Below are 57671 nucleotides of genomic sequence, written 5' to 3'. Positions count from 1 at the left end.
ATATGTTTATACGGCTATTATTCTTTAATGGATGGACGGCTAAAAGGACCTAATCGCTACTACGCGAAATTCCCAAAAATGAAATACAATGATCTGTTAAAATTATTAGAGGACAAGCCGATCGTTAACGGCCCGCTTGAAAAAAGATATTCTATTTATCTCTATTACCGCCAAACCGGCAAATGGGTTTATCAATTAATTAAAGAGCAGGAATCTCTTTCAACTTATTCACTGACAGAAGAAGATCTAAAAGAACTGCCACCAACCTTTTTATCAGCCAGTACCGATGATCAGGATGTCCCTTACCATTTTACCGAGACGTTAGCGCAATCGATTCCGAAAAACGAATTATTTACCGTAAACGGCTTGGAACACGATTTTGATCGACATGTAAATTTAGTGGAATCGGAAACATTGTACTATAAAATTATAAATTGGTTAGACACGATAGATTAATATGAAGAACAAAAGAGAGATTGGAGACTTAAACCGTTAATCTCTCTTTATATAAGCAGCTTACACAAAACCTTTTTTAAATCTCTATGTTATTTCTATTTGAGAATGGACAGAGACATTCAGAGTACACTTGTTAAAATTTTAAAAGAATAGTAATTATAATAAATTTTAAAGGATAATTATGTTAAAATATTCTTATGGAAAATGGAAGGAAAGCTAGGGTTCTATGCTACTGAATGAAGGAGGAGTTGGTGGCAAAATTCCTCTTTCTTACTATGTTGATGGACGACAATAGAAATTAATCGAGTAAGGAAAAAAGGGAAACCGTCTAACATTGGGTTCCCCTAAAATGACCGAATTTATCAACATTAAATATTACAGAGCTAAAACTAAAGCAATTGATAACTTAGCTATAGCAATTCTTGTACCTCTACTAACGTTCCCTTTACAACGACTCGCTCTTCACCAGAAATGGTACATGTTATGAGCGTTATTTCTGGCCCATTGTTATCAAGGACATCGACTTGGGTCGCTTCAACAATCATAATTGTGCTGACTTTGTAAACAAATCGTTTATCATCTGTTTCTAACAGTATCTCTTCACCTTCCCTAACATTAGGTAATTGGCTAAAATGACGATCACTACGATAGCCACGATGGCCTGCAATTGAAATGTTATCCAACTCTGGATTCTGGTCTGATTTAATTTGGGTTAAGCTAATGGCTAAGTTCTCTTCAGTAGTCTCCGGTAGTACAAATTGTTCAAGCTTAATAGAGGGTATTTCTAGATGATAGACACTTTCAAGTTCTTCTCTAGACCAGTTTAATTCTTTTTGGTCTCCATCTAATCCGTCGCGTTTTAATAAGTTCATTGCATCAACCAACTCTTGATTTTTATGTGTAGTATACCAATCATAGGTTAAAGGGACAGATATACAAATAACCCCAACTGCAATAAAAATGATTCCAAATATTAACCGTTTATTGATCATGTAAGTCCATCCTTTAAGTAGTTTGACAGCTAAGTTATTTTATTGACAAAAGGGATGACGACATTTTATGCTTGTCATCCCTTTTTCAACTTAACCGAGCTTTCTTCTAACTTTCTTAAAATGATTAATGACGATTAGACTTCCTGTACCCACTAACATTCCACCCAGAATCATCAAATATCTTAACCATTCTTCACCTGTCTGTGGCAATTGAAATGGATTTTCATTCTCTTCAGAAACTGGTGGTTGAATGTCGTGCTCGACTGGATTATTCTCAATGACCAGCTCTAGGTGACTTTGTCCCAACTCGATTAAAATTTCAACAGGCTCTGTAAGAGCGCTATATCCATATGGTGCACGCTTTTCTATGAGTTGATACTCACCCGGAGGTAGATCTTCAATCACCGCTCTCCCACTATTATCTGTTACCACGTTAGCTATAATTTCACCAGACTCATTAACTAACTCAAATTCAGCCCCAGCCAACGTATTATCCGTTTCACTATCTACCTTAATTATTTCAATTTCACTCAAGAGTATTGTATTTTCGAAATCAAGCGTTAAGGTTTCCTGTTGATTCTTTTCAATTTCAAAGTTAAGTGGCGTGTCATCTAACTGATATCCAAATGGAGCTTCTGTTTCAATAAAGGCATAATTACCGGGCTTAAGCTCTTCAACTAGTAAGATACCTTGCTCATTTGTGGTTAAACCTGTGTCTATTTCATCACCATCTTCATTAACAAGCGTAAAAACAGCCCCTTCAAGCGTAGCTCCTTTTTCATCTATTTTAATTAATTCAACTGAACCCGGTGTGAGTGTATTAACAAAGGTAAACTCACTAACCTGAGACTCGCCTAAACCTATCTCGAATTCAATTGGCGTCTGATCTAAATCATAGCCTGGGATTGTTTCAATTTCTATTAATTTGTAAATACCTGGATTTAAATTTGAAATCAGTAGCCGACCATTTTCATTCGTAACTAAATCCGTCTGTAATGTATTTCCTTCTCCGTCTTGAAGCTCGAATACAACCCCCTCTAAAAGCACACCATCTTCTCCCTCTTTCACTAACTCAAAGGCACTCGGTGTATAAAGATTCTCCATTACCAATTCCAGTATTTCTTGTTGATTAAAAGCAATCTCAAATTCAATTGGTGTATCATCTAACTGGAAACCAAATGGAGCTTGTGTTTCAACAAGTGTGTACTGACCTGGTTTTAAATCCTCAACGACTAACAGCCCTTGTTCATCAGTTTCAAGATTTGTTAACATTTCATTTCCATCTGAATCAAACAGGGTAAACATAGCCCCAGCTAATGTCTCTCCACCCTCACCTACTTTTAATAACTGAAAAGCACCCGGTGTTAGCGGATTAATAAAATGAACCTCTACAGTTTCTAACTGACCAAGTTCAATTTCAAATTCAATGGGACTCGTATCAAGATCATAACCAGGAATTGTTGCTGTCTCAACAAGTTGATAATTACCCGGTTTCAAGTCTTCAATCAGTAACCTTCCATCAGAATTAGTTATTAAATCTTCCTGTAAAATATTCCCGTCTGAATCCTGAAGTTCAAATGCAACCCCTTCTAGACGCTTGCCGTCCTCATCTTCCTTAATTAACTGAACAGCTCCAGTTGATTGTTCATTTTCAAATTCCAACTCTATAACAGTTTGTTGATCAAAGTCAATTTCAAAAGTTATTGGGCGGCTATCTAATTCATAACCAAATGGTGCTTCGGTCTCTATTAAGCTATATTGACCTGGCAATAGGTTTTCTATAAGCAAAATTCCCTCAGCGTCTGTTCTTAAGTCTGTTTCAATTTCTTCCCCTAGATCATCAACTAGAGTAAATATAGCCCCTTCCAGTGCTTCTCCTAATTCACTAACTTTGTTAAGCTGAACTGAACCTGGCGTCAAGTTATTAACAAAAGTGACCTCTGTAACCTCAGTTTGTCCTAAGCCGATTTCAAACTCAATTGGGGTTGAATCAAGTTCATAACCCGGTAGAGTCGCTGTTTCAATTAACTGGTATGCACCAGGAGTTAAACCTGTAATCAACAATTTGCCATTTTCATCTGTCATCAAATTGGTTTGAAGGGTATTTCCTGCTCCGTCTTGAAGCTCGAACACAGCCCCTTCTAAGAAGGTACCGTTTTCTCCCTCTTTTGTTAATTCAAAGGAACTAGGTATATAATTATTTACAACCTCTACCTCAATTGTCTCTTGTTGATTAAACACAATTTCAAAGGGAATTGGTGTCTCATTTAACTGGTATCCAAATGGTGCCTCAGTCTCAATAAAGGCATATTCACCTGGTTTAAGGTTATCTACCATCAAAAGACCGTCGTCATCGGTCCTTAACCCTATTTCAATTTCTTCCCCTAAGTTATCTACTAGGGTAAAAACAGCCCCAGCCAATGATTCATCATCTTCACCTACTTTAAGTAGTTGAACCGAACCAGTAGAAAGTGGATTAACAAAGGTAAGCTCTAAGGTTTGAGACTGACCAAGTTCAATCTCAAATTCTATGGGACTTGTATCCAGCTCATAGCCAGGAATTGAAGCAGTTTCAACTAACTGATAATAACCAGGCTTTAAATCACTAATATATAACTCACCATCTGCATCCGTTCTTAGATCGGTTTGTAGGGTTTGTCCTTCTTGATCTTGTAACTCAAACGTAACGCCCTCCAATAGCGAGCCATCTTCTCCCTCTTTAATTAATAATACAGATCCCCGCGCTTGTTCGTTAATAGTTTCGATTTGCAGGACGTCTTGTTGATTAAAAACGATTTCAAATTCAATAGGAGTTGGGTCTATTTCATGTCCAAATGGAGCTTCAGTTTCAATAAAAGCATAATTGCCAGGCTTAAGCTCTTCAACAATTAAAATACCTTGCTCATTTGTTGTTAAACCTGTTTCTATTACATCACCATCTTCATTAACAAGCGTAAAAACAGCCCCTTGTAACCCATCATTGTCTTCTCCTAACTTAGTCAATTCAACTGATCCTGTCGCATATTCATTGACTTTTACTACTTCAATCTGCTCTTGTTGAGAAAATTCAATGGTAAAAGGAATAGGAGTTGGGTCTAACTGATAGCCTGGTAATGTATCGGTTTCGATAAAGGCATAGCGACCAGGCTGAAGATTTTCGACAGAAATAACTCCCTCTTCATTAGTCGTTAACCCCGACAACACTACTTCTTCTTGCTCATTTACTAAATCAAATACTACTCCTTCTAACGTTTCACCTTCCTCATCGACCTTAGAAAGAAGAACTGAATTATCATATTCCATATAAATGCCCACGCGTAATGGTTCAACTGGCTGTCCATTGTCGGTTGCAATGGCAAACGAGTTCCACGCAGCTCGAGTAGCTGGGTCAACAGTTGGATCAAGAATATCCTCAGAAACCTCAGACCATAAAGGAGCTTGCATTGTATATTCAATCACCATGTCTTGTCCTGCTATCCATTCTGTATCATCCTTAAGCTCTATTTTAAAAGAATGAATTTCAGACCAATCTGCTACATTTGCTTCTAGTACCCAGTCAGGGTTTTCAGAGCCTGATGGATTAGATAGCTGCTCTGTAGAATCAGGATAAATAGTATTTTGAATTAAATCATCTCGATATGGATTTTTGGCACTACTATAATAGACGTTCACTAACTCTTCCCATTCAATAGGTAATTGAATCGGACCTGAAAGATTAGGTGTGAATTGGCTACCACGATCAATATTATCTGTAATACCTAAATCACCTATTGAAGGTAGCACGTCAATAAGTGTTAGAAATGAAATATCTCGACTCGTAGTGTTGCTCAATATTAAACGATAATCAATTGAACCTCCGGGTACAGTTTTACCGAAGTGGGAAAAGTCGTTATCCAATTGACCTCTAACAAGTTTTTCAGTTTGGATATTGTAGTTTCCACTGATGGAATAAATATTCCCTGACCTTATTCGCGGTTGATCTTCATTACCATTGTCATTCAAATCCCCAGTATCTGTTTGCAGCACAGTATCTGTTAAAGCTGGATCACTTACACTGGGCACAGCTAGCTCATTATCTCCTGAGAAGCCATATACTTCAAATAATAGAGAACTAGGTGCTATGCTATCTATTTCCAAGTCGATCTCAGCGTAAACGGATTGGCCAGGCCGCAATAAATGGTCATACCAGGTAAACTTAACGAGCTGGCGACCGCTGGCATTATAACTATCACTTAAAACTTCAAAGTCGCCACCAATTGCCCCGGTTGATTCTAACGTTGAACGACCATCGGCATCTATAAAAGCCTCATTCGTTTGCTCGGCCAATTTCACACCGTATGGTAAAAGAACGACAGTTTCTAAAGCACCTGTCATGGCTAAAGTTGAACTATTTTGTGTATTTAAGTCAACACGCATGCGATTCTCTCCTACCATAACCTGACCGCCAACATGTTCAATAAGCTCGACTCCAACCGTTGCTATTGGCGGCTGATCTGTTGGTTTAGGAGCGATGACGGCTGACCTTGCCCCCGCTAGAGGATCGTTATTATAGCTATTTGCAAATGAACGGCCAGCTCCATTTACACCATAAACATCCCATGTATTAGTAACTGGACCGACATATCCAGGCGAAACATCAAAATAGTAGGTCGCTAAGCCATTGTTTAGCATACCGCTAGGGGCATACGTAAAGTTCAAATGTATTTCAGTCACTAAATCATCTGTTTCAATTCCTAATTCTGAACGATTGTAGGTTCGAGAAGTCTCAGCATTTTCAACAAGTAGTTGTCTTACCCCGTTAACCGTTGCCTCAATATTAAACACAGGGTCATCTCGTAAAGGTACCCCACTTGGATAATTAGCATTTGGTCTAAAGACAAAGCCTCTAGGTGTACGAAGCTCTTTGAAAATTAAATGACGGTCAATATAATAGGATGTTGTATACTGTTGAAAATCACCATATTGACTTTCTGGAAGTGGTGCTATTCCATGCGAAAAAGCAAGTAGGGCATCATCGTATACAATCGGATTTGGATTTCTATTTGAAGCACTAGCAACACCACCCTCTCCATTCGCTGGTCCAAGATGCTGTGGAACATACCAAGTACCGGTAATATCTCCATTAGCCGTATCGGAATCAACAACCACGATCGAATCAGATGCCGACACACTGTCGCTGTGGTTACCAACAAAGACTAATTCACCGACAACTTGATTGGTAAGGGTTTCGTCTATAGTTCCACTTCCTACAACCAACATCACTTCAATTTTTTCTGTAAAGAGTTGGTTAGTCGATTGTTCTTGCTCCTCAAAGCTAGGAGCATCAAATGTCCAGATAAGCTCATTTCCATTTTGTTCAGGCTCAGGACCACTTATAGTTGAATGATAGGCAAGACCTGGAGGCAACGTATCTACAATTGTTATGTGTTCATTCTCATCAATATAGTGTTGTCCCAGATTATTCTTTGGGACATCGATAGTGATCTCCCAAACCGTTTGCGAATTTGGGGTTGGGATATTAAGGTTATTTCCTAGAGTTCTTTTATAGCTTTTCGATAAAGAAATTGGATTAGTTGCTTCTACCATTATAGTAGCTGAGTCAGTTAACTCTACTTGCTCATTAGCCACAAAAGATGCTGTTACATCTAATGCAGTACCATCCACAATATAGCCATTTTCAGTTGAAAGCCTGATTATATTTTCATAGGTTTGTCCTGCTGCAATTGAATCGAATTGATAAATTAATTGATTAGTATCTGAATCAAAAATTGGTTCAACCCCTGCAATGATTAGGTCACTAGTCAATTGGTTAAATTGGATATGATCGCCAACTGGCAAATCAATGACAATAGTGGCATCGGTATATTCAGTACGGGAGCCAGTAAGCTTTAATACAATTCGATATACTGCATCATTTCCTGATAAAATCGTTTCTCGCAGTGGAGAAATATCTAAATCCACATTCAAGTTACCAACATATGGGACAAAAATATTTTCACCATTTGTTTCATTCTTTTCCACTTCAGATTCTAAATCATCCACCACTAATTTGGCATTTTCATTAGATTGACTCTGTTCTAGTTCACTCTCTTGTTTCACAACAACATTGTCTTCTTTTTCATTGAAGTCTTGATCGTTTCCAACAATCTCAAAGATGAAAATTTCGCTCGTTACATCAGAGCCAGCCTGATATCCAATAGCAGAGAGCTGATGCATACCTTCGGCTAAGTGATTTAATACCAGTTTAAAGTCATTAGGCGCCTCGACATCAAATATAATTGTGACTTGATGATGATTAGCATCATAGGTTAAATGTTGACCCTCTTGGCTTTCACTAATAGTAGCGCTTTCATTGAATTCTACCCCTTCTGGCAGGATTAAAGCTATTTTATCTATTGACTCTCCGGCTAAAACATCTAGAATAGCTAAATCCTGACTGGCACCTTCTTCAATTTCAATTTTAATGTGACTAGTGTCTAACATACTATTGGCTATCATAATAATTGGCGGACTAAATTGACTACTAATGATCATAAAAATTAGTATTAACGAAAAAAATCTTTTCATTGCTCATCCATCCCCATCTTTGTCTATTATAATTACCTCTTCTGCGAACTAAAAAGTGAAATTTCGTTCAGTGGAGGGCGACGCATAGGATGTGCTCGTGCAAACGTTAAGACACGATGTCGCGAACTTAGTCAGCCTCCTCTCTCCCCCAACGAACGTTAGTTGAACCAATCGGGCCGTTACTGGCTGTTGAATCTCCCACATAGACATGACGTGTTCCCTTATTTCTTGAACTGGGAGCCTTACAAAAGCCCTTCAATGGGGCGAGTAATCGCTGCCCCAGCCAGTTAGCTGCGATATAATCCAGCTTTCTAGTGATTTAGGATATATGCTAGTCTATTACGTAGGAAAACACCTCCCCTTCAAATGACAGTTTAAATACATAACAGATTAATAAGTTTAAAAAATACCGAGAAGTAGTTGTCTTGTGGTGCAAATCCCAATGAGAAAAGTAATATGAGTGTTGATAAAAATAAGGTTTACTCAAAAAGAATAATATTAGTATTTGTTAAAAATGTAGAACCAGTATGGGATTTAACCAAAATTTTGACGTAAAACAAATTATTAGTATTTCAATTTTATATTATCATAATTTTGCAAAAATTAATATATAGTTTAACATTTTTCTCATAAGTTCTGCATGAAATTGTTATCATATAACGTAAAGTGTCGATATACTCCTTTAACCTAAAAAAACTCAAGCAGCGGAAAATCTTCTTGAGCTTTTTATTTCGGTTTAAGGAAATCAAATGCATCTTGGGGGATGTATGCCCAAATTTTATCAAGCGAAGCTCGATATATTTCCGCTGAAAATCTGTGGCATCTGTTGGAGGCTTTCCTTTATTTAGCCTGATGTTTGAACCCTCTCTGTAGGGATGATAAATAGGCGTTCATCTCCACTCATAGTAGTGGGAGACTTCTGCTAAAACAAGTTAATAACCCTGAGGCGAAGCTAAATTTTTCTAGCTCTCTCCTAGTTATCGTCGTTAAATCTCCCCATTATTACAGTATTATAGTATTTCCCATCAGATAATCGCTTATCTCCTCTCAAAATTCCTTCTTCTTCAAAACCGTAGTTTTGATAAAGCTTTATCGCTTTTGCATTGGTTTCAAGTACAGTCAAAGCTATCTTTTTAACATTATTTTTATCAGCCCATTTTATTGTTCTCTTTAAAAGATTTGTACCGATGCCATATCCCCAAAAATCCTTTAAAACACAAATACCAAACTCCACTTTATGAGACATTCTTTTTAACGGACTACCGACGCACCTTGAGAAACCCACTACCCTACCATTTGCTTCGCAAACTAAAAATAGATGATGGGGCTTTTTACTATCTGCTTCGATTAGCTGTTTAAAACCAATTTCGTCTATGACTGCCTCACCTTTCTCTCTATCCATATATTCCGTTTCACCATCGATCTGCAACCGAACTTCGGACAAGCTTTTTGCATCACTCGCTTTCGCTGACCTTATTATATAACTGATATGATGATGTTGAAATTCCTGTGAATCTATGATCAATTCAGTCTCCCTCTTTCCTTATCCAAGCAAAGCACTAACTTAACCACTAACATTAAGAACGTTGATTAATTTGATAACTTCTTGATTACTACCTAAGTTAACGTTGACTAACTCTGTATGTTCAATAATATCCTTTGTGTATTCTTGCATGAAGTTTTCATCTACATCAGCAGGAGACTCCCAGCGCAAGGGAACGTTGTATACATTAATGGTGCCATCTCCATTGCCGCTATAAGTAACTGAGCCATCTATTGAACGAGAGCCGGATAATTGGATAACATCTTCTGGGTAGCGTGCACTTGTGTCATCATTAGGATTAATTAATTCACCAGCAGAAATATGCCGAACATTCAGTTCATCTACCTCTTGATTTGGTCCTAGTTGCAGCCATACCCGAGCGTACTCAATCTGTTCACTCGAATACTGAGCTAAAGCTTCACTATCTTGCTTACTGCTTACATTTGAGTCATTATCGTAATCAATCGATTGATCTGAAGTGTTACCCTGTTCATGATCTGACTTCGATTCCTCTTGTTTATTGTGAGATTCACTTTGATCTGGTTCGATTGTTTGTCCATTAGCTGCTTCTAGCGTAGAACCTGAGGGATCAGTTGCAGGTTCTTCGTCTTTACGACCAGCGCATCCCGCCAACAAAAGTAGGATAATACTAACATAAAAAACTTTTTTTAGATTTTGCATTCTCAAATGTCCCCTTTGCTATGTTAAAATCATTGATGTTTTGATCCATTTATTTCACTGTTAATTAGCCGCCCATTACATGAAGCACGGACTCTTGAGTTAGCCAATTATGTAACAAATATTATTTTTTTGACCTAACCATTGTCGTTAAACACTTTTTTCATTAGAAAGGCTGAATCTTTTAATTCTGTAAAGCCATTTTTATGATAAAAATGATATGCTGATACAGTCCTTTCTGTAGCTAACCAGATATGTTTTATTTCTTCGCCTTTCAAAATATCACTTATTTGGGTAAGAAACATACTACCTATCCCTTGATTTTGTTTTTCCTTTGAGACAAAGAATTCCTTAATAAAATATTCGCGACCTTCCCACCAGTTAAACACATACCCTAATGAGCCACCAACTAGCTTTTTATTTTCATCAAAAAAGACGAGTGACAATGAGTTTTTATTATCTATCAGGTCTTTTAAGTATAAGTCGACTTGTTTTTCGTCTTTCCATTTGTCAAACCAAGGTTCTCTTGAGAACACATCTAAAAATAATGCTTTCATTTCCTCATATTCACTTAACTTTAAAAAGCTAGTTTCCATTTAGCTATTCCTCCTTTATCTTTATATTTAGAAAGCCTCTTACTAACTAAACCCTCCATTTATATCATATCACTATAATCAATGAATAGACTCACCACATCTACCAGCTGGTAGTAACAAAATGCTAACCGTTCTTCACTTAAACGAAACAATTCCTTCACTTTATTCTGATTCAAGGGCAAATCCTATTTTTTCAACTGATTTTGTAGTTTTAGATCACTCTTTACGACTGCCTCAAATATTTCTCCGAAACAGCTCTACTAATCTCCACATTTCTGAATTAAACCTGAAGATTGGCGCAAGTAAATCAATGGTCATATGATTATGGAGGAGTTTTAATGCAGTTATCTTTTGTAACTCCTGCCTTACTGCTATTTTGCCAACTGCTTGAGGCCCGAATATAAATACTAATTTCATAGTTGCCCTCCAAATTTAATTGTTTTTAAGTTAATCGATCATTAAGCGGTATAATCCTGCTTAAAGTAATCTTCGATGGTTAAATAAGAAAAAAAGTGCCTTGCACCTTATTAAGCTAAGCACTCTCAAAGAATACTTTTTATATTCAGATTTAACTCTTTAGAAGTCAAATTTATAAATAGTTCTTCCATAGCCGGTATGATAGTAAATAAACTAATTACTATAAATAAGGAGAAGCGAAAATTGGGATAAAGGAAATAGAGAGGGGTGATAATGAATATAACTGCGCCTGCTAATTTATTTAGATAAGTATGCAATAATACTAGTTTTTTATATCGAATAAACCCAATTATTATTGAAATACTTCTAGTAAAAAAGACAAATACCAATAATATTATAAGTTGTATTGGAATGCTATAGTTTGTAAACAACACGCATGATACAAGAATTACCATGATGAAATCCGCAATACTATCTAATGTCGCCCCCGTATTGCTTGTAAGATTATATTTTCGAGCAAAATACCCGTCTAAAACATCTGTGATCCCGCAAATTAAATAAACAAGTAACCAGCTTAAGCTTAATGGTGAGATAAACCACAATGGAACAGACAAGAAAATTCTAATCAATGTTAAGATATTGGGTAGTAATTTCATAGCCCCTCCCTTTTCCTGCCTTCTTTTGATGATTATAGCATAAAGCTTTATCTTCTATATAAACTTTTTAACTATATCCATGTGTAAATATCCAGTGAAAATCAATGGATCACTCCCCTCAATTTTCGCTCCAAGTCCAATCCACTTACCAACTTTAGTCCTGTTTAAACCAATTGTTATTGCCCCCATCAAAAAATTAAGTAACTCATTATAGTGATTTTATCAAAGATCTGGTCTAGATAATATAATACCAAAATTAAAAAAAGTAAGAATAATATATCTGAATTTAAAAAGAATATAAAGTGATCATTCAGTATAGGTTTCTTCTCGAAGATCTTCGGGAAATCACCGATAAAGGAGGAAAGAAACATGGCAAATGTGAAATTAGCTGTTATTTTTTACAGTATGGGTGGTACAAATGTTCAACTTGCAAAATGGGCTGAAGAAGGAGCGGAAGAAGCAGGAGCAGATGTAAAGGTATTTAAGGTACAAGAACTAGCATCAGAGTCAGTCGTTCAAGGTAATGAAGTGTGGAAACGAACAACAGAATCTACAAAGGATATTCCAGTTGTTACATCAGAAGATATGGAATGGGCAGATGCGATTATTTTCAGTGTTCCTACTAGATTTGGTAATGTACCCTCCCAAATGAAGCAATTCCTTGATACCCAAGGTGGATTATGGGCAACTGGAAAAACAGTAAATAAGGTAGTTAGTGCAATGACTTCTGCCCAGAATCCGCACGGCGGACAAGAAGCGACCATTTTGGCACTGTATACATCCATGATGCATTGGGGTGCAATCATTGTACCACCAGGATATACAGACCCTGTATTAAACGCTGCAGGTGGGAATCCTTATGGGACCAGTGTCACTGTTGGCGAAGATGGGAAAATGAAAGATGCAAGTCAAGCAAAAGCAGCTGTAAAACACCAAGCTAAACGTACCGTAACAGTTGCCGAATGGGTAAAGAAAGGGACTCAATAAAGATAGTTCGACTATAATTTGTTAGGGGAAACCTAACCTTTGTTTGGATCACATTAAACGAGTAAAACGTACAAAAGGTAGTACAGATCAGAACATGGTTTGTGCTACTTTTTTAGTCATATTTTCCCCCGACTAATATCATTAGTATATTAAGTTTATCTAAATTTAGTGAAACTTCGTTCAGTGGGGGGATTTTTCCCTCCCCTACTGAACGTTAGTTGAACCAATCGGGCTGTGTCACGCTTGCCTTGGTTCGTAAACTAGCCTGGGAAGAATACTTGATTCACAATGTATTGGTTGCAAGCATAATCAAAATAACGTATCGTCATTTCTAAAAGTGATTGACAATTGAGGGAATAAAAATAAGATTAAGGTTCTATCGGGGGCATATAGCTATAGGAACTTTCGATACTATCGTTACTGCACTATGCAGTTTATATTAAAAGCAGTTGACCAAAACAAATAACCAAAAAACAAACATCCAAGCACCTAAACGCACTTGAATGTTTGTGATAAACTTAACAAAATTGCCAACAAAGATTCTGCTCACTACAATTTAACAAGGACCAATACAGGAGCCATCTCTGTATCTTTTAATCACATGAATTTCACTTTACACCTTAAAATAGAATTTTTCTAGTGAAAAATATGCGCAATATGCACTCCTATTGCTAATCCTAAATAGTAGATTAATATCCATATACTTAATGCACAAGCAACTTTGAATAACAGTGGGTAATTTTTAATTAATCTGGAAAAATAATCATGTAAATTCACTAAACATTCATCCCCTATTTCATTTTTAAATCAGTAGATTGAGTAGGTGCTTTATTTTTTGGGGCTGCTTAGATCAAGTGTTTATACAATATCTTGACTTTAATGTATTAACTATCGATATATTAAAAACCCAATAATGAAACCAACCAAACAATATAATGGTAAAATTTTTAGTATTAATGTTTTTAGCGATGTTTCACCAAATGAGCCCACTACTATTCGATAGGAGCTAATAAAGCAAAGTATCGCAACTGCTGCAAATAGTAAAACAAAGGTAATATTTATATTACTGTCAACAAATAGTGTTCCAAGCACTGCACCTAATAAAGAAAATACAGTTCCACTAATCAAGTACTTTATAGATTGTCTAAACGTAATATTTCTGTTCTTAGTCTTTTTATTTACCATGTCTTCCACATCCTAATAGACCAACTGTCCCCAATCCTAGTCCAACAAGACCACCCACTATATTTCCGGCTACAGGAAAAACTGATCCTATAGCTGCTCCATACCCCATTGAAGCTCCTGTGCTAATAAAAAGCATCTTCCATTCACAAGTACTTCCGCCATTAATCGCTTCCAATTCTACTTTATTAATAGATTGAAACTTTGAATTCCTAGCATCTCCATAACATTACACCTTCCTATTTTTTGAATATTTATATTAAGGCAAGGCGCCATGTCAATTTGCAAATATCTCGATATAGTTTACTATCTTAGATTTCACAAGACGCCTGTTATTACTTTAATTTTGAAATTTTGTCAGAAAAAGATAAAGTAATAAATCCAGTTATAAAAGATTGTAAAAAAATATTATTTAAGTTAATAATTTTAAATAAGTAAACTGTTAATGTAAACAAGACAAAATACAAAGCAAAAAAAATACCTAGTTTATAAAAGTTGTTTTTCATATACAAAACTCCTCGTATATATTATCGCTTTTTTTCCGCTTAGTCATTTGCCGATGTCGATTGTATAAGTGGAACAATTCGTTGCTCTTCAACAATTGACACGTGCTCGTTATAATATTATCTGTCAAATCATGCAAGAAAAAGTACATGGCCCCACAGTCTTTTTTATCATGCTGTTTTACAACGTGATACTTTTTCAACATAAAGAGAATCTCCTTATATAGAAGTAATTGGTGTAATATTCAGAAAATTTATATAACAATAAATTACTATACAAGTAAAATCTGAAATGTCTTATGAAAGATGAGAAGTTTAAGGCGTAATAAAAAATGACATTGTAATAATAGTAAAAAATATAATTATTTAATAGAAATCTAACATAAATAACAAAATATTGTCAATATATAAATTAAAAACCATTAATGTCAAATATTTAAAAAGTTATAAATTTTTAAAATGATATTTAAGCGATTAGAGGTAAATAACCTCCTCCATTAAATAGAATACTAGGGTTTCGACACATAATATGAGAGTTATCGGCTTTATTGACGGAGATGGACGTCAATGCAATTTCTCAAGAAGTTCTTTTGTTATGCGGCAACACAATCTGGTAAGCTACAATAGAGAATAGCCAATTTGCGAGCTAATTCTTTATACCTGTTAAATTCGGCAGTAATTTTCTAAATATCTAAGCTTTCATTAACTTCTTTAAAGTTTACGGTGAATTGAAGGTGGGAATAGTAAATCAGGGAACCTGTCTGGATCTAATGATTCGATCGAAGAAGATACTGATGATAATGGATAACATCTCCCAAATACAGCAACTTCTATGTATAATTACATGCTAATAAGTATAGCCTTGCTAACTATTGGTGTCGCTTTATTATTTGTAAATAAAAGGCGTCAAATTAAAGAGGGATTAAAATAAACGGTACAAGCTCTTTGTTGAGGTAAATCCTATACTCAACTCACCTATTATAGTTCTGATGGATCGGTGAAATATAACATCCCCTTACACAACTCTTGACTCGTTGTAAGGGGATGTTAATGTTGGTGATATTTAATTTCGACCGTCCATAAAAAAAGAAATGAAAAGGATTTTACCACTATCTTCAAGGACTACTGAAGAAGGTAAAAAGAAGTTCTTCAAGCATTATGCCTTATTTTTAAGCTTTCTTCTATTAAAATACCTCTGAACCCTATCATTTAGCCTGTTGTCTTCTTCGTGCTGTGTAATGATAAAACAAAAGGATACCGCCACTTACCAGTAACAACAAACCGGCAGTAAGCAGATTAAAATGCGAGGATGCTGTATTCGGCAGTTGTTTTCCAGCTTCTGTTATATCGATAACCTTTTCCTGCATATCTTGTTCACTATCATCATCGTCTATGAAATCCACTCCTGCTGTTGTTTCGACAAAAACCCCATACGTCGAAAAATGAGGAACGTCTAATGTAATGGTTTGCTGTTCTGCATTCACTGTACCGCCCCGGTAATCCCATTTACCGTTCTGTAAATAATAAATTGCCACACGATCTGAATCTACACTTTCCTCATAAGAAAAGGTCAGAGTAAAAGGATCCGATTCGTCAGGACCTATCCCATCCCCATATGAAAAATGAAAGGATAAGGCGGGGCCAACATTTCTAAGTCCTTCTTGTTTAGGTCCCGCATATTCCTCAATACGTAAACGTGTACCTGATGGTAAGCTCGCCGGCATACGTAACCATACATCTCCAACATCAAGACCAACAATGCGGTAAGTTAGTCCAGGTAATACAACTTTATCTTCATTCAAGCTTATAGTAGCTTCTTCAACGTGGAAAGTGGCAGTTTCTTGTACAGGTCCGTAGCTAGCAGAGATTTGAACATTCCCATCGGCATGAAAGGTAATCTTTCCAGCCTCATCCACAGTCGCAATCGTCTCATCACTACTCGTATATGAGAACGAATGTGTCGTTATATCTGGTATCACACCATCTTCATATATCGGATTCGCCTCAAGAACATGCGTATCACCAACAGACCATTGCTTAGATTCTGTATTCAGCTGCACGCCCAAAATGTCAACCACACGGACATCCCGCTCAAGAATTGTTTTGTTTCCTGCTCTATCGCTTACTGAATAGGTGAGCGTGTACTTACCTGGTACTTCCGTATCTAAGACACCAGCTACCATAATTGAGCTCGAAAGATCCCCATCCACAGCATCATTCGCAGTAGCTCCGGGATCGACGAATGTACTTCCACGTTCAAGGGATATCGATGGTTCTCCTTTAAGCGTCATCACTGGTTTGTCCTTATCAATATGACTGATTTCTATCGTAGCTACGGCCGTATTCCCTGCTTCGTCACTGGCAAAAACACTGTATGTACCATTCTCTGAGACAGTAATGGTATTACCAGCAAAAACCGTTCCATTATCATCATTTAAAAACCATGCTTCTGTTTGAGAGCCCTCCGCCCATTTTTTCGTATCGATTGCCCCATTATCTGTAACGTTCGCAGTGATCGTCACATCTTGATTAGTCCATGTCGACGGGGCAGCACTCAAATCAATCGTTGGTGCTGTTTGGTCAATCCATATATGCACATTCCGAACACCGCTCCCTTCTTCAGACATCCGGCTTTGTAGCACATAACGACCTTCTTGATCAAATTCGATAACATTTGTAAAATTCGCCCAAGCGCTCCAATTTCCATCAGGTGTTTGGATGCGGTATTCAGCGTTGCCTGCTCCATTGTAACAAGACCCACCTTGTAATATTGCCGAGACATTCTGCTTCCAACTTTCATCGGCATCAGCTGGTGTCATCTCTATTTCGGGTGGGATACATGAAACGACCTGACCTTCGTAGACATACAAATCAGGATGCAAATAGATCGCCGGGGCGACCACAGCTGGTGTAAACCCTACTGTAGCATCTACGGCGGAAATTAACCAATTTCTAATATTACGAGATCGTACATTTATAATATTGATGTCATAATCCGAAGCGGCTGTCAGAGTGTAATAATCATGAGCGGGATTTAACCGATTTAAGATGATCGTTTCATTTAATTCTGCCTCATCACGACTAGGTAGCCCTATTTTTGCTGAGGCTCCCCCCCACGTGCTTGTCTGTATCCAATCTGTATTGCTTAATTGGTTGAGATATGTGACATTTAGCCAATTAGCAACAGTTAGTGGATCATTCAGATCAAAGCTCGTATTTACATTAACTGGGCTCCCCGAATTGTAATAGTGTCTGCTGATTTCGCTGTCTGTCCTCATGAACAAACCTTGCGGCTGACTAGCCATGGATTGCAAATAGACCCACTCTCTATCGCTATACGTGACGAGATCACCAGGGTTTAGATCAGAAATCGTTTCAGTACTAGCTTTCATGACTGTAGGAAAATACAAGGAAAAAAGTAGACAGAAAATAATAATACTAGATAAAATCCTATTCATTAATGCAACTCCTTAAAACTAACTTTTTTTACTTATTATATCATTATGTTGTAAAATAATCTTTTTTTATTTGTAAATGATGATCTTTCACACTACTAATTATTTTCCGCAAATTATGACACCAATTTTCACTTACCAGAAAGTTTTATCTACTCTTTTGCTCTTGAAAGCAATGGAACTAAGTCGGCTGATTCCCAGTTATTCACCCTTCTGGATTTACAAAATATTACGGAGTTCATACCGTGCGAGAGGAAATAATTAAGAGAAAAGATTAGCAGTGCAATGACTTTTGTGTGTAGACATCACACGTATAGTGACTGAAACTCCATCAGATTGATATAGTAATGAGGCTTACGAGAGAGGTATTTGACACGAATGCAACAACTGTGGTAAGGGATAAAAGGATATTGGACAAAAAGAAAAAGACTGAAACACTATTTGTTCCAGACCGAAATTTAAACTGATAGTTGATTGAACATTCTATTGAATAGAGGTTGAGGGCATCGTTATCTGCTCACTATTTTTTCCTTGCTTTCTCTAATGTACTAACAGCAGAGGCACACCGTTGGATAAGGCATGGGTATAGTCACGATAATACCGCTACGTTTTCACTTTTCTTCATCTAAACTACTATCCACTATCCTTTCTTACTTTAGTTTAATTTATGTTAAGTAGTAGTTGATAAAATGATAAGCCTCTATGTGTTCAATGTTTTTCTATCTTGCACGAGTAATTAGTCTTACCAAATCCCTAACTTAGTTTTTTCGTAATTATCCATCTATTATCATTTGCTAATTTTGATGAGTAAACTAATACCCGTAAAAGGCATCTTTTTTAATCTTCTGTTTTGGAATATTTTTATTTTTTAAATAGGCTGTAATCGAATCTACCATTGACTTCGGTCCTGCTATCAAGTATTTACCAGTATTCTCACTTAAGGTGGTAAACGTATCTATCTCCTGATATAACTCATCCCTTGATTCAAGGTAAGTTACACTTATAGAGGGACTATTTGCGATTGCGTCAAGTTCATCTTTGAATAAATATGACTGTTTACGATCCAGATAGAGTAGATGTATTGGCTGCTCGATCCCATTTCCTTCCGCCACGATTTGTTTCATGATTGATCGAAAAGGTGTGATTCCAATTCCACCTGCAATCAGAAGAGTAGGACTGTTATTTTTTAGATAAAATGACCCTACAGGCCCGGCCATTTTTACTTTCATTCCCGGTTCCAGTTCTAACATGGCTTGTTTAAACTCACTTGGATTTGCACTAATGCGCATCGTAATTCTAACCGTATCTTCTGTGGGGGCTGATGCCACAGTCAATGCTCGTGTATTGTTTTTTATTTTCTTATGAGTAATCGTAAACAAACCATGTTGTCCAGCTTTCCAGCTTAAATTATCCTCTTTTTCAAATAGGAAAGTATAAACATCTTCTGATTCTTTGTAGCCTTCTATAAGCATTAGCTCTCTCTTTTTAAATATTGATAATGTATCCTGTAAAAAGCTCATTTTACTACTCCTTTTTAGCTTCTTTTATAGCCCTTGTAAAGTTTTATCGGGGCTATTTCCTCCAAAAGGTCGTACAATCCAACTTATCTTTAATATTAAAGTCAATCATTTTCTCAAGTAGGTCATAGTCAACTGGACTTTTCCAAGGGATACGGATTAACTCCTTTGTGTAGTCATAGCCAGCCTTCAATATACCATTCTCTACATGAGTAATCGCTACACTTTCAGGAGCGACAGCTAAGTGCTTTTTAGATACGCTAAAGCCAATAATATATGTGCCATGATCGGTAAACATTGGTTGCTTCCATTTAATTTCCTTTTGTAAATGTGGATATTTAGTCATTATCCATGTAAACACTTCTTCTGTTCTTTCTCGGTGAAACGGGTCATCGATTCCCGCTAAATATTCAACAAAAACATCCATGTCATACCCTCCAATATTAATGTCACTTTCATTAAGTTTCTTAAACCTCTAGATATAATCAAAAAAATCCGGAGCTATTTACAGTTTTCTATACGTTCGCGTAATACTAAATACTTCAAAGGGTTTGGTTATCTTATATTTCCTCTAACTCTTTCTTAAGGGTGTCTACCATATGAGCCCAACCATATTTTGCACCATTGAACGCTTGATTTTCTTTTTCAAATCCGGATTGTTCAAGATGTAAGTAGGTTGTTTCACCCTCTTGTTTTAACGTCCAAGTGACTACAGTATTTATTGGGCCACCTACCCATGTATAAGATAACTTGTTAGGTTTGTCCACGACCAATACTTCACTATCTACAATCAAATCGATTTCCTGATTTCGAAACTGACATTTGTAACCTACTATTGGTTTAAAATTGTTTTCCATTACCCATTTTGCAAGTGTATCTGAATTTGTTAAGGCGTCCCATACCTTATTGATTGGTTGCTTAAATTGAAAATTTAATGATAAATCTGCCATTATCTATTCCTCCAAAATATTCTTTAGTAAAGCCGCTCTTTCATTCCAAAACTTCTCATAATAGGATAACCAATCTTTCACTTCCTCTAACGGAGCTGGATTTAGACGATACCTTGTTTCTCTCCCCATTTTACGGTTAGTTACTAAATCCGCATCTTTAAGGATAGTCAAATGTTTAGAAACTGCCGTACGACCTATTTTAAATTGTGCAGTCAGTTCATGAAGAGGTAACTCTTCTGCACCTGCCAACAAACGGATTAATTTACGTCTGGTTGGATCGGCAATAGCTACAAAAACATCATGCTTTTGGTCAGTATTATTCAAAATCCTCCCTCCTTCTATAATTAGACACCAATTAGTGTCCTAATTATACGACACTAATTGGTGTCCAGTCAACTTATATTTTCAGACTAAAAAACCCGGAAAGCGCGAACGTTTATTTCCGCGAAAACCGGATTTGAATTGGAAATGCTTATCCACTACCTAGAACACACCATTTAATTGACCACAAGACGAAGTTTTCTTTGAGCAATTCCCGATCAATTCCAAACTTTCCTCTGGAATTCAGATCCTTAGATAGATGAATATCTATGGTTCATCGGTGCTTGTCCGTTCAGTATCTATAATTTAAAATGGACAGAAGTCATTGCTAGTTCAGCAGCTATTATTTGAGAACACACAGTAGGCGAATTATAAATATCATTCTACACGCTTTTTAACAAGGAAGTTATAGCATCCTGGTTTAGCGTTATGAATGTGAATATACTCTACTTCTTTATTATCAAAAATTTCATCTATCATTTATCATATTAACGGCGCTATTGAATCAACTGTGCACTAACAATAGAATCGATTTACTTTCCTTGTAAGCATCTTCAAGTAAATGTCAATATCAGTTATGTCGAGGTACATCCCTCCCCCTCCTAATCTAATGAGGTAATTGGTCTTTTTCTGTTGGATGACGATAATAGTGAAAAGCAAACAACCCGATTGACATTGATAAATACCCAAGTGCAGCACTACTTCCTGTACCAAGACCTATTTCTGCTGCATGAATAAATCCAAAAAACGCGAGTGCTGCTGTGATTAAACTATAAGTGGCTGCTCGATTAAACTGCTTATCGATTAAAAAGATGACAATAGTAATCAATAGCATTGAAACTAAAATATCTGAAGCACCAAGTGTTTGCCAGCCTTCATAATAGACACCATTATCTCCGAGCAATTCAAACCCAACTTCAGCCGCGGTTGTTCCTGCTGCATTTAAAGCATTATCTATTTGCAAAATAACATAGCTTGCAATAAATGGCATTAAGCCTAAGATCATTGCTGGTACATGTTTTGGATCAGCTGTTGTGAAGGCTTGCGTCCCTATTGTCATTGCAATGTAGACTAAGATAGGTAATAAAGCAACCAGTGGAATAATAGACATAAAGATTGGCAATAAACCAACAAATGCAATCACCATTACACCTATACCTGTAGCTAATGAATAGCCGATCCGCGCTCCAGCCTTTTTCCAGCCAGGGTGGCCAATATAAATAATAGTCGGGTAAGGACTTCCCAAAGTAGAACCAAGCATTGTTAATAAACCTGGAATTAATAAGGTTAATGTTGTTGGATATTTATCGCCTTCCACTTCAGCACTTTCGATATTATCTAAGCTTTCCAAAAAGTCGTAGATAGCTAAAGGGATAGCTGCTGCTAAAAATGGAGATAAATATGCGAACCCTTCAATTAGACGCCCCAAAGCCAAGGACGGAAACGAAATTGAAAATCCACTTGCTGCTTCTTGAACATTTGCTATGTCCATATAACCCGTTACCCAAGCCAGTAACATCCCGATAATAATTGCTAGTAAACCAGCAGGGATATTACCCGGTAGTTTTTTGTGCGCAATCCAACCACCTAACACAATAGCAAGCGTTAGCAGCCCAATATATGGTGTACTATAGATGGCGCCCATTGGATTCATTGCGATAAAGGTTAACGCAATACCCGCTAATGAGCCCAGCAATGCTGCCCGTGGAATGTACTTTTGAATAAATGGTCCGACAAATGCACCTAAGGTCATAATAATTCCTTGCACTAAGTTCCAAGCAATGCCAGTCGACCAAGCAATTACCCAATCCTGTGTTTGAGCATAAACAGGCAACATAACACCAAAAGCAACGATAAAGTAGTGTGGGACACTAAGGCCGTAGGGTAAGGCGGTCATATCTGATTTACCAATTTCTATAGATTTACGGCGTGTTTGAATAGCAAATATAATGCCGCCCAATCCAATCGCAACAGCTGTACCCGGCACAATACTGCCATAAATAATGTCATTCGGCATATTAATGGCTGCTAGCAAGCCGATTGCTGCCAAAAAGTTAGTTAGAACATTACTAAATAAACCAAAAAATCCATTTGTATCGCCCTTGACGAACCAAGGTGTGCTTTTTGTTTTTGCTGACATAATCATTCCTCCTTAGTTCAACGTCTCAAATAAGCTTGCTGATCGGGTTGTCCATCCGAAAATACCACCTTGCTGATTAATCATTCGAATGGAATCATCGTGGTCTTTTGTGTCAAATGCCGCACAACAGTCCTCTAGCATTAAGCATTCATAGCCACGATCATTTGCTTCTCGAATGGTTGTTTGCACACAAACGTGCGTCGTGACACCTGCAACAAGTAAAGTTTCAATGTTCTTATTTTTTAAAATAATTTCAAAATCAGTTTGGTAAAATGCCCCTTTACCTGGTTTATCAAGTACGACTTCTCCCTCTATCGGTTGGAGCTCATCTACAATATCATGTCCATATTCACCACGCACAAGTATTCTTCCCATTGGTCCTTGTTCACCAATATTTCCACCTCGGCGTTGTTTGCTTGGTGGGACGTCAGAAAGATCTGGTCGATGACCTTCACGTGTGTGAACGACAAACAACGCTTTCTCACGCGCTTTATCTAGTACTTTTTTTACTGTTGGAATGATTGCATTTGTTGTTGAAACATCATTACCTAGCTTTTCTCCAAAACCACCTGGATAAAGAAAATCCCGTTGCATATCGATTATGATTAGTGCGGTCTTATCTAAATCGAATGTGAAATTATAAGGCTTGGCTTTTACTGAATATTGTCTACTCATCCTTTATTCCTCCATTTGTTGTTTTCTAAATATATAAGTTACGATTAAAATTAAACTAATAATCAAATAGCTTATAGACATTTCAAGTCCAACTCCTAGACCAACTGATTCTGTATGGATAATACCAAAGAACGATAGAATCGCTCCTGCAAACGTAGCGATGGCAGCTAAATTAAACTTCTGATCAATAATGAACGACAAAATACTAGCCCATACCATACCAATTAATATGGCTCCAGATCCTAAAGTGATAAGACCACTAAATTCCAGACCAGTAGCTGATATAGCTTCATATCCTAATGTTTCTGCATCAGTACCTGCAGCTGAAAGAACATTTCCAATAATATTGGCTCCCCAATCTGCTAGCCAAGGGATAATCGCGAGGATAACCGCAGGTGCATATTTTCTCTCTACTTGTTGAAACGCTTGAGCACCAATAATCAATCCAATATAGATCAGAATTGGTAAAATCGCTTCTAGAGGAATGACCGTCAATAATAACGAAATTAAACCTAACCATGTCATTAACAAAACAGCTAATCCTGTAGCCCAGGTATAACCAATCCTTGCTCCAGCATCTTTCCATCCGGCATGTCCAATGAAAACGGCAGTGGGGAAAGGACTACCGAATATACTAGCCAAAATACTAGTCGACCCATCAGATATCATAGCTACTGAAGTATTATAAGCATCACCCGCTACTTCAGCGCTTTCAATGTTATCAATGGTTTCAAACATGTTATAAATCCCTAAGGGAATAGCTGAGATAATAAACGGTGCAGCCTGAGCAAAACCATTCACGATACGATGAATTGAAAAGGTCGGTATAGATATCTGAATATCACTGGCAGAAGCTAACATAGTTGAAAAATCCATATAGCCTGTTACCCAGCCAATTAGTGCCCCACTCAATATGGCAACCAATCCAACAGGGATATGAAATGGGAACCTAATTTTCCCGAACCAGCCTAAAAGAATAATAATAAAGGAAACCAAGCCTACATATGGCAAATCAAAAGTTTGCATTGCTGGTGACATAGCAATAAACGTAATCGATGCACCGGCTAAAGAGCCAAGCATAGCAGCTCTTGGAAGCAAATCTCTAATTTTTTGTCCTATTAATGAGCCGAGTATTTCTATCACGCCTTCAATGAATCCCCACGCTAACCCGGCGGACCATGCCAGATATGGATCGTTCGTTTCCCTAAATACGGGCCCCATTATTAAAAACACGATTAAAAACATGTGCGGGACACTTGTTCCAGATGGTAGCGCAGTAACCGTATCTCTTTGTTGTTTTTTTGCTAAATAATAAGCCATCCAGCTATATATCAAACTACTTGCAAAAATAGAAAGTCCAACTGCTGGCAGTATTGCTCCGAAAATAATATGTACAGGTATGCCTATCCCTAAAAGCAAACCTGCCATGACAAGTAAATTTGTTAAGTTGTTCGTAAATAATCCAAAGAATCCATCAATATCTGATTTCTGCCATAGCTTAACTTTCTTGTTAAGCGTTTTCATTTTTATCCCTCCCTTATAAGATAATTATACGAAACAACCCAATATCTTTCTATTTGCCTATGAGCAGATAATATCAAACCATCACTTCATAATCATTGTATAAACATGATGAAAAAATTAAATGTTTTTGTCATGTTTATATAATCATCTCTTTTTTTAATGCCACTTCGATAAAATATTACCACCGTAAAAGTCGTATCATTATTATTTTCAGCCAATGAAAAAAAGCGACATGGTATTGATGTGCCATGTCGGTACTAACATAATATTCAGTATTATAGCTTTCTTAATGAATACCTCTATTTTCATACTGAGAATGATCATATTATGGCTGTAACAGAAATGGATTCATATATTTTAAAAGAAAAATTATATGAGCTAGAGGCCAGACTCCCATCTAAAAAATTTGTCGCATTTCAAAATCTGTTATCGCTAATGTGAATCAATTGATCCGTTTTAAAGTATCGTTTAATGATACACTCTGCGTTTACTTCAAATCCGGAAAGAAAGACTATGTGTCTCGGACCTATATCCCTGCAATTAAAGAAGCTCTAAAATGGAATAGGAGGAAAGCAGAATGAAAAAATTTATAATCCATAGTTGGTGTAGGCCTGATCATATTAAAATAACTTTATTATCGCAATTCTTTATCAAAGATTGTATTTTTTCATTATAGTTTGTCAATTTGCTTATATATTATCTTTCAGCTTTATAGGAAAATATCTTTGCATTTGTTTATAACCCAGTCCTTTTTCTATGTCTTTATAGGCAATATCCTTTCCATCTTCATATAAATAAGGCATATTGAACATAACATCGCGACCATGATCAAGCTCAAAATTTGTGTTTTCAATCCATCGGCGAACCTTATCTTCGACTTTTTGTATGCTCTCATTATCTTCGTCAATACTGACTGCCATAGCATATAAGCCGCCCTGAAAATCGAACAATTTAAAAGGGCTTAGATCCGCATTAGTAACACCATCTATAACGGCACATATCCATTCGGCTTTGTCATCTTTAAATAGCAAAAAATCAAAACAGTCGAAAATCACATTTTTATATAAATGTACATGCTGCCACAATTGATACATGTATCCACCGTTTTTAAACATATCCTCCCATGATTGTTCACCCACTGTCACCGCTCTAAATTCCGGGATCCTGATGACCATTATATCAGGGATTTTTTTATCTAATTTTTCCGTTATTTCAATCAAGCGGTTTATATTGGCGGGCTTGCCGATACAGTCAATGCTTATCAATTGTGTTTCAATCTCTTTAGCCTTGTTATACAGCAGTTTTATGTCGGAGTTATCTGAAAAGTTTACTTGTTCGATTTCACGTATAAAATCCAGCACGATTTCCTTCAGCTCATACAAAAGTGCAACCTCGTCGTCTATGCTCTGAACTTTTTTCCCTAGCACTTCCAAGACTACATTGGTACCGGAAGTGTTAAAAACACGTTGAATGTCTTTTATACTGATATTTAACTTGCGTAAAATGAGTATTTGCTCAAGCCGCCTAACAGCTTTTTCATCATACATTCTGTATGCGTAGTCATCACTTCGGGTACTAGATAGCAATCCCATATCCTCATAATAACGCAGTGTACGAGCTGTAATATCATATTTTCTTGACACATCTTTGATTTTGATTAGGTTGCTCATTAGTTTTGACCTCTTTTCAAATAATTGGATATAATCTTAGTATAAAGTATTACCCAAAGGAAGAGTCAAGAGAGTAATATTATTTACTGTCGAAAAAAATAGACATACTCCACCATTAAGGTCATAACTCTTTTCCTAAAAAAAAGATCGCTCTAGTGATCTTTTGAATATAGAATTTTTATGACATCTCTACATCTTTCATCGGAACAGGAATAACCCATATTTCCATATAAGCTACGTCCAGCGTGGCCTTATAATATTTCTCTGCTGAAAAAGGCTGTGTCGTCAGATCTCGATTCGCCAACCATGTTCCAAAGAGGTAATTCATGGCTTTACCTAACGCATAAGTAGTTAGCTCGGAAAAACTCTCCGCTTCAAAACAGCATACCACATACTCACCTGCAGGTAATTCCCATGTAATAAGCTCTCCACTAGCAGATGTGTTTGGTTTCACTGCGCCACCAACAAAATAAGTAAACGTTCCATCCGCTGCTTCGCCCATCATAGACATGCCTAATTCTATACCGCCCGCTAGTAAATTGGGAATATCCGCTTTGCGGCTGTGGAATGAATCCCATAACTGACCGGGTACATCGATGCCAGTTGTTTCACCTACTGGCACTTGGGATATGGGTACCTGAGCGGAAAGTCCGACATAGGTTTCGGCCACGTCCAGCTTCCTGCGCGTGATTTCCAGAACAATGCTATCGGTAATCAGTGGTACATCTTCATCAATCATCTTATAATTGAGCAACAGTTCTGGCTTGGAAATTTGATTGAGTCGGACGGGATCAGAACGGTATTCTTCCGGAGTTATCCCATACGCATCTTTAAATGCGCGTGTAAAGGTTTCATGCGAAGAAAATCCAAAGTCCAAAGCTATATCTATAATCCGCTTGTTCTTATCAGACAATACTTCAGACGCTCTTGCCAGACGACGAAGCTTTATATATTCGTTCACCGGCCTTTTTACCAATCGCTTAAATAAGCGCTGAAAATAAAACTGCGAAAGCGCCGCCATATTCGCGAGAGTTTCAATCTTAATTTCTTCAGACACCTTTTCTTCAATATAATCGACTGTTTTTTGTATTTGTTCCCATGCGTGCATCATAAGCACCTCCTTATCAATAAGATAGCATGGATTTATACAATGCGCTTGACCGCCAATGCCCTATTAAAAAAGCTGTAGTAAAACTTATTTTTCAATTCTTATTATTTAAGTTGCAGACATATTGATTAGCATAATATACGCTTGCTCACGCAGTAGATAAACTGCTTCAATCATATATACACTACCTAGAAAAAGTATGGTATTATCTCAGTTTTACTTTACTCAATCATGGTATTGAGAGATTTTACTCCAAAAAACGCAAAAAACACTTGAAAAACTATTTTACGTTATTTTTACAAAAAACGAACGTTCACTTAATAGTTCCGTAATACTATTAAAGTGTTAACATACAACTGAATGAACCACGGCATTGACAACTGGTTTATTTAACAAACACAAGTACTTTGAGAGATTAACATCTTAATAGGCGCTTAAACTTATCATACGAGGTGAAAGAAATGAAGAAAGTTTGGTTTTTATTATTAGCAGTCGTGTTTGCGACAGTGCTAGTAGCTTGCGGGAATAGCGAAGACACTAGCTCTGCGGATGAGACAAATAATGCAACAAATGAAAACGACGTAACAGAAGAAGCAAATACAGAAATTGATAAGCTATCAGTTGGGTTTGTTCCATCAAGAGACCCAGAAGAAATTATTACAGCAACAGAACCACTTAAAGCATTGTTGCAAGAAGAACTAGCAGGCTTAGGCTTTGATGTTGGTGAAGTTGACATTACTGTTGGTACAAATTATGAAGCTGTTGGTGAAGCATTATCTGCTGGTACAACAGATATTGGCCTCATTCCAGGTGGAACTTATGTTCTTTATGATGATGGTGCAGAAGTTTTACTCACATCTACTCGCGCGGGCTTAAGCATTGATTCAGAAGATCCAGCTGATTGGAATGACAATAAACCGACAGAACCAACAGAAGAGCAAGTGACTTACTACCGTTCATTAATAATTGCAGGTCCATCTGCGAAAGGACAAGAACTAGCAGAAAAAGTGAATAACGGTGAAGAACTTACATTTGAAGATTTAAATAGTGCATCATGGGCCGTTATGACTTCTTCATCATCTGCTGGCTACATTTATCCAACCCTATGGCTACAAGATAACTATGGTCAGAAAATTACCGACTTAGATAACTTAGTGCAGGTTGATTCTTACGGAAGTGCTTTTGCAAGGCTAGCAGCAGAACAAGTGGATATTCTAGTATCATATGCAGATGCTAGACGCGACAATGAAGAAGCATGGCAAGGTGAATTTGAACGCAAAAATAGCATTTGGGATGAAACAAATGTCGTTGGCGTCACAGCTGGAATATACAATGACACCATCAGCGCAAGCAAAAACTCAGAAAAAATGACAGATGAACTTAAAGCAGCTGTTCAGCAAGCTTTTATCAACATCGCTGAAACTGATGAAGGTAAAGAAGTCATATCTATCTATAGTCATGAAGGTTACCAAGAAGCACAAGATTCAGATTATGACAAAGAAAGAGACGCACAAGTCATCCTTCAAGAAGCAAACTAAATAGCTACTGTGATAAAAGAGATGAGAACATCACCTAGGTGTTCTCATTTTCTCTCACTCAAAAAATAGTTTAGAAAAATAGATTGGAGTTTTACCATGATTGAGTTTATAAACGTAGAAAAAACCTATCCGAACGATGTTAAAGCCTTACAACATATTAATTTAAAAATCAATAAAGGGGAATTTGTGGCCGTTATTGGACTATCAGGAGCAGGCAAATCAACGTTAATTCGCTGTATTAATCGCATGCATGACATTTCAGGTGGCCGGCTAATTGTGGATGGTGTAGATGTAGGAAGATTGGGTGGAAAAGAAATACGACGCTTTCGTCGCAATATCGGGATGATCTTTCAATCCTTTAATCTCGTCACACGGACAACTGTTTTGAAAAACGTTCTTGCCTCCTTTGTACCTGAATTATCTTTTGGTCGCAAACTAACTGGCATGTTTTCGAAAGAACAGAAATTAAAAGCTTTGACCGCACTTGATCAGGTCGGTATTTTAGACAAAGCCTACGTCCGGGTTAATCAGTTATCCGGTGGCCAGCAACAACGCGTCGCATTAGCACGGACACTTGCACAGAACCCTGATATTATCCTAGCTGATGAACCTATTGCTTCTTTAGATCCCGTTACATCAAAAGTCGTGATGGATGATTTCAAAAGAATTAATCAAGAGATGGAAATCTCTGTTATCATGAATATTCATCATGTTGAAATTGCTTTAGAATACGCGCACCGTATTATTGGTGTTCGGGACGGCCAGATTGTTTACGATGGGAAAGCTCACGATGTCACGCAACAAACGTTAGATTTAATTTATAAGGGCAGTAGTGAAGAGGTTTTGGAGCCGATCGAAAGGAAAGAAGCTTATGTATGATCGTATTTTCCCCCCAAAGAAACTGGTCTTACCTAACGGGAAAGTCGTATTAGAAAAAAAGTCACGCACACCAATGGTTATGCTTTTAATTCTATTTGGAATCGTCTTATCCATAGAGCTGACAGGTTTTGATCTTATGCAATTGCTGAAACGTTGGAAAGAATTCTTTGTCATTGTAGATCAAATGATTCCACCGAAATGGTCCCACTTCGAGCAAATATGGGAGCCATTAATGGATACCATTAAGATGTCACTATTAGGCTCACTGCTAGGGGCATTAGCTGCTGTTCCTGTTGCCTACTTTGCATCATCAAATATCGTCAAAAACAAAGCGATTAATGGGACTGCGCGAGTTTTGCTTAGTCTACTAAGAACGTTGCCATCACTAGTCTCAGCGCTAATTGCCACCTTTGTTTTTGGTTTAGGAACATTTGCTGGAACGGTCGCGATCTTTTTATTCACACTATCTTATGTGGGTAAATTACTTTACGAGCAAATTGAGAATGTTAGCATGGAATCATTTGAAGCGATGGAGTCATTAGGACTGACGAAGATGCAAGCCTTTCAACAAGCCATCATACCTGAAGTTTTACCAAACTATTTGTCTACAGCTCTGTTTTGTTTTGAAGGTAACGTTCGTTATGCTGCGATTTTAGGCTATGTTGGCGCAGGCGGGATCGGAATACTATTGAATGAAGGCTTAGGCTGGCGGGACTATGCCAGTGTAGGGATGATTTTATTCGTACTTGCTATCACTGTTTTTTTAATTGAAACAGTAAGTGAATATTTTAGGAAAAAGTTGATATAGAGAGGGTTTAACCATGAATCATATTGAAAGAAAGTTAGCTGCAGCGCCAAAGAACTATACTTATATCCTGTTTATAACGCTGATCGTTACCGGTTTATTTGTCTGGTCTGCGACTGCTGTCAACGTAAACGGGATTGAAGTGAGCGGATTAGCTATTGCCAAAAGCATTGTCTCCGGCATTTTCACTCCGGACTTGGAATTACTCTTATCCTTTAATACCCAAGGTGTTGCTTATCTATTAGTTGAGACCATTGCCATTGCTTTTTTAGGAACACTGATCGGCTCCATTCTAGCAATTCCATTGGCCTTTTTGTCCGCTTCAAATATTGTGCCAAAGCCCATTGCCTTTGTGACACGCCTATTTCTTATCTTTATTCGAACTGTCCCTGCACTCGTATACGGATTAATGTTCATACGTGTGACAGGACCTGGACCATTTGCTGGTGTTTTAACGATTGGTCTTACTTCCATTGGAATGTTGGCAAAACTATATGTAGATGCGATCGAAAATTTGGATACCAGCATCTTAGAATCATTGACTTCAATTGGGTGCACGACTTTTGAAAAAATTCGTTACGGCATTATTCCACAGCTTATATCCATGTTCTTATCGATCATGATCTACCGCTTTGATATCAATCTAAGAGACGCTTCTGTCCTTGGTCTAGTAGGAGCTGGCGGTATTGGGGCACCTTTGATCTTTGCCATGAATGCTTACCGATGGAATGAAGTTGGTTCGATTCTCGTCGGTCTCATTATCCTTATTTTAATCGTAGAATTCGTCTCTAATAAACTTCGAAGTAAGCTGATTAATGGCTAAATATAGGTAAAGTAAGAGGCATGAGGTGCCTCTTACTTTACCTTTTACTGATCAATGGCTAACGCTTGCCTTTTCACCATTCATTAACCCATAGTCCTGCATGTTAATCAATTCAATTGGAGCCCCTTACTTGCTAGAGCAACATTAGTCTTATCCACTAACACCAGAAGAGCGTACACCTAAAAAAGCAGTTATTCCCCATGCACAGGAATAACTGCTTTCAAATTAAATCTCCGTATTTTCAACAACGGCATGTTTATTATTAAATTTCGTTTGGTCCAGAGTACCAAGCACTTTCGACGTGATGGTACCTGATACCATACTTCCGTTAACATTTATCGCTGTTCGGCCCATATCAATCAATGGCTCAACGGTAATAAGCAAACCAGCTAATGCGATTGGTAAGCCCATCGATGATAGGACGATAATGGCTGCAAATGTAGCGCCACCGCCAACTCCAGCAACACCAAATGAACTGATCGCTGTAATTAAAACAAGCTGAATAATAAATTCCGGCGAGAATGGATTAATTCCAACCGTTGGAGCAATCATAACCGCAAGCATTGCTGGGTAAATTCCCGCACAAGCGTTTTGACCCATGGTAGCACCAAATGATGCGGACATATTTGCCGAACCGTCATCTACCCCTAGCGCCTCTTTTTGAGCGGTAATGTTTAATGGAATCGTTCCTGCACTGGAGCGAGAGGAAAAGGCAAATACCAATACTGGCATGACTTTCTTAATAAATGTCACCGGGTTTAACCTAAATCCACTTAAGATAAGCATATGGATTATTAACATGACAACCATTGCGACATAAGAAGCAATGACAAACTTCCCAAGTTGCACAATACCAGCGAAATCAGTGGAAGCCACCATGTTTGCCATTAACGCTAAAACCCCAAATGGTGTTAAGCGCAAAATGATCGTAACAAGACGCATGACCACCGCGAATATTGAATTGATCACTTTCATAAACATTTCGGCCTGTTCTGGTTGTTTCCTGCTTACGCCAAGTGCGGCTACACCGACAAGCAAGGAGAAGATAACAACCGCAATAACGGATGTCGAACGCGCTCCTGTCATATCTAAGAAAATATTATTCGGTATAAAATTAATAATCCGCTGTGGCATTGTTTCCTCTGCCATTGACTCAAATCTTTCTTCCAAAGAAGCACCACGTTCTGTTTCGGCTTGCCCTGCTTCAATTTGTTCTGCATTTAAATCAAACAGAAGCGAGCTTCCAATCCCGACTATTGCTGCAATCAGCGTGGTAGAAATAAGGACACCGATCACCCAAGCAGCCATTTTACCTAGCTGTTTTGTCTCTTTTAGATTAATGATGGAACGAATAATGGAAAGCATAACTAGTGGTACAACAATTAGCATTAAAAAGCGGACATAGCCACTCCCAACAATGCTATACCAATCTAATGTACCTATAAGAATATCAGAGCCTTCCCCATAAATAAGTTGCAGTAATCCACCTAAAACGATCCCAAGTCCCATAGCTGTAAAAACACGTTTCGCATAAGAGATGTGCTTTTTTTGCATATAAACCAATAGACCAATTAAGGTAAGGAAAACAACCGCATTTAATGCAATAAACCAATTATCCATTGACTATATTCCTCCTCAAAAATGATGTTAATAATTCCAACAGAAACAGTATGAATTAAAATCATAAACCTATTTTATGATTATTATTTCACAGGAATGCTCCTTATATTTTTTTTACCTAAGGCATATGCTCGTGTGTCAGTTCGCCAATGCAAAAAAAGACTTCCAGACAATAACGACACATAATGCTTACGCTTGGATTAAATATCTGAAATCCATTTCCAAGTAGGGTACATTACTTTCTATTTTTTTCTGCATATCTTCTAGTAGAATTTTAACTTTTTCATTGTTTTTTTGCTATTTATTTAGAAATTGGGAAAAGTAATATAGGAGTAAATCCCTCTATAATTTAGGAAAAAAGACAATTTAGCAAGCCAAAATGAACTGAGATTATTTTCGGTTAAATAGCCTTCCAAAAATGCCTTAATAAATAGTTGTGCAAATTTCTCTCTTGCTTTATTTTCATTTTCATCAATAGATTGAACAGCATGATATAAAACAATTGCAATATCATAAATAAACCAGTTGTACTCACAATCTCCAAAATCAAATACAATAATTTCATCATTATGGACATAGAAGTTTCCTTGATGCAGGTCATTATGTATCAGTCCATACCCATTTTTATCCTTTGGTAGTTTATTAAGTTCACCTACAAATTCCTCCCATTTTTGAACTACAACATTACTAACTCCCTTAAAATTACCAGTAAATAGAGGCCCCATATTCCAATCTTGCTTTTTTCGTTGTTCTCGTTTTAATTTCTTTTCCATTTTAGCGGTGAACCGATGATTATCCACCTTTTGACCATCAGAAAGAATCGCAAAGTCCCTAATACCTAAGTCGATGCCGATAGCTGATTCTGTTTTCTCTAAGGGTTGTATGTCTATTTTAGCAAGAATGGATATGAAGTATTTCCCACTTGGATGGCGTCTGATGGTGGCATGGAGAACTTGTCCTTTTACTTCACGACTTTTAGCAAAGCGAACAAGCCCCAATTTAGGGAGTTTGATTTGGTTACCTTCAATCGAGATATTTCCGTTTGTCTGCTTCGTTGTATAGGATTGAACATGGTTTTCTTCGATTTAAAACGAGGTTTGCCATTCTGCTTCTTAAAGAATCTGGAGAAGGAATCTGCAAGGTTTTTAAGGGAGGATTGGATCGCAATGCTGTCTACTTCTTTTAACCAGCTTAATTCTTGCTTCAGCTGCGGTAGTTGAGCGGAACAAGCACGATACGTCAGTCCTTTCCCCGTTTCTTTGTACGTATCATTCCATTTAGCTAAAAAATGATTAAAGATAAAACGAGAACAGCCGATGGTTTTCGCAATCTGTCTTTCCTGTTCTTTCGTTGGATAGAGACGGAATGGATAGGCTTTGTTGGCGAGCAATGCTTTCACTCCCTTCTGTTATGATAATCCATCCATTATACCATATTTTGCATGGAGAATACATCATTTTAGGGGGGAGACACATGCAAGAAACAAAGAATTTAAGCACGCGTATACAAGCTATCTTTCGGTGATAGCACGTGCACTCAAACAGTCGGACAATCGAGATGCAACGAGCCGGCTGGTTTGATGTCTTTTACATTGTCGGTAGTCGGAAACAAGTCAAAGGCACTTTTTGCACTATCGGTAGGCGGGAACATATCAACACCTTAATAAAATCTTATGAAAAACTTATTGTTTCCCGATTCTATTGTATACAACTAATGCATCGGTAATATTATACTGTTCAGAATAGATATCTCCTTTTGCACCAGCTGTAATCAATATATATTCTTTGTGATCCACTTTGGCAAGACTCGCAAGACACAGACCAGCTTCATCGGTATATCCAGTTTTCCCTCCTAAAATTTCTCCATCAATAATGTTTTGATTGTTGAGTTTTTCAAACATGGTATTGTTAAAGGTTATCCCTCCAGGGTGCTTATTCGTGGGTTGTGTGGAATGACGAGACGAAGTAAAAATTTCCCTGAAAGTATCATTTTGCAAAGCATAGCTTAGAAGAACAGCCAGATCTTTCACTGTTGTGTAGTGGTTTTCATTGTGAAGTCCGGTGGTATTTTCAAAATGAGTGTTGTCCATCCCTAGATCTGCCGCCTTTTGATTCATCATAGCTACAAAGTCCTGCTCCGAACCAGCAATCTGATCCGCAAGCCCAATACAAGCTTCTGCACCACTTGGAAGCATCACCCCGTATAAAAGGTCAATAGCCCTTACCTTCTCACCTGGCTGGAAACCGGCCATAGAAGCATTAGCACTGTAAAGACCATTAAAGGTATAGTGGGTAAGTTGTATTTCTTTCTGCAAATTTGTCAAATTTTCTATAGCAACAATAGCTGTCATCATTTTAGTCAATGAAGCAGGATAGATCTTTTCCTCGCTATTTTTTTGCATCAGAGTGGTTTGATCTTTTAAACGGATCAGAATCGCATTAGTACTGTTCAGTTTATCGGGAGATATAGAAATAGAGGAATCGGGTTCTATCTCTGACGAGGGAATAGGCGTTGTTTTATCGACATATTCTTTCTCAAACTCATGTTGGTTTCCCGGAGTAATTTTGAATTTGAAAACAAAAGCAAAAACAACAACTATCAATAAAAATATTACAAATTCGCGTATTCCTGACTTTTTCTTTTTTATTTTTCGTACCATAATAAATACCTCCTTATTCTGCGTAAAATTATTTAACCACAGAACAAGAAGCTATGTTGGAATTCAATCTTATGAACTTCTTAAGATTTTCTTAAGACGGAAGCTTTACTGTAAATGTAGTATTTTCCGGGTTGCTTTCTACAGAAGTCGTTCCATCGTGAGCTGTGACAATTTCTTGTGCGATTGCCAAACCTAGCCCTGCTCCACCGGTCTTTGAGGAGCGTGCAGCATCTAATCGGTAAAATTTTTCAAAAATAGTATCAATCTTTGTCTGTGGAATTGGATTTCCCTGATTCATAAAAGTTATAACAATATTTTCGTCCTGCTGCCATGCAGAAATATCAATGACACTATTTTCATCGCTATAGGCTATGGCATTTTTCAGAATATTATTGAATACACGGGCTAGTTTGTCTGCATCTCCCCACAGAGTGAGTCCGTCAGGCACATTGACAGATATCTGCTTTCCCTGTGGAGCCAGCATTGGATAGAATTCATCTGCCATTTGCTGGAGCATGAACAGTAAATTGATTTTTTCTTTATTCAAAACAATAGTTTGAAGATTGAATCTTGTGATCTCGAAAAACTCATTGATAAGCTCTTCTAATCGATAAGCTTTTTCCAAAGTAATACCGACATATTTTGATTTCTGTTCAGGAGGCATATCAGGAGCTTCATCCAGAAGACTTAAGTACCCTATAACGGATGTAAGGGGTGTCTTTATATCATGAGCCAAATAAACGACCAAATCATTTTTGCGCTGTTCGGCATCAAGTGCAGCTTTTTTTTGCTTTTCCAAGTTGTTTTTTATTTGATTAAGCTTATTTTCCATAAAATCCAATTCCGGTGATAATGTAATTTCATCATTGGATTCCTCAACAAGTTTATCCATTCCACTACCTATTTCATCAAAATATTTAGTAAACCACGAAATTGAAAATCTAAGCAAAATAATTAATAAGATGATGATCACAATAAGTGTAATAAGCTCTTTATTATAAAGAAAAATATACCGATAAATTATTACAGCATCGCTTTCACTCAAATAAAACTTATTCTTTAAAAATTCTACAATACTCTCTCCAATATTGAAATTGTCTTGAATTACATCACGCAAAAAAATAACAGTTGCGATCGTGGCAAAAACAATAAGGAGCACTCTAAAAAATACTTTTCTTTTTAATTTTGTATAATCATTGTTTCTCTTATCTCTGTCACTTTTCAATTTTATAACCAACCCCCCATACCGTTTTGATATATTTAGGATGTTCCGCGCTATCGTCCATTTTTTCTCTTAAATGTCGAATATGAACCATTACCGTATTATTGCTGTTACTAAAGTACTTGTCTCCCCATACCTCGCGAAACAATTCTTCAGAGCTTACCACTCGTCCTCGATTGGAACAAAGAACCCAAAGAATTGAAAACTCCGTAGGTGTAAGCGATAACTTTTTCTCATTCAGCGTACATTCACGAGCATCCATGTCTAACACCAAGCCGGAAAAGGTAATCAAGCGTTCTTCCTGTTTTTGCTCTGGAGAATTATATTTGGTAAATCTTCGGAGCTGCGCCTTTACACGAGCAACTAATTCCAAAGGACGGAATGGTTTAGTGATATAGTCATCGGCACCTAATGTCAGCCCGGTAATCTTATCGATTTCTTCTTCTTTAGCTGTCAGCATAATAATCGGAAAATTATGTTTTTCCCTAATCTTCCGACAGATAGTAAAACCATCAATATCTGGCAGCATAACATCAAGTATCGCAAGCTCCAACTGTTTCGACTCAACACATCGAAACGCATCTTGACCGTTATAAAATTTGTATACTGTAAAACCTTCATTTTTTAGATAAACTTCAATTAGATCTGCTATAGCTTGTTCATCGTCAACAACTAAAATATTGATACTCATAAATTTTATCCCTTCTTCCTACTTGCCAATTGTCTTTTTATACCGCTGCTGGTTAGATGAAGTCTTTTCAATAGCCTTTATGTTACCTTCCATTTTATTTACGTAGTTTAAAAATAAAGTCCCAAGCAGAAGTCGATACTTTCTGGGTATTCTATTCCATACATAACCCTTGAACAGATCTTTAACAAGAAAGACTTCACCTTTGTTCAAGTTTTCAGTTTCCTTAATAGCTTGTTCTAGTAACTCATTAACATCGCCCATGTTGTCATCTCCTTATCAATAACAATATCAACAACATTGTTAATAAGATTATATGCCTTTTGCCAATCCTAGTCAATAAAAAGAAAACCACCAATCAAGAGAATATATCTCCTGAATGGTGGTCATTCATGAAGGTTATGTTTATACATCTACTTCTACACCAGATTTAAATTCAATAGTTAGTTTATCATCATAGACCGTTATTTTCTCTATAAGTCTCCTTACTAGCTGCTCATCATACTCCTCGAGAAGGGTGGATTGTTCATTAAGGAGTTTTTCCATCTCTTCTAGCCTTTGCTTGGAACCTTTTTTGCCTGCTTCTTCTGCTAAAGCCTTATGCCTTTCCTCCCTAAGCCTATAAATCTCATCGGCTATATCGTTATAATCTTCTTTGGAATTGGCCAGCCTCAAAAGATCTTTTTGTAATTCCTCTAGCTTTTTATCTATCTCGGAAACAATATTATTGTCCGTTTCACTTATCACTGTTTCTATATTTTCCTTTAAGGTAAGCAAAAAGCCATCCTTTTGCCCTATTAGTTTATTAATTGCATCCACCGTAGCAAGGCCTATCATATCCTCCAGCACAGTTCGGGAATGACAAGTTAACCCTGTATTCTCAAGTCTACTGACGCATCTCCAAACAATCGATTTTTTACCTCGATTATTCCAATGAACTCTACGGTATATTTCGCCACACTCTCCACAGAAGATAATTTGCGAAAATACATGATTTGAACTAAAGTTTCTTTTCTTTCCACTAGTACTTATATGTCCTCTACTTCTACGAACTAACTCTTCTTGTACCTGCATGAAAATTTCACGCGGGATAATGGCTTCATGGTTATTCTCTACATAATACTGAGGTACGATTCCGTTATTCACAACCCTCTTTTTTGTAAGAAAATCTACCGTATAAGTTTTTTGGAGCAGTGCATCACCAATGTATTTTTCATTGCTTAATATTTTCCTTATAGTACTGGAATGCCACCTTTTTTTCCCCGCTCCCGTAAGTATGCCATCAGCTTCAAGTCCTTTTTTGATTTTATCCATACTGGAGCCTTCAAGATACTCTCGGTAAATCCTTTTGACTATTTCAGCTTCCTCCGGCACAATTACTAATCGCTTATTTTCATCTTTGGTATATCCTAAAAACCTAGAACAATTGACCATTACCTCTCCCTGTTGGTATCGGTATTGGTAACCAAGCTTTACATTCTGGCTTAATGACTGGCTCTCTTGTTGCGCTAAGGATGCCATAATGGTAAGCATAATTTCACCTTTGGCATCCAGTGTATTGATATTTTCTTTCTCAAAATATACCGCAACATTTTTATCTTTAAGCTTTCTGATGTATTGTAGACAGTCCAAGGTATTTCTAGCAAATCGGCTTATTGATTTGGTAATAACCATATCAATTTTCCCAGCCATGCACTCATCAATCATTCGATTAAATTCGTTGCGATTTTTTGTATTTGTGCCGCTGATACCATCATCAGCAAAGATCCCTGCAAAAGCCCACTCTGAATTCTTCTTTATAAACTCTGTATAGTGTTCAATCTGCACTTCGTAACTACTAGCCTGCTCATCACTGTCTGTAGAAACTCGGCAATAAGCAGCGACCCGAAGTTTTGGTGTTTCATCTTCTTTTCGATTGTTGCCTACACGTTTTATTGCAGGTATAATCATTACATTTTTGTTAACTGCCATCTTGCTGCACCTCACTTTCTATTAAGCTGTATACATATTCCGCTTGTGTAAAAGGATTTGTATACTTCTGAATTACTTGTCCTATGGAAAACTTCTTATAAATAGTAGGTTTATCTTCTGTCTTGGGTTCAAAGATTCTACCTAGCTTTTTTGCTCTCTTTACCCTCTCTGCTTCTGCTCTTTCGTAGGTCTCTTTATCAATGATGGCAGGGTAATAATCATCACCAAGATAACGTTCATTTCTTAGCATCCTTCCAGCAGTTCCATGATAAGCATCTATTCCAGCAGACTTTGCCGCGACCGATAAGGAAAGGCCTGATAAGTAACCCTTATACAAATTCCTAACCTTTTCAGCTTTTTCTTCATCGATAACTGCTATTCCATTCTCTATCCTATAGCCATAAGGCGTATGCGCCACTTTTCTCACATCCTTTCCCTTAGTGTGATTCCACATTTCAGAACAAAACCTATCTCTACCCTTGAGAAAACGATAATTTTTTCAATATGATCATTGAAAATTTCCTCGTTAAAAGTGTTTATCATTTCAGCCTTATTTGTAAACTTTATTAAGTTACTGACTTCCTGCACCTTTGATAATTCTCCATTTAAAGCATGAATTAAAGCTTCTTTTTGCCCCATATAACTATCTGCTTCCATTTGCAGTTCATTGTTTTCTCTGTTAAAAAGGGCAGGTTCTAGATAACCCTTTGCCATAAGCTTTACAAGCAGTTCTCTCTGTTCTGCATTTTTTTCAATTTGCTTCTCTAATTCCTGAATTCTTGAAAGGTTATCTGAGTTACTCATTCCACGCAAAGCATCTAATAGTGGTTGTAGAATAAGTTTTCTACCGAAAATCAGCTTGTTAATCATAGTAACAAAGGCCGTCTTTATATCCTCATCTCGAATAAACTGCATTGAACATTCTGTTATCTGCTTTAAGTGTTTACTACAACACCAGGCTACATATTTTCTTGTGCCGGATGAATGAATTCGTCTTTTAAAGGTGCTACCACATTCCGAGCAAATAATTTTTCCGGAGAAAGAATACCGGTTTTGGTACTTATCATTACGCTTTTCTATTCCCTTTTCTTTTGCCCTTTGATTTAAGGCAACCTCTACTGCTTCAAACACTTCATGGCTGATAATTGCCTCATGGTGATTTTCTATTAAATATCTGTTTTTCTCACCATAATTGGTGCGCTTATTAAAACGGGAATCTGTATAGGTTTTTTTGCAGTATAACATCCCCGGTATATTTCTCATTTTTTAGAATTCCTCGAATTGTTGTAGCAGTCCAACGACCACCTCTTTTGGAGGGGATACCCTTTTGATTAAGATCATCTGCTATTTTCTGTGTACCCTTGCCTGATAATACTTCTGCGAAAATATACTTCACAATTTCTGCTTGCTCAGGGTTTACCACCATTTGACCATCAATGTTGTCATAGCCATATGGTGGGTAAGAAATCTTAAAAGTTCCGTTCTGAAATCTCCTTTGAATTGCCCACTTGTTATTTTCCGAAATGGAGATTGACTCACTTTCTGCAAGCCCGCTTAATATAGAAAGCATCAACTCACTTTCCATTGACTGGGTATTGATATTCTCTTTCTCGAAATAGATGTAAATACCCAGGTCCAACAGCTTACGAACCATCTCTAAACAATCCGTAGTGTTTCTTGCAAACCTACTAATGGACTTTGTAATAATTAAGTCGATCTTCTTGTTTTCACAATCTGACAGCATCCTGAGAAGTTCCGTTCGGTTTTCTTTTTTGGTGCCACTAATTCCCTCATCATAATACAAGCCAACATACTCCCATTCTGGGTTTGCCTTTATATAAGTCTCATAATGGGATTTTTGTGCTTGTAGACTTACTAACTGTTCATCACTACCCGTAGAGACACGACAGTATGCGGCTACTCGTAGTTTGGGTTTGATAATCGATGTAACCTTATTTCCTTCTATTTTCGTTATCTTTTTCATCGCCTCACCTCCTTCTTGGTAGGTCACATATTACCTCTGAAATCCTTATATATCAACGAATTTAGGGCATTATCTCTGCTAAGAAAGGAGAGAAAGATTGGCGATTAAGTGCGTCTATCTTGTTGAATTCTACTTCTGTTATTAAACCTTTTTGGAGCATCTTTCTAAGTAATTTCTCTGCTTGAATATAATCAAACTCACGCTGTAGCTGCTCCTGTGACATTTTCTTTAATTCGATGCTTTTGTCTATAACCTCGTCCGAGATCTTCATTACTTTTTTATCCTCATGCTGATTCACGTAGAATCACCTCCTACCTAATAGCCGCGGGAACAGGTCGAAGTTGAGGATTTGTAAAAATAAAATAGAATCAGAGCATAAAAAAAGAGCCTGCAAGGGAATAACCCCCACAGGCTATATACATCTAATAGTTAATTTTTTAGGGAAACTCTGTAAAGCTAAAGCAAAAATGCTTTTTTACTCGCTCCCTTTGATCAATCATACTTAATAAATGCATCCGTAAATCCTGCCTTTTTAGCTTTGGCAAGCTGTGCCTCAGCATTTGCTTTTTTCTTATTTAATTTCCAAATGCGTGGTCTAACTCCACCGGCTTTAGACGGTATAAGCTTTTAGCCTTTGTTTTCGATGTCCATACTAGTAGTGAGGTGACAGTATGGACGGATACAACAGAAATGGACATGCAGTATTTGATATCAAGTACCATATTATTTGGGTGACAAAGTATAGATACAAGGTACTACATGGACCAATAGCATTGAGAGTAAGGGAGTTAATCAGGCAAGGTTGTGAAGCGAGAGGAGTTACCATCTTACAAGGAAGTGTAGGGAAAGACCACATTCATTTATTGATTTCATGTCCACCAAGTTTGGCTCCAAGTAAAATCATGTAGTACTTAAAAGGAAGATCATCAAGATTGTTGCAAGATGAGTTTCCAGAGTTGAAAAAAAGATATTGGGGACAACATCTGTGGGCAAGAGGATACTTCTGTGCAACAGTAGGAAATGTAACGGAAGAAATAATAAGAAATTATATTGCTAATCAATTTACTGAAGAGAGAAATGATATCTTCAAAATAGAGGATGAGTTCTAGTCTAATTTTGAGTGAGCTTGAGCTTAGGGACTTTCAGAAGAACTTTAGTCTTTAGTAATGACTTTAGTCATCGACATTTATGTCAAAATCCACCTGCTTTAAGCAGGTGGTCGTTTAAGTTTATTAGTTTTTTTCTGTTCGTCAATTCGGGAAGGGGGGACAATGCCAGTCAGTACAAAATAGACGCATAGAAGTGCTACACCTTTTTTGTTTCGTAAGATTTTTGTTTGATAGCTTAATTTTACATTAAAAAGGGAGAAGATTCCTTATATTTGGGACATTTTTTGAAAGTTGTTTATAAAACATGGTTTAGCTCAGGCCTATGTAGATAAAACTAAGGAAATTAATATTGACAAAATTAAAGGCATCTGATATTATCATAGATAAATACAGTCTTTAATATCCTTAAGGAGTGTTAATATGAAATATACAAAAGCTACGAATTATGCTTTGCACACAATATCATTCATGATTGAAAGGGGGCAAAACGAAAAGTTAAGTGTACATGTACTAGCAGAACGCTTCCAAGTGTCTGTTACTTATTTATCTAAAATTTTAACCCAACTTGTTAAGGCTGGGCTGATTGAATCTGTATCTGGCGCTAACGGGGGCTATACATTACGAAAACCTCCCGAAAATATTTCTTTCATGGATGTAATTTGGGCAATTGAAGGAACTGGTGCATTTTTTGAATGTGGTCTGCAACACGAATCTAAATGTCCTCTACAAAAGGTAATGAATGAGGCTGAAACCATGATGGAACAGTATTTACAGAAAAAAAAACTTATTGATACTGTTTATATAGTGGCAGATGAATAACTATAATGCTTTGCTAAGAACCATCTAATAATTTTTATTTACAATAATTAAGGACTATATATGTCTATAATATCCTTACAATTCCATATTGCAGAAAAAACTTATTGATACTATTTCTATAGTGACAGATGAAAAACTATAATGCTTTGCTTAAGAATCATCTAATATTTTTATTTACAATAATTAAGGACTATATATGTCTATAATATCTTCAAAAGGAGAAATGATATGAGTAAAATTAATGAGCTTGAGAGCAAACCAGTAGGAAAATTACTCTTACAATATTCCATGCCAGCCATACTTGGGTTATTCGCAAATTCTTTCTATATTGTTATAGACCGTATATTTATTGGAAATATACCTAATATTGGGGCTATAGCTTTAAACGCGGTAGGTCTTACAGTACCTATCACTACGATCATTTTGGCATTATCAGCGATGATTGCATTTGGTTCCGCTGGCAATATTTCTATCAAATTAGGACAAGATAAGCGAGAAGAAGCTGAAAATACGCTTGGAAATGCCTTTGTACTTTCGATAGTGGTAGGTATAACAATTACTGCGTTGTTTTTTGTTTTTCAAAATAAAGTATTTGCTTTTATCGGAACTCAAGGAGAAACGCTTTCTTATGCAAAGTCGTATACAACAATTATTGTACTAGGTACTGTATTTAACATGTTAGGATTTGCCTTGCCAATTCTTGTGCGTTCTTACGGTAATCCAACTTTCTCTGCGATTATAACATTGACAGGTTGTGCTCTTAATATTGGATTAGATGTTCTGTTTATTCCTGTATTAAACATGGGAATAGAAGGCGCAGCCGTAGCAACTGTATTGTCACAGTTTGTAACGGTCATTCTTGGATTAGCTTATTTTAAAACACAGAAGACGACGCTACATATTGAAAAGAGAATTTTCAAAGTCCAGCCTAAATTAGTGAAGGAAATTGTTTCTATCGGTTTATCACCCTTTTCCAATCAACTCTCTATTACTGTTGCGCAGTTTGTAAGCAACTACGCTTTAAGGCTATATGGTGGAGAATCAGCGGTCGGAGCTATGACTATTATAACATCAGTTGCCTCTATGTTCTTAATGCCCGTTTATGGAATTGCACAAGGAATGCAACCAATTGTCGGATATAATTATGCAAAAAAGTTATATAAACGAGTTATAAAGACTCTGGCTCAAGCTATTATATTAGGGCTTGCTATATTAGGAACGGGTACTTGTCTAACATTATTATTCCCGACATCCATAGTAGGACTGTTTAACCATAATTCAGAGCTTGCGAACATTACGCTTGTTGGTCTTACAAAGTACATGCTTTTACTTCCATTTGCTGTTATTCCAACATTCGGTTCCGGTTTTATGTCATTAACGAATAGAGCTAAAACTGCAGTATTCATAAATATAACAAGACAAGCCATTATTTTAACATTAGTTATTTGCTTTTTGCCGAGATTAATTGGAACAAATGGTCTTTGGTTCGCACAGTCAATAGCAGATATTTTATCTAGTCTCCTTGTAGTACTAGTTTTTGTCAAAGGATATGGACATATCTTTCAAAAAAATGAAAATATAAAAAGTGAATAAAAGAATCCTAAACCAATGCTTTTCTGCTACGTGCTACGATAAACCAATAAAATAGCTAATATCCGCCATATGAAAAAAACGTGAGTTTGGTGGGAAGCGTTCCTGTTCAAATACCTTTGCCCTCTAGGCTCATAAGTTTGGAGGGCATTTATTATGTGTAAATATTACTTTTAATTGCCACATGAGTCTTCACTTCATATTGATGGATGGATTTAGTCAAAGTTTTCTTCCTGTACACACTCAGAATGCTTTAATAATTTATGGCTGTCTACTTCGGCCATTTTTATGGGAAGGGCTCCCAATTTGTAAACGGTAATATTTCTTTTTCGCTGATTCTGCTGATTTTTCTTCTTCGCTTAGAAGTTTCTTAACATCTGCTCTAAAGGTATCCATGGTCTTCCCATGCTTAGGAAACCAGTGCATAACATCCGCATGGTTACTAGCTATACCTTGCTTATAGCCTTCACTATGACAGATGATATCCTTCTCACTTAGTCCATAGAGTTTGCAAAGATGTACACAAAGCTCTACTGCTTCCTTATAAACAGCAGAAAAATACGAGGCATCGGTTAGACCGTCCTCGCAAATTTCAAAACCTATATGGGTATTATTCGCATCTCCTCCAGCATGCCAACCACGATGATTCCATGGTAATGTTTGATAGGTGGCAACGGAGCCATCTGCTAATTTTCCAATAAAAGCATGGACACAAACTTGACGACCTCCGGGTTTATCCTGATTCCAATGATTGTTGTATTGATTCTTTCCGAGCAAACCGTCATCCGGACCAACATATCTCTTCAACCACGGGTTATTAGCCCCTGTTGAGTGAACCATTATACCCTTTGGTGTTATAGTTTTGCCTGCTTTGTAGCAGGCATTGTTCGTAAGTATTAATTTACGTAGATTCATTTATAGTCCTCCTTTTCACTTCTGTTGTGAAGCTGCTCTAATACATCCTTGAGTTTCTGTGGTACAGGCAGACCAACATGAACAGCATTTTCAAGTATGGATATGCCTTCATTTGAAAGATAAAAAAATATGACCGCTGTTCGTATAACAGAGCCATCTCCAATAACGTTTTTATCAATAATGTGACCGATTGCTACCAATGAAAAGATGAGTACTTTCTTGAATATGCCGCGAAAGCCTACCTCGCTGGATAGTTTCTTATCAAGCACAGCACACATCAAACCTGTGATGTAATCAATCACAACAAAAGTAAGTAAAGCATATAAAAATCCGTCCCATCCTCCGAGAAAATATCCGAGCCAACCACCAACAACAGCAAATGTCACTTGAATCCAGTTCCAAATTTCCTTCATTATCTTAACCTCCTATCATTTTGATTACATAAAAAAACGCCAACCGAAATAGGCAAGCGTATACTTTTATAGTTTATTTTTCCTCTATATTTGCTTTGGCAAAGCTTCCCATAGCCGCATATCTTCCTGTCCCAATGACCAGATAGCAATACCCCGTAGGTCCCAACGATAAGCCGCTTCGTTTGACCAGTAGACCAGTGAATCCACATCTTGATAGTACAAAATTGAAAAGCCATCTGCATCACCGAGAAACAACCGAGATATCCAGACGTTTATATCCTTTGGTATAACCTTCGCTGTATAATCTGCATTGCATGGTATCTGCAAGAGATTACTATGATAAAAGTCATAATCCATGGAAATATCCTCACTTCTGGTGGAGGCTTCCTCTACATCAGCTGTAAGAGTAAATACATGAAACTTACTATCCCAAGTTACACCATTCCTAGCAATTCTGCCATACTGCATAAGTGATCCGTCTGGCATGGTGACATCAAAGGCTTCGTAAGGTTCATAAGTCCATGCATCTCCCAAGCGGAGAAGTTCACATTTTATATGCCCATCGGACTGAATCCCACAATAGCCACCCGTACTTGAGATGTTTGCAGTAAAACGAAGTGTGTTGGAATTCCCAGAGTAGACACGCACCTTATTTCCACGTTTCCTCATTTCAATGAGATACATATTCGGATTGGTGCGGATGTCAGCATCTGAAGTCTTATAGTAACTTGCCGGATAACTACCAAGTAATGTAGAGCCTTGGTAAAGCTCCACTTGTTGGGCATCAATGTTGATACAACAAAACACATTCCCACAAAACACTCCTGCTCTTCCGCTACCGCTCATAGGAAAGGCAATTCTAGCACGAATATGCACATCACTAAAGCTGTCGTATTTCCAGGCAAGCTGACCACTTCCTTCAAGCTGAGAATACGGGCGATTGCCATTGTCATCAGGATTTTGCCATACACTCCAACTCCCCGATAACGTCTGCCAGTAGCTTTCTGGCAGGATGACGGGATCTCTAAAGTCTTCATACCAAGCTAACGCTGAATCCGGCTTACGGCGCAAAACCTCTGTAGTAAGCTTAAACCCTTTGTCGGGAACAGCCATGTTACCATTTACGTCTTTGAAGCTTCGTGGAGATAAACTGAAGGTTGCCTCTCCAGCAGAAGGATATTCACTAAAATTAGAACAAACCCGGAAACCATAAAATTGAGTACCAACTACACCACCTTCAATCGTGATGCTATGTGTTCCTGCTAGGAGATTTACATTAGTGGCAAGTTCTGCCCAGAAAGTTTTCCTCCAGTATGGCCACCACAGACGATTCTCTGAGTAGCTAACCACTGTACCGTCAATTGCAATTGTGATACCATTCTTATCCCAGAACGGAAAGCAAAGCTGTACAACTACATCATAAGTACCTGATTTGTCAATTGTAAAGTTGTACTCCGCTTTACCTTCACTTGACGAAAGAGTGATCATTCCATTACCAACCACAACACCATCTGTGTAGCTGTCTGGTTCACCATCTCGGTTAACATATATAGTTCCAAACTCCGACTTTTGTGTTTTCCCATAACAAGTAAGATATTTTCGCCGATTATATGTTTCAGCAATAATAGGAGCTTCTCGTGATACTGCATCCCAGCCTTCCATATAATCGTAGACATGTGGCAGCGCCCATGGTACTTTATCGTGATCATCCCAGTAGGAAATGATTGGGATAAATGGTTGTGGAGGCTGATCATTTGTAAAGTTATACACCCCAGTCATCCAGTTCTTAGCTGCATAGTAAGTGTTCGATGTACCGCGATAAGTCTTACCTAGGTTGGATGGATAGTCGTAAATCTGCCAATTCCAACCGTAACCAGGTAAACCCATATATACTTTTTGTGGTGACATAGCTGTAATAGCATAATTGTAGATACCTTCAAGCCAGCTCCTTGGTGATACTGGGCCTGGAGCTGAACCTGCCCATGCCATGCCATAACTCATGATTGCTGCCGTATCACAATAATCGTTAAGGTCGGCATAAACACACCAATTTTCTCCACCAACCGAGCCTTGCACACCCGTCATTCCAGGTAAGCAGATATTTACTAGTTTTGATGAATCATAGTTTTTAACAGTCGAGTATATATCAGCGAATAGAGCATTTGCGGCAGCACGGTTCTCAAATCCACCACCGCGCTCTAAATCGATATCTACACCTGCACACCAAGGGTATTTGTTCATAATACGTACTATTTCTGAGAGGAATTTCGACTTTGCACCACCTTCGTTATTTCTCAGAGCCGTAAATATGCTCTCTGTCCCATGATTCATAATGGTAAGTAACCATTTGATATGTGGCCACTTTGTACGATATGGAGTAAGGGAAGAAACGCTAGTACCTGTTTCCATTATCGTGCCTGTGATGTCTACCTCAAAAGTGAAAATACCAACAGTATCTAAGCGGGCACCGTAATCGTTCAAAGCCTGATACATCCGAGCATTGCCCATGAAGGACCATACCATACAGCGTTTACCCTTAATATAATCTTTCATGGACGCAGATCCCCTTTCAGCATTTCTTTGTATTCGAAATATACCCTAGCAGATTTTCTGTCTTGTAGCTTCACTTGGTGCTTACTATCAGTAGCAGCTGTGTATTGATAGAATCCATGCTTCGGCGTGGGATAGCCGTTTCTCAAACACTCTCTTGTTGAAGCCTTTAGTGCAAATTCATCACCTGGGTAAGCCTCTGAATCAAATTTTACCTTATGTGAACCCATCCCCTGTGAAAGCTGAATACTGCCAGCTTCCATAGCTTGCAGGGGGTAGATATAACAATCTAGCCCGCTTGAAGTTTCTCCGAGGTTAAAAATAATGATTGTGTCTCCACTACGGACTACACCATTGTGGAAACGTACCGGATTAGGCGAATGCTTTAGGAACGTTTCCGTGTGTAGCGTGTATCCTGTCAGCTTGTCACCCTCCTGAAGTTGTAGGTCGGTGAAATAAATCGAACCCGTACAGTTGGTAATAAGGGGACGCACAGTTATACTAACTATACGCTTTTCTGATTTTACTTTTATGACTTCCGCAAAACGTATAAAATTACTTTCCTGCATAGCCATCACCTACCCGTCGTTCGTCCACTTGATTTCGCATACATGACCGACCCAGCCAGTGGCTATAGAACCTGCCTGCAGCATAATGTCAGTGAAATATACTTCTCCCGTGCAGTTTGAAACTACCAACCGAATGGTGATAGAGTGAAGCTTCCCATACCCTTTAGGTGTTGCATCACGAGCAATTTGTTGAAATACAGCCAAATCAATCACCATCCTTTCTTAAAACAGGTCAATAAATCTCGTTTCAGTAGTTCCATCTTCAAACTCAAATACTACCTCGATACCCACTTGTCCATCTATACCTTTTTGGAGATTTTCTGATCCTATTTGTGCTGATATGGTGTAGTTACGGCGGGATGCAGGGTATACTGTTTGAGCCATACTTTTTGTAGAGGTTGCAGAACCTACCGCTTTAAATGAAGCTGTACCTGTCACACCTTTTTCAGTGTCCACCTCAAAACCTGAATTCTGCCAATAAGCAAAGCCATCGTCTGCTCTACTATTACGCAGATGGTTAAACGGCACCATATCTTTAATTTCCTGCCCAATGAGGTTGCTTTGGCCGAGCTGATCAGCGAGAATGCTAGAAGACGTATCCCCAAGTTCACGAAGTTTTGATGATAATTCAAGTACAGTTTTCCATGGCTCCTGAAGATTGTATTGTCTGCGAACAACCCTTGTTTTGATAGTAAGATTCAAATCTCTATCATCCACCGTCACAATGTCGCCAAGTGACCACCTTTCATGCTCATAACCTGTCAGCACAGACAAATCCATCGCTGATAGCACATAGGAAACACGGGGCTTTGAAAATTCTGCGAGTCGCATATTCGTAAACTCAAGCATTTGATAAGGATTTGTGAAATTCGAAAGATCGAGTGTTGAAACCCGCACCTCATTGCAATATTCATAGTTTTCTACATATTCCTTGCCACTATTGATCGTGGCAAAGGTCATGCCATCTTTACCATGGGCATATAGCCTTGTCACCAGAGAGCGGGTATCAACAACCCTCTTGATACCTGTAAGGTTTTTCTTATAGGCAAATAATGCACCACTATCTCTACCACTAAATGTAAGTAAATTTACAAGACGGTTTCGACTATCAAATACTAAGTCTCCACCGTGAATCTGTTGCGTCATTCTGAGTATGGCCAATGCATTCTTCTCTTGGCATTGCCATGTCCGTTTGGTAGTGACATCAACTACACCAAGAGACCATCCTGTGCCTTCCAACGCATAACTCATTGGAACAGAGGGTAAATCGGCATTAAACTCTCGCGGCTGTTTTTCATCTGAAAAGGTCAAATCATAAAATGCTGCTTCCGCATATACGGTGGTCAGAATCCCTGTTCCATCTGCTCCTTTTTCATCTGTCAGTGTCCTTATGCGATAAATGTCATATGCAACCTGAACCTGTTTTTCATTATCTAAATATACACGTTTACTATCATTCCATGGCAGTTTGAATTCCAAAGTATCTGCGCCATTAATCTCTCCCGTTACGATGATGTCATATGCATTTTCAAGTACTGCTTCCCATGCGCCATTCTCGTCCAGCACGACAGGTCTAGCAAAACCCAGTTTTTCATATGGAGCTTTCGGTATGTCGTGAAGTGTGATATCCAAAAGTTTCGGTGTAACCAAGGGATCAATAGTTGTAAGTGTAATCCTATAACGAATAAAGTTACGGTTTGGAGAAATCAGTTCACCGTTGGAACCCACCTCCTGCCACGCCGACCAATCCTGCAAATCGTCTGACGTAGCCGTCTCTATAGTAGAAATAGAAGTCACGCCTGCTGTATACTCCGAAGTTACAGACACTCGACCACTACCCGCAAGAGAACATTCTGCAGCTATAGTCGTAAGTTGCCCAACTTCAGGATATCTGTTGTTATTATCTTTGAGGAGAGTTACCACACCAGGTTCTGTAATAGCATCAATCGCACCACTAGTATCACCGCCATTGGCAAGCAATGACTGTTTGAAATGGCGTTCTAAATCCTCAATTGTAAGCTGTGAATTCACTTCGATAAACCAATCATCAAATCCACCTGCATAATAATACTGATTTGCATGCATTCCAATCACAATGTCTGCTGTACAAGATGGATTTAATGTTCCCGTGAATGTCCGTTTGGGTGCAATCCAGACCGTTCCGTCTGCTCGGTTACATAGAATAAACTGCGATGCCTTGGCATTCACTTCAATAATTGCTGCAATAAAGTACCATCCACCATTAACCATGTTAAAACTTGGTGTTTCACTCTGGTCGAGGATCAGTGAACCAGAAGAGTTATATAACATCATTCGAGGTCTGCCTTGGTACAGGGACAAGTATAGAATAGGTTGACCCGGACCTTGTCTTGTATTAAACAGCGGAATAAATGTCTGTCCTACAGAGTAGGTAGTTGGGTTTATCCATCCACCTACTGCGATTTTATCGCCTAAATTGGAGAAAAATGTACCATCATTCTTTGCAATCAAGTAGGTTTTCTCTGATGTCGGATTAACAATATTCTGGCGAAAAAAACGTCCATAGCGACCATTTGGGAGACTTGCCGATGTGCCAGACCAGCCCGATATAGCGATGTGCCGACCATGACCACTCGCATCGACAAGTTTAACATCGGAGTCGGGTCCAGACTCATTGAATCGCCAAAGAGCAAGTGTATTCTCGCTTACAGGAAACTCACCCGTAAAGTCAGTTTGTGATGTCAATATTGATTTAATTGCCATTTACATCACCTCCATCGGCTTTTTGCTTGTATTTTAAGCTCCATAAAATCCGCCCCTACAGGAGTAATCGTCACAGTATTGTTACCCTTACGAAGCACAGGAAAATTAAGTTCTTGCATAAGCGGTAGGCCGTTACGTAGTGTCTCACCACTAGTATCAACGACCTTTGCTGTGACCTTTCCTGTATCAATTATTAATGTTTCACCATCATACAAAGGACCAATAACACGAATTTCTTCATTGTTAGTCTGAATGGAAGCATATGTGTTTGTTCCTGAAGGAATTATTCCTTTTATCAAATACACTGGTTCGGAGTCGGCATTGCCTTTTAGCCTTGTAACGATATTTTCTCCCTCGGCTGTTATGGTATAGGTTTCATCCGTTAAAGCGTAGGCATGGGGATCTGGGCAAACAAATTTCAAATCAAATGCACCGGCTGAAAGAATGAGTCTGTCACAGTCTACTGCTTCTGACAGACGGGCAATGAAATAACGGTCAGGTACATCGTCCAACACAAGTTGTTGCACCCCACGTTCAGGATTCAGCCAATCAGCAAGGTTATCCATAACAGATACCAATTTAGAAAATTTATATTGTGGGTAGACATTACAATGAACTGTGATTATTTTTTCTGCACTATCGCTACCAAAGTCAGCAATACCAGGCTTGCCAGGTATCGTTACAAAGGAATTTCTCAATGAGGGCGATGCTTGCCAGTTTGTAAGCCTAGCATTTATATTCATTGATTGCGATGATATGCCGTTAAATGTGAACCCCATTTTCATCCTCCTTCCTTAAGCGGGATTGAATCGTCCTTGTGCCCTCGATCCGGTTTCCATCAAGTTATACAGTTCCTGTGAAATCCTGCGGATATCGTCCTCGGATCGAACTATCATCTGCTGTATGGTGATAAGCGAACCACCAAAACCCCCAGTACCGACTGACCCATTGATAGAACTTCTAAGGTTTATACCTGGTGTGCTAAAGTCTGTGGGGATAGCATTTTGCATATCCTCACCAACCTGCGCCATCGTCTTCTCAAAACCTTGACCAAGCCCTTGTGCCATATTGTCACCAAGTCCTGCAAAAAGTGCAGAAGGTGAACGAATACCAAAGAAGTTTTTGATTTTATCCACCACACCACCAAAGAAACCAGATATTTTCCCCCAGAGCCATGCTCCCGCATCAGAGATCCCTTGCCATAGACCTTTGATAAGATTGCCACCAACTTGAGCCATCTGCCCAATTGAACCCGTAAAACCCTTAACTAAAGCTACGATTATCTGTGGGACAGCTTTGACAACTTCTACGATAATAGTAGGTAGGTTTTTAATCAGTGATACTAAAAGTTGGATACCCGCCTGAATTATCTGTGGGATGCTGCCAATAATTGCATTGACAAGCGAGGTAATAATCTTAGGTATCGCCGCCACCACAGTAGTGATGATGAGTGGTAAATTTTGAATTAAGGAAATCAACAGATTCACCCCGGCATCAATTATTTGGGGGATTGAGCTAAGTATCGCCTTAACTAAACCATCAATTATCTGTGGGATTGCAGCAACTATTGCTGCAATGATTTCCGGCAATGCTTCAACTAGTGAAACCAAAAGCTGTATACCTGCATCGATAATCTGCGGAATGGAACCAATAATAAAGTCAACTAAAGCGGTAATGATGGCGGGTAATGCGGCAATTAACTGCGGAATAGCGTCAACTAGACCTTGGGCAAGCCCCATAATAAGCTGAAAGGCTGCCTCCAGTACCATTGGCAAGTTGTCAGTTAATCCTTGTACAATCTGTGTTACAGCAAGAACTGTTGCTGGTATGAGTTTTGGTAAAGCCAACCCGATGCCTTCTACAAGTGCAGTGACCAGTTCCACTGCAGCATTAATTAGGAGTGGAAGATTATCAATCAATGCCCCAACAATCGTCATTACAGCTTCAACAGTGGCTGGTATGAGTTCTGGCAAAAGACTCAGAATTGCCCCCAGTACTTGAGAAAACAGTTCCGTAACAGTCCTCAGAAGCATAGGAAGCAAGTCTCCCACAGCTGATAATATCGCACCTGTTGCCGTAGGTAATGCAGTTACGATATTCTCTAAAACTGGGACAATATTAGCAACAACCGATTGAAATGCATCTACAAGATTCTGTGTCAAATTCGTCATATCTGCATCAGCATTGCCAAGTCCTGCTGTAAACGAGCCGAGTGCGGCTTGGAGTAAACCAAGCGAACCTGTGACGGTTTCTGTTGACTCTCGTGCAAAGTTCCCTGCATATTGCTCTGTGTTTTCAAAGAACATTTGCATTGCGACTTCAGCTTTTTCTGCTTGTGTAGCTGTATTCCAAGTGAAATCTAGGCCTTTTGCCAGTGCATAGGCCTCGATATTGGTAGCATTCATAGCAACACCAAGGTTATCCATCATGGTGAAATTACCCTTTGCTGCTCCTGCTACTGAGTCCAGTGCCACTTGCATATCAATACCCATTACAGATGCCATATCCGCTGCTCGTTGCATAGCTTTTTCTGTCAGTTCAAGGCTTTTGCGCTGTTCTATGCCAGAGCCTTGGAACAATGCACCCATTTTGTTTGCCGTAGCAAGATACTCACTTTGGGAAACACCGAGATTTTTGTAAGCCTCTTCACCATCTTTTTGAATTGATGCGGCATATTGACCGAATACTGCCTCAGAGCCACCGAGGTTCTGTTCTAACTCTCCGAACTGAGCAACTACCTCTTTACCAAGCTTAATCGCAGCAGCTCCTGCGGCAACAGCAACTGTACCCATCGCCACACCGATACCTTTAAGGACACCGCCCAGCTTCTCAAACTTGCTACCAGTCTCATCTGCAATATTACCTGTATCCTCAAGTTCCTCTCCAAGATCATCTGCTTCATCAGCTGTCTCTTCTAGTTCTCGTTCCATATCATTAAGTTGGGCTTTTGCATTATTCAGCTGAATAGCCCAATTTTGTGTACGTCTATCGTTCTCGCCAAAGCTCTCAGAAGCATTTTTTAGAGCGGCTTCCAGTGTAGAGATTTTATCCTTCTGTGCTTCAATGGCTTTGTTCAAAACTTCATTTCGAGCGGTTATCGCCTGAACACTTTTATCATTTCTATCAAATTCCGAGGACACGAGTTTCATCTCACTACCTAGAACCTTAAAGGATTGATTGATATCACGAAGGGCATTCTTAAACTCTTTTTCTCCCTCAATGCCAATCTTTAAGCCAAAATTATCAGACATACGTTAATGCCCTCCTTTCTAATTCAATCCTTCGGGAATAATATCCTCAATGAAGAGTTCTCGCTTCCGGCTAGCAAGCCCCAAGAACTGGCGATGACAATCCCACAAGTCCATGAGAAGCCCTAATGGTGTGAGCCATGTTTCTTCCTCAGTACGGTTCAGATGCACTGTTCCGTAATAAAGAAGCCGAGTAAACAATTCATCATCACTTACTCGGCCTCGGTGTTTTTTGAGTTATCTTCACTTTCAATATTTCTCTTTGTTCCTTTGAACATAGCTTCTGTAATGGCACTTTTATATGTTGCAAGTTCTAGTGGTGAGGTGAGCAGTTCCACCTCATCCTCGGTCAACACATCCTTTGGAGCTTCTTTATTTTTAAGATTGTGAATGAGAATGGATTGGTTTGCCAAGAGAGTAATAAGCCATATTATCTCATCCAAAGCCATCTCAAAGTTTTCGGATTTCAGCAATTTGTCTCCCAGATTTTCCAAACCACCATAGCGACGGGCGACTTCTTTTGTAGCTTTGGTCGTGAGGATAAGCTCATGTTGCTGTCCGCCAATATTTATCGTTGCACTTCTATCGTTATCCATCCTTATTCACCTCCGCCAGAAACAGCAAAAACAGGTTCATAGACTTCCGTATACCAACCACTGATAGTAGCTGGTAAAACTCCTTCATCATCTTCATTGACCTCCGCTTTCCACGGATGATTACCATTTCCATCTAATTTATTTCTGCGCGATACAGTTCCCTCAATGGTTGGTGTAGAAAAAGTGATAGAATCTCCCTTTGTAGCCAGGTTGGTTGAAGGAACACCAAACTTTACCCTGTATAGCCAGAAGTAGCGGTAATGTCCATTTGCCTTTTTCGCTCGAAAACCGATAGCAACAGGGCTTCCTCCATCCTCACTAGCTGAAATAAGTACACCATTATCATCTGTAGTTGCTCCTGTGAGACTCTCAGCAGCTTTACGTCCAATGTCATCCACACCAAGGGAGAGTGTTCCGTTTTTGAATTCTTTTATAATCTCTGCCGCTCCGTCATCAGCGTAAAGGGTAGCTTCCGCAAGCTCAATGGATAGCTCTGCGGAGATTGCCTTTGCCAGCATAACGGGCGTACCGTAGGTTTCGTCTCCGTTTTCGTCCTCTGTAATGGGAGCATAATAGAGACGGTCAAGTCCTATCGTTGCCATAATTAAACCTCCTGTAATTCATATTCTTTTGCCACATCAATGGCATAATGATGGTAGTCCGTGTCATCCTCATGTCCAATATAACGACGATCCGTCACGGTAAAGTCTGCATCCAGGAACGCACGGACAAGCTGATTCTTTCGTACTTGATAGTTATTTTTGCTAAATAACGAAAGCCGTGCTTCCTGTATTTCATACTGTGGACGATTGTCTGCGTGAACATCAAAGGTATCCGAAAGAGGTGTGATAACAACATACTCATCAGGGGCTTTGTCCTTGAACACACCCGTTTCCACAAGAATACCTAGACCATCCACAATTCTATTTAGTTCCAATAATATACTCATAGACTGTTAATCTCCTCCTCCAGTTTGGCAGTCATGGCCTCCACA

47 protein-coding genes and 6 pseudogenes (2 of these 53 running past the window's edge) are annotated in these 57671 nt (G+C 38.2%); 11 read left to right on the top strand and 42 right to left on the bottom strand.

What is annotated here, in order from left to right:
• Nucleotides 1-456 carry the 3' portion of an alpha/beta hydrolase gene (locus ASE01S_RS05105; RefSeq protein WP_067839302.1) on the top strand. Its footprint begins 399 nt before the window's first position, so only the last 456 of its 855 coding nucleotides appear in the window; the start codon falls outside the window, past its left edge; the stop codon is at nt 454-456.
• 410 nt (nt 457-866) lie between these two features.
• On the opposite strand, the gene ASE01S_RS05100 is transcribed toward ASE01S_RS05105, so the two are convergent.
• From ASE01S_RS05100 to ASE01S_RS16470, 7 genes and pseudogenes are all read right to left on the bottom strand, one after another.
• Entirely contained in the window at nt 867-1448 is a 582-nt protein-coding gene (locus ASE01S_RS05100; protein ID WP_067839299.1) for a class D sortase, read from the bottom strand.
• Between the two features lie 90 nt (nt 1449-1538).
• Nucleotides 1539-8015, bottom strand: coding sequence for a SpaA isopeptide-forming pilin-related protein (locus ASE01S_RS05095; protein ID WP_067839296.1), 6477 nt, complete (start codon nt 8013-8015; stop codon nt 1539-1541).
• Nucleotides 8016-8988: 973 nt separating this feature from the next.
• On the bottom strand, nt 8989-9540 hold the full coding sequence (locus tag ASE01S_RS05090) for a GNAT family N-acetyltransferase (protein WP_067839293.1): 552 nt from the start codon (nt 9538-9540) through the stop codon (nt 8989-8991).
• A gap of 39 nt (nt 9541-9579) precedes the next feature.
• Nucleotides 9580-10239 (bottom strand): YdeJ family lipoprotein, encoded by a 660-nt coding sequence (locus ASE01S_RS05085; RefSeq protein ID WP_067839290.1) that lies wholly within the window; start codon nt 10237-10239, stop codon nt 9580-9582.
• Nucleotides 10240-10373: 134 nt separating this feature from the next.
• Complete coding sequence (locus tag ASE01S_RS05080) at nt 10374-10832, bottom strand: GNAT family N-acetyltransferase (RefSeq protein ID WP_067839287.1); 459 nt, start codon at nt 10830-10832, stop codon at nt 10374-10376.
• 212 nt (nt 10833-11044) lie between these two features.
• Nucleotides 11045-11249, bottom strand: a pseudogene (locus ASE01S_RS05075) (shikimate kinase); the annotation flags it as partial.
• Nucleotides 11250-11374: 125 nt separating this feature from the next.
• Nucleotides 11375-11905: a CDP-alcohol phosphatidyltransferase family protein gene (locus ASE01S_RS16470; RefSeq protein ID WP_067839281.1), complete on the bottom strand. Its 531-nt coding sequence runs from the start codon at nt 11903-11905 to the stop codon at nt 11375-11377.
• Nucleotides 11906-12274: 369 nt separating this feature from the next.
• On the opposite strand from ASE01S_RS16470, the gene wrbA reads away from it, so the two are divergent.
• Nucleotides 12275-12892 carry an NAD(P)H:quinone oxidoreductase gene (gene wrbA, locus ASE01S_RS05065; RefSeq protein ID WP_067839278.1) on the top strand — a complete coding sequence of 206 codons (618 nt, stop codon included), beginning with the start codon at nt 12275-12277 and terminating at the stop codon, nt 12890-12892.
• Between the two features lie 888 nt (nt 12893-13780).
• Here wrbA and ASE01S_RS05060 read toward each other — a convergent pair.
• Together ASE01S_RS05060 and ASE01S_RS05055 are read right to left on the bottom strand one after the other, a co-directional pair.
• Nucleotides 13781-14077: a hypothetical protein gene (locus ASE01S_RS05060; protein ID WP_067839276.1), complete on the bottom strand. Its 297-nt coding sequence runs from the start codon at nt 14075-14077 to the stop codon at nt 13781-13783.
• Nucleotides 14067-14267 carry a hypothetical protein gene (locus tag ASE01S_RS05055; RefSeq protein WP_067839273.1) on the bottom strand — a complete coding sequence of 67 codons (201 nt, stop codon included), beginning with the start codon at nt 14265-14267 and terminating at the stop codon, nt 14067-14069. The genes ASE01S_RS05060 and ASE01S_RS05055 overlap by 11 nt, the downstream gene beginning before the upstream one ends.
• Before the next feature lie 1130 nt (nt 14268-15397).
• Here ASE01S_RS05055 and ASE01S_RS16465 point away from each other — a divergent pair.
• A pseudogene (locus ASE01S_RS16465) lies at nt 15398-15508 on the top strand (LPxTATN C-terminal sorting signal domain); the annotation flags it as partial.
• 274 nt (nt 15509-15782) lie between these two features.
• Here the strand turns inward: ASE01S_RS16465 and ASE01S_RS05045 are convergent.
• The 9 genes and pseudogenes from ASE01S_RS05045 to ASE01S_RS05010 form a co-directional block, all read right to left on the bottom strand.
• The gene (locus tag ASE01S_RS05045) at nt 15783-18035 is read right to left on the bottom strand and encodes an immunoglobulin-like domain-containing protein (RefSeq protein ID WP_067839266.1); all 2253 of its coding nucleotides are present in this window, start codon (nt 18033-18035) and stop codon (nt 15783-15785) included.
• A gap of 809 nt (nt 18036-18844) precedes the next feature.
• On the bottom strand, nt 18845-19552 hold the full coding sequence (locus ASE01S_RS05040) for an FAD-dependent oxidoreductase (RefSeq protein ID WP_067839263.1): 708 nt from the start codon (nt 19550-19552) through the stop codon (nt 18845-18847).
• 52 nt (nt 19553-19604) lie between these two features.
• Nucleotides 19605-19976, bottom strand: coding sequence for an iron chaperone (locus ASE01S_RS05035; RefSeq protein WP_067839260.1), 372 nt, complete (start codon nt 19974-19976; stop codon nt 19605-19607).
• 133 nt (nt 19977-20109) lie between these two features.
• Entirely contained in the window at nt 20110-20499 is a 390-nt protein-coding gene (locus ASE01S_RS05030; protein ID WP_067839257.1) for an SRPBCC family protein, read from the bottom strand.
• Nucleotides 20500-20502: 3 nt separating this feature from the next.
• Complete coding sequence (locus tag ASE01S_RS05025; RefSeq protein WP_067839254.1) at nt 20503-20823, bottom strand: ArsR/SmtB family transcription factor; 321 nt, start codon at nt 20821-20823, stop codon at nt 20503-20505.
• 375 nt (nt 20824-21198) lie between these two features.
• Nucleotides 21199-21297 (bottom strand): annotated as a pseudogene (locus ASE01S_RS15730) (DUF1203 domain-containing protein); the annotation flags it as partial.
• 130 nt (nt 21298-21427) lie between these two features.
• A complete protein-coding gene (locus ASE01S_RS05020) occupies nt 21428-22960 on the bottom strand; it encodes a SulP family inorganic anion transporter (protein ID WP_067839251.1) in 1533 nt (510 codons plus the stop codon).
• 12 nt (nt 22961-22972) lie between these two features.
• The gene (locus ASE01S_RS05015) at nt 22973-23635 is read right to left on the bottom strand and encodes a cysteine hydrolase family protein (protein ID WP_067839249.1); all 663 of its coding nucleotides are present in this window, start codon (nt 23633-23635) and stop codon (nt 22973-22975) included.
• A 3-nt stretch (nt 23636-23638) separates the two neighbouring features.
• Nucleotides 23639-25159: a xanthine permease gene (locus tag ASE01S_RS05010; protein WP_067839246.1), complete on the bottom strand. Its 1521-nt coding sequence runs from the start codon at nt 25157-25159 to the stop codon at nt 23639-23641.
• Between the two features lie 267 nt (nt 25160-25426).
• Between ASE01S_RS05010 and ASE01S_RS16460 the strand changes: the two are divergent.
• Nucleotides 25427-25740 (top strand): annotated as a pseudogene (locus ASE01S_RS16460) (LytTR family DNA-binding domain-containing protein).
• 108 nt (nt 25741-25848) lie between these two features.
• On the opposite strand, the gene ASE01S_RS05005 reads toward ASE01S_RS16460, so the two are convergent.
• Together ASE01S_RS05005 and ASE01S_RS05000 are read right to left on the bottom strand one after the other, a co-directional pair.
• Nucleotides 25849-26829 carry a MerR family transcriptional regulator gene (locus ASE01S_RS05005; RefSeq protein WP_067839242.1) on the bottom strand — a complete coding sequence of 327 codons (981 nt, stop codon included), beginning with the start codon at nt 26827-26829 and terminating at the stop codon, nt 25849-25851.
• A gap of 178 nt (nt 26830-27007) precedes the next feature.
• Nucleotides 27008-27937 (bottom strand): AraC family transcriptional regulator, encoded by a 930-nt coding sequence (locus ASE01S_RS05000; protein ID WP_067839239.1) that lies wholly within the window; start codon nt 27935-27937, stop codon nt 27008-27010.
• A 461-nt stretch (nt 27938-28398) separates the two neighbouring features.
• Here ASE01S_RS05000 and ASE01S_RS04995 point away from each other — a divergent pair, with 461 nt between their 5' ends.
• The 4 genes from ASE01S_RS04995 (at nt 28399) to phnE (ASE01S_RS04980) (ending at nt 31982) form a co-directional block, all read left to right on the top strand.
• Complete coding sequence (locus tag ASE01S_RS04995) at nt 28399-29475, top strand: PhnD/SsuA/transferrin family substrate-binding protein (RefSeq protein ID WP_067839237.1); 1077 nt, start codon at nt 28399-28401, stop codon at nt 29473-29475.
• 96 nt (nt 29476-29571) lie between these two features.
• Nucleotides 29572-30354, top strand: coding sequence for a phosphonate ABC transporter ATP-binding protein (phnC, locus tag ASE01S_RS04990; protein ID WP_067839234.1), 783 nt, complete (start codon nt 29572-29574; stop codon nt 30352-30354).
• A complete protein-coding gene (gene phnE, locus ASE01S_RS04985) occupies nt 30347-31162 on the top strand; it encodes a phosphonate ABC transporter, permease protein PhnE (RefSeq protein WP_067839231.1) in 816 nt (271 codons plus the stop codon). Before phnC ends, phnE (ASE01S_RS04985) begins: the two co-directional genes overlap by 8 nt.
• Before the next feature lie 13 nt (nt 31163-31175).
• Nucleotides 31176-31982: a phosphonate ABC transporter, permease protein PhnE gene (phnE, locus tag ASE01S_RS04980; RefSeq protein ID WP_067839228.1), complete on the top strand. Its 807-nt coding sequence runs from the start codon at nt 31176-31178 to the stop codon at nt 31980-31982.
• Nucleotides 31983-32207: 225 nt separating this feature from the next.
• On the opposite strand, the gene ASE01S_RS04975 is transcribed toward phnE (ASE01S_RS04980), so the two are convergent.
• The 11 genes and pseudogenes from ASE01S_RS04975 to ASE01S_RS04930 all read right to left on the bottom strand — a co-directional run bounded on the left by ASE01S_RS04975 (nt 32208) and on the right by ASE01S_RS04930 (nt 42424).
• A complete protein-coding gene (locus tag ASE01S_RS04975) occupies nt 32208-33602 on the bottom strand; it encodes an L-cystine transporter (RefSeq protein ID WP_067839225.1) in 1395 nt (464 codons plus the stop codon).
• Between the two features lie 305 nt (nt 33603-33907).
• Nucleotides 33908-34992: pseudogene (locus tag ASE01S_RS16455) on the bottom strand (RNA-guided endonuclease TnpB family protein).
• A gap of 291 nt (nt 34993-35283) precedes the next feature.
• Entirely contained in the window at nt 35284-36261 is a 978-nt protein-coding gene (locus ASE01S_RS04965; protein WP_067839222.1) for a D-alanyl-D-alanine carboxypeptidase family protein, read from the bottom strand.
• Nucleotides 36262-36352: 91 nt separating this feature from the next.
• A complete protein-coding gene (vanS, locus tag ASE01S_RS04960) occupies nt 36353-37498 on the bottom strand; it encodes a vancomycin resistance histidine kinase VanS (protein ID WP_217995637.1) in 1146 nt (381 codons plus the stop codon).
• The gene (gene vanR, locus ASE01S_RS04955) at nt 37476-38174 is read right to left on the bottom strand and encodes a VanR-ABDEGLN family response regulator transcription factor (RefSeq protein WP_067839216.1); all 699 of its coding nucleotides are present in this window, start codon (nt 38172-38174) and stop codon (nt 37476-37478) included. The genes vanS and vanR overlap by 23 nt, the downstream gene beginning before the upstream one ends.
• Nucleotides 38175-38192: 18 nt before the next feature.
• Nucleotides 38193-38435, bottom strand: coding sequence for a single-stranded DNA-binding protein (locus tag ASE01S_RS04950; RefSeq protein WP_067839212.1), 243 nt, complete (start codon nt 38433-38435; stop codon nt 38193-38195).
• A 141-nt stretch (nt 38436-38576) separates the two neighbouring features.
• Entirely contained in the window at nt 38577-40142 is a 1566-nt protein-coding gene (locus ASE01S_RS04945; protein ID WP_067839210.1) for a recombinase family protein, read from the bottom strand.
• Nucleotides 40132-40560 (bottom strand): recombinase family protein, encoded by a 429-nt coding sequence (locus ASE01S_RS04940; RefSeq protein ID WP_050355281.1) that lies wholly within the window; start codon nt 40558-40560, stop codon nt 40132-40134. Before ASE01S_RS04940 ends, ASE01S_RS04945 begins: the two co-directional genes overlap by 11 nt.
• A 5-nt stretch (nt 40561-40565) precedes the next feature.
• On the bottom strand, nt 40566-41405 hold the full coding sequence (locus ASE01S_RS16595; protein ID WP_281176874.1) for a recombinase zinc beta ribbon domain-containing protein: 840 nt from the start codon (nt 41403-41405) through the stop codon (nt 40566-40568).
• Entirely contained in the window at nt 41347-42126 is a 780-nt protein-coding gene (locus ASE01S_RS16590) for a recombinase family protein (RefSeq protein ID WP_281176873.1), read from the bottom strand. Before ASE01S_RS16590 ends, ASE01S_RS16595 begins: the two co-directional genes overlap by 59 nt.
• Before the next feature lie 61 nt (nt 42127-42187).
• The gene (locus ASE01S_RS04930; protein ID WP_067839207.1) at nt 42188-42424 is read right to left on the bottom strand and encodes an SHOCT domain-containing protein; all 237 of its coding nucleotides are present in this window, start codon (nt 42422-42424) and stop codon (nt 42188-42190) included.
• 373 nt (nt 42425-42797) lie between these two features.
• On the opposite strand from ASE01S_RS04930, the pseudogene tnpA reads away from it, so the two are divergent.
• The 3 genes and pseudogenes from tnpA to ASE01S_RS04915 all read left to right on the top strand — a co-directional run bounded on the left by tnpA (nt 42798) and on the right by ASE01S_RS04915 (nt 45647).
• Nucleotides 42798-43235: pseudogene (tnpA, locus tag ASE01S_RS04925) on the top strand (IS200/IS605 family transposase).
• Between the two features lie 420 nt (nt 43236-43655).
• Nucleotides 43656-44054 carry an RrF2 family transcriptional regulator gene (locus ASE01S_RS04920; protein WP_067839205.1) on the top strand — a complete coding sequence of 133 codons (399 nt, stop codon included), beginning with the start codon at nt 43656-43658 and terminating at the stop codon, nt 44052-44054.
• Nucleotides 44055-44282: 228 nt separating this feature from the next.
• The gene (locus ASE01S_RS04915; protein WP_067839202.1) at nt 44283-45647 is read left to right on the top strand and encodes an MATE family efflux transporter; all 1365 of its coding nucleotides are present in this window, start codon (nt 44283-44285) and stop codon (nt 45645-45647) included.
• Nucleotides 45648-45905: 258 nt separating this feature from the next.
• Here the strand turns inward: ASE01S_RS04915 and ASE01S_RS04910 are convergent, their stop codons facing one another.
• From ASE01S_RS04910 to ASE01S_RS04855, 11 genes are all read right to left on the bottom strand, one after another.
• On the bottom strand, nt 45906-46559 hold the full coding sequence (locus ASE01S_RS04910; protein WP_067839199.1) for a peptidoglycan recognition protein family protein: 654 nt from the start codon (nt 46557-46559) through the stop codon (nt 45906-45908).
• Nucleotides 46556-46972, bottom strand: coding sequence for a phage holin family protein (locus tag ASE01S_RS04905; RefSeq protein WP_067839196.1), 417 nt, complete (start codon nt 46970-46972; stop codon nt 46556-46558). Before ASE01S_RS04905 ends, ASE01S_RS04910 begins: the two co-directional genes overlap by 4 nt.
• 84 nt (nt 46973-47056) lie before the next feature.
• The gene (locus tag ASE01S_RS04900; protein WP_217995636.1) at nt 47057-49495 is read right to left on the bottom strand and encodes a glycosyl hydrolase family 18 protein; all 2439 of its coding nucleotides are present in this window, start codon (nt 49493-49495) and stop codon (nt 47057-47059) included.
• A 26-nt stretch (nt 49496-49521) separates the two neighbouring features.
• The gene (locus tag ASE01S_RS04895; RefSeq protein ID WP_067839189.1) at nt 49522-50091 is read right to left on the bottom strand and encodes a hypothetical protein; all 570 of its coding nucleotides are present in this window, start codon (nt 50089-50091) and stop codon (nt 49522-49524) included.
• 222 nt (nt 50092-50313) lie between these two features.
• Nucleotides 50314-52833: a phage tail spike protein gene (locus ASE01S_RS04885; protein WP_067839186.1), complete on the bottom strand. Its 2520-nt coding sequence runs from the start codon at nt 52831-52833 to the stop codon at nt 50314-50316.
• A 5-nt stretch (nt 52834-52838) separates the two neighbouring features.
• On the bottom strand, nt 52839-53612 hold the full coding sequence (locus tag ASE01S_RS04880; RefSeq protein WP_067839183.1) for a distal tail protein Dit: 774 nt from the start codon (nt 53610-53612) through the stop codon (nt 52839-52841).
• A 15-nt stretch (nt 53613-53627) separates the two neighbouring features.
• Nucleotides 53628-56084, bottom strand: coding sequence for a phage tail protein (locus tag ASE01S_RS04875; RefSeq protein WP_067839180.1), 2457 nt, complete (start codon nt 56082-56084; stop codon nt 53628-53630).
• Between the two features lie 209 nt (nt 56085-56293).
• The gene (locus ASE01S_RS04870) at nt 56294-56677 is read right to left on the bottom strand and encodes a hypothetical protein (RefSeq protein ID WP_067839176.1); all 384 of its coding nucleotides are present in this window, start codon (nt 56675-56677) and stop codon (nt 56294-56296) included.
• Nucleotides 56678-56679: 2 nt separating this feature from the next.
• Nucleotides 56680-57279 (bottom strand): major tail protein, encoded by a 600-nt coding sequence (locus ASE01S_RS04865; RefSeq protein WP_044037664.1) that lies wholly within the window; start codon nt 57277-57279, stop codon nt 56680-56682.
• A gap of 2 nt (nt 57280-57281) precedes the next feature.
• Nucleotides 57282-57626, bottom strand: a complete 345-nt coding sequence (locus tag ASE01S_RS04860; protein WP_067839173.1) for a hypothetical protein — start codon at nt 57624-57626, stop codon at nt 57282-57284.
• A protein-coding gene (locus ASE01S_RS04855) for an HK97-gp10 family putative phage morphogenesis protein (RefSeq protein WP_067839169.1) crosses the window boundary here: on the bottom strand, nt 57623-57671 show its final stretch. 383 nt of this gene lie beyond the right edge of the window; 49 of the gene's 432 nt are visible here — the last part of the coding sequence; the start codon falls outside the window, past its right edge; its stop codon occupies nt 57623-57625. Before ASE01S_RS04855 ends, ASE01S_RS04860 begins: the two co-directional genes overlap by 4 nt.

The sequence above is a fragment of the Amphibacillus sediminis NBRC 103570 genome (assembly GCF_001552275.1).
GTDB classification, from domain to species: domain Bacteria; phylum Bacillota; class Bacilli; order Bacillales; family Amphibacillaceae; genus Amphibacillus_B; species Amphibacillus_B sediminis.
This window is presented reverse-complemented; position numbering and strand designations above follow the sequence as displayed.

Coding starts and splice junctions, on each gene's coding strand:
- ASE01S_RS05100 (WP_067839299.1), bottom strand. CDS start 1,448: ATGATCAATAAACGGTTAATATTTGGAATCATTTTTATTGCAGTTGGG.
- ASE01S_RS05095 (WP_067839296.1), bottom strand. CDS start 8,015: ATGAAAAGATTTTTTTCGTTAATACTAATTTTTATGATCATTAGTAGT.
- ASE01S_RS05085 (WP_067839290.1), bottom strand. CDS start 10,239: ATGCAAAATCTAAAAAAAGTTTTTTATGTTAGTATTATCCTACTTTTG.
- ASE01S_RS05080 (WP_067839287.1), bottom strand. CDS start 10,832: ATGGAAACTAGCTTTTTAAAGTTAAGTGAATATGAGGAAATGAAAGCA.
- ASE01S_RS16470 (WP_067839281.1), bottom strand. CDS start 11,905: ATGAAATTACTACCCAATATCTTAACATTGATTAGAATTTTCTTGTCT.
- wrbA (WP_067839278.1), top strand. CDS start 12,275: ATGGCAAATGTGAAATTAGCTGTTATTTTTTACAGTATGGGTGGTACA.
- ASE01S_RS05060 (WP_067839276.1), bottom strand. CDS start 14,077: ATGGTAAATAAAAAGACTAAGAACAGAAATATTACGTTTAGACAATCT.
- ASE01S_RS05045 (WP_067839266.1), bottom strand. CDS start 18,035: ATGAATAGGATTTTATCTAGTATTATTATTTTCTGTCTACTTTTTTCC.
- ASE01S_RS05040 (WP_067839263.1), bottom strand. CDS start 19,552: ATGAGCTTTTTACAGGATACATTATCAATATTTAAAAAGAGAGAGCTA.
- ASE01S_RS05035 (WP_067839260.1), bottom strand. CDS start 19,976: ATGGATGTTTTTGTTGAATATTTAGCGGGAATCGATGACCCGTTTCAC.
- ASE01S_RS05030 (WP_067839257.1), bottom strand. CDS start 20,499: ATGGCAGATTTATCATTAAATTTTCAATTTAAGCAACCAATCAATAAG.
- ASE01S_RS05020 (WP_067839251.1), bottom strand. CDS start 22,960: ATGTCAGCAAAAACAAAAAGCACACCTTGGTTCGTCAAGGGCGATACA.
- ASE01S_RS05015 (WP_067839249.1), bottom strand. CDS start 23,635: ATGAGTAGACAATATTCAGTAAAAGCCAAGCCTTATAATTTCACATTC.
- ASE01S_RS05010 (WP_067839246.1), bottom strand. CDS start 25,159: ATGAAAACGCTTAACAAGAAAGTTAAGCTATGGCAGAAATCAGATATT.
- ASE01S_RS05005 (WP_067839242.1), bottom strand. CDS start 26,829: ATGAGCAACCTAATCAAAATCAAAGATGTGTCAAGAAAATATGATATT.
- ASE01S_RS05000 (WP_067839239.1), bottom strand. CDS start 27,937: ATGCACGCATGGGAACAAATACAAAAAACAGTCGATTATATTGAAGAA.
- ASE01S_RS04995 (WP_067839237.1), top strand. CDS start 28,399: ATGAAGAAAGTTTGGTTTTTATTATTAGCAGTCGTGTTTGCGACAGTG.
- phnC (WP_067839234.1), top strand. CDS start 29,572: ATGATTGAGTTTATAAACGTAGAAAAAACCTATCCGAACGATGTTAAA.
- phnE (WP_067839231.1), top strand. CDS start 30,347: ATGTATGATCGTATTTTCCCCCCAAAGAAACTGGTCTTACCTAACGGG.
- phnE (WP_067839228.1), top strand. CDS start 31,176: ATGAATCATATTGAAAGAAAGTTAGCTGCAGCGCCAAAGAACTATACT.
- ASE01S_RS04975 (WP_067839225.1), bottom strand. CDS start 33,602: ATGGATAATTGGTTTATTGCATTAAATGCGGTTGTTTTCCTTACCTTA.
- ASE01S_RS04965 (WP_067839222.1), bottom strand. CDS start 36,261: ATGGTACGAAAAATAAAAAAGAAAAAGTCAGGAATACGCGAATTTGTA.
- vanR (WP_067839216.1), bottom strand. CDS start 38,174: ATGAGTATCAATATTTTAGTTGTTGACGATGAACAAGCTATAGCAGAT.
- ASE01S_RS04950 (WP_067839212.1), bottom strand. CDS start 38,435: ATGGGCGATGTTAATGAGTTACTAGAACAAGCTATTAAGGAAACTGAA.
- ASE01S_RS04945 (WP_067839210.1), bottom strand. CDS start 40,142: ATGGCAGTTAACAAAAATGTAATGATTATACCTGCAATAAAACGTGTA.
- ASE01S_RS16595 (WP_281176874.1), bottom strand. CDS start 41,405: ATGAGAAATATACCGGGGATGTTATACTGCAAAAAAACCTATACAGAT.
- ASE01S_RS16590 (WP_281176873.1), bottom strand. CDS start 42,126: ATGAAAAAGATAACGAAAATAGAAGGAAATAAGGTTACATCGATTATC.
- ASE01S_RS04920 (WP_067839205.1), top strand. CDS start 43,656: ATGAAATATACAAAAGCTACGAATTATGCTTTGCACACAATATCATTC.
- ASE01S_RS04915 (WP_067839202.1), top strand. CDS start 44,283: ATGAGTAAAATTAATGAGCTTGAGAGCAAACCAGTAGGAAAATTACTC.
- ASE01S_RS04910 (WP_067839199.1), bottom strand. CDS start 46,559: ATGAATCTACGTAAATTAATACTTACGAACAATGCCTGCTACAAAGCA.
- ASE01S_RS04905 (WP_067839196.1), bottom strand. CDS start 46,972: ATGAAGGAAATTTGGAACTGGATTCAAGTGACATTTGCTGTTGTTGGT.
- ASE01S_RS04900 (WP_217995636.1), bottom strand. CDS start 49,495: ATGGTATGGTCCTTCATGGGCAATGCTCGGATGTATCAGGCTTTGAAC.
- ASE01S_RS04895 (WP_067839189.1), bottom strand. CDS start 50,091: ATGCAGGAAAGTAATTTTATACGTTTTGCGGAAGTCATAAAAGTAAAA.
- ASE01S_RS04885 (WP_067839186.1), bottom strand. CDS start 52,833: ATGGCAATTAAATCAATATTGACATCACAAACTGACTTTACGGGTGAG.
- ASE01S_RS04880 (WP_067839183.1), bottom strand. CDS start 53,612: ATGGGGTTCACATTTAACGGCATATCATCGCAATCAATGAATATAAAT.
- ASE01S_RS04875 (WP_067839180.1), bottom strand. CDS start 56,084: ATGTCTGATAATTTTGGCTTAAAGATTGGCATTGAGGGAGAAAAAGAG.
- ASE01S_RS04870 (WP_067839176.1), bottom strand. CDS start 56,677: ATGGATAACGATAGAAGTGCAACGATAAATATTGGCGGACAGCAACAT.
- ASE01S_RS04865 (WP_044037664.1), bottom strand. CDS start 57,279: ATGGCAACGATAGGACTTGACCGTCTCTATTATGCTCCCATTACAGAG.
- ASE01S_RS04860 (WP_067839173.1), bottom strand. CDS start 57,626: ATGAGTATATTATTGGAACTAAATAGAATTGTGGATGGTCTAGGTATT.